51 protein-coding genes, 1 other RNA gene and 1 pseudogene (1 of these 53 running past the window's edge) are annotated in these 57,671 nt (G+C 31.1%); 30 read left to right on the top strand and 23 right to left on the bottom strand.

The annotated features are described in order from the left end of the window. Both V6251_RS00265 and V6251_RS00260 read left to right on the top strand, forming a co-directional pair. On the top strand, nt 1-380 hold the end of the coding sequence (locus tag V6251_RS00265) for an acetyl-CoA C-acyltransferase (RefSeq protein ID WP_341586469.1). 799 nt of this gene lie to the left of the window's left edge; the window shows 380 of its 1,179 coding nt (coding positions 800-1,179); the start codon falls outside the window, past its left edge; its stop codon occupies nt 378-380. A gap of 9 nt (nt 381-389) precedes the next feature. Next, the gene (locus V6251_RS00260) at nt 390-1,139 is read left to right on the top strand and encodes a C40 family peptidase (protein WP_341586468.1); all 750 of its coding nucleotides are present in this window, start codon (nt 390-392) and stop codon (nt 1,137-1,139) included. A gap of 55 nt (nt 1,140-1,194) precedes the next feature. On the opposite strand, the gene V6251_RS00255 is transcribed toward V6251_RS00260, so the two are convergent. Both V6251_RS00255 and gyrA read right to left on the bottom strand, forming a co-directional pair. After that, nucleotides 1,195-2,430, bottom strand: coding sequence for a tetratricopeptide repeat protein (locus tag V6251_RS00255; protein WP_341586467.1), 1,236 nt, complete (start codon nt 2,428-2,430; stop codon nt 1,195-1,197). A 32-nt stretch (nt 2,431-2,462) separates the two neighbouring features. Continuing rightward, nucleotides 2,463-5,015, bottom strand: coding sequence for a DNA gyrase subunit A (gene gyrA, locus V6251_RS00250; protein ID WP_341586466.1), 2,553 nt, complete (start codon nt 5,013-5,015; stop codon nt 2,463-2,465). A 260-nt stretch (nt 5,016-5,275) separates the two neighbouring features. Here gyrA and V6251_RS00245 point away from each other — a divergent pair, with 260 nt between their 5' ends. Both V6251_RS00245 and V6251_RS00240 read left to right on the top strand, forming a co-directional pair. Beyond that, nucleotides 5,276-7,831, top strand: coding sequence for an ATP-dependent Clp protease ATP-binding subunit (locus V6251_RS00245; protein ID WP_145006604.1), 2,556 nt, complete (start codon nt 5,276-5,278; stop codon nt 7,829-7,831). Nucleotides 7,832-7,904: 73 nt separating this feature from the next. After that, a complete protein-coding gene (locus V6251_RS00240) occupies nt 7,905-8,288 on the top strand; it encodes a hypothetical protein (protein ID WP_341586465.1) in 384 nt (127 codons plus the stop codon). On the opposite strand, the gene hutH is transcribed toward V6251_RS00240, so the two are convergent. Beyond that, entirely contained in the window at nt 8,280-9,788 is a 1,509-nt protein-coding gene (hutH, locus tag V6251_RS00235; RefSeq protein WP_341586464.1) for a histidine ammonia-lyase, read from the bottom strand. The genes V6251_RS00240 and hutH overlap by 9 nt on opposite strands. A gap of 126 nt (nt 9,789-9,914) precedes the next feature. Between hutH and V6251_RS00230 the strand changes: the two genes are divergently transcribed. Then, complete coding sequence (locus V6251_RS00230; RefSeq protein WP_292945905.1) at nt 9,915-10,967, top strand: TlpA family protein disulfide reductase; 1,053 nt, start codon at nt 9,915-9,917, stop codon at nt 10,965-10,967. Between the two features lie 74 nt (nt 10,968-11,041). On the opposite strand, the gene V6251_RS00225 is transcribed toward V6251_RS00230, so the two are convergent. Further along, on the bottom strand, nt 11,042-12,598 hold the full coding sequence (locus V6251_RS00225; protein ID WP_341586463.1) for an NAD(P)H-hydrate dehydratase: 1,557 nt from the start codon (nt 12,596-12,598) through the stop codon (nt 11,042-11,044). A 224-nt stretch (nt 12,599-12,822) separates the two neighbouring features. On the opposite strand from V6251_RS00225, the gene thrA reads away from it, so the two are divergent. The 4 genes from thrA (at nt 12,823) to V6251_RS00205 (ending at nt 18,053) form a co-directional block, all read left to right on the top strand. Then, a complete protein-coding gene (gene thrA / locus V6251_RS00220; protein ID WP_341586462.1) occupies nt 12,823-15,264 on the top strand; it encodes a bifunctional aspartate kinase/homoserine dehydrogenase I in 2,442 nt (813 codons plus the stop codon). 68 nt (nt 15,265-15,332) lie between these two features. Next, the gene (locus tag V6251_RS00215) at nt 15,333-16,256 is read left to right on the top strand and encodes a homoserine kinase (protein ID WP_341586461.1); all 924 of its coding nucleotides are present in this window, start codon (nt 15,333-15,335) and stop codon (nt 16,254-16,256) included. A gap of 78 nt (nt 16,257-16,334) precedes the next feature. Then, a complete protein-coding gene (thrC, locus tag V6251_RS00210) occupies nt 16,335-17,627 on the top strand; it encodes a threonine synthase (RefSeq protein ID WP_341586460.1) in 1,293 nt (430 codons plus the stop codon). 45 nt (nt 17,628-17,672) lie between these two features. Then, nucleotides 17,673-18,053, top strand: a complete 381-nt coding sequence (locus V6251_RS00205) for a VOC family protein (RefSeq protein WP_341586459.1) — start codon at nt 17,673-17,675, stop codon at nt 18,051-18,053. 68 nt (nt 18,054-18,121) lie between these two features. Here the strand turns inward: V6251_RS00205 and V6251_RS00200 are convergent, their stop codons facing one another. Beyond that, a complete protein-coding gene (locus tag V6251_RS00200) occupies nt 18,122-18,766 on the bottom strand; it encodes an SDR family oxidoreductase (protein ID WP_341586458.1) in 645 nt (214 codons plus the stop codon). 168 nt (nt 18,767-18,934) lie between these two features. Here V6251_RS00200 and V6251_RS00195 point away from each other — a divergent pair, with 168 nt between their 5' ends. From V6251_RS00195 to V6251_RS00185, 3 genes are all read left to right on the top strand, one after another. Next, a complete protein-coding gene (locus V6251_RS00195) occupies nt 18,935-19,336 on the top strand; it encodes a hypothetical protein (RefSeq protein WP_341586457.1) in 402 nt (133 codons plus the stop codon). Nucleotides 19,337-19,419: 83 nt separating this feature from the next. Next, a complete protein-coding gene (locus V6251_RS00190) occupies nt 19,420-19,887 on the top strand; it encodes a DMP19 family protein (protein ID WP_341586456.1) in 468 nt (155 codons plus the stop codon). 41 nt (nt 19,888-19,928) lie between these two features. Further along, on the top strand, nt 19,929-20,696 hold the full coding sequence (locus V6251_RS00185) for a CDP-alcohol phosphatidyltransferase family protein (protein ID WP_341586455.1): 768 nt from the start codon (nt 19,929-19,931) through the stop codon (nt 20,694-20,696). Between the two features lie 29 nt (nt 20,697-20,725). On the opposite strand, the gene V6251_RS00180 is transcribed toward V6251_RS00185, so the two are convergent. The 3 genes from V6251_RS00180 to msrA are packed head-to-tail and all read right to left on the bottom strand — an operon-like array spanning nt 20,726 to nt 22,234. Continuing rightward, nucleotides 20,726-21,028, bottom strand: a complete 303-nt coding sequence (locus V6251_RS00180) for a hypothetical protein (RefSeq protein ID WP_028282263.1) — start codon at nt 21,026-21,028, stop codon at nt 20,726-20,728. A 53-nt stretch (nt 21,029-21,081) separates the two neighbouring features. After that, the gene (folE, locus tag V6251_RS00175) at nt 21,082-21,678 is read right to left on the bottom strand and encodes a GTP cyclohydrolase I FolE (protein WP_341586454.1); all 597 of its coding nucleotides are present in this window, start codon (nt 21,676-21,678) and stop codon (nt 21,082-21,084) included. After that, complete coding sequence (gene msrA, locus V6251_RS00170) at nt 21,668-22,234, bottom strand: peptide-methionine (S)-S-oxide reductase MsrA (protein ID WP_341586453.1); 567 nt, start codon at nt 22,232-22,234, stop codon at nt 21,668-21,670. Before msrA ends, folE begins: the two co-directional genes overlap by 11 nt. Before the next feature lie 175 nt (nt 22,235-22,409). On the opposite strand from msrA, the gene V6251_RS00165 reads away from it, so the two are divergent. The 6 genes from V6251_RS00165 (at nt 22,410) to V6251_RS00140 (ending at nt 28,924) form a co-directional block, all read left to right on the top strand. Further along, nucleotides 22,410-24,863: a DUF5916 domain-containing protein gene (locus tag V6251_RS00165; protein ID WP_341586452.1), complete on the top strand. Its 2,454-nt coding sequence runs from the start codon at nt 22,410-22,412 to the stop codon at nt 24,861-24,863. 60 nt (nt 24,864-24,923) lie between these two features. Beyond that, complete coding sequence (locus V6251_RS00160; protein WP_145001585.1) at nt 24,924-25,583, top strand: ABC transporter ATP-binding protein; 660 nt, start codon at nt 24,924-24,926, stop codon at nt 25,581-25,583. Nucleotides 25,584-25,586: 3 nt separating this feature from the next. Next, a complete protein-coding gene (locus tag V6251_RS00155) occupies nt 25,587-26,135 on the top strand; it encodes a CPBP family intramembrane glutamic endopeptidase (RefSeq protein ID WP_341586451.1) in 549 nt (182 codons plus the stop codon). A 7-nt stretch (nt 26,136-26,142) separates the two neighbouring features. Further along, nucleotides 26,143-26,775 (top strand): hypothetical protein, encoded by a 633-nt coding sequence (locus V6251_RS00150; protein ID WP_341586450.1) that lies wholly within the window; start codon nt 26,143-26,145, stop codon nt 26,773-26,775. 119 nt (nt 26,776-26,894) lie between these two features. Then, nucleotides 26,895-27,659: a TIGR02757 family protein gene (locus tag V6251_RS00145; RefSeq protein WP_341586449.1), complete on the top strand. Its 765-nt coding sequence runs from the start codon at nt 26,895-26,897 to the stop codon at nt 27,657-27,659. A 68-nt stretch (nt 27,660-27,727) separates the two neighbouring features. Next, complete coding sequence (locus V6251_RS00140; protein ID WP_341586448.1) at nt 27,728-28,924, top strand: sensor histidine kinase; 1,197 nt, start codon at nt 27,728-27,730, stop codon at nt 28,922-28,924. 50 nt (nt 28,925-28,974) lie between these two features. On the opposite strand, the gene V6251_RS00135 is transcribed toward V6251_RS00140, so the two are convergent. After that, a complete protein-coding gene (locus V6251_RS00135) occupies nt 28,975-29,298 on the bottom strand; it encodes a DUF6799 domain-containing protein (protein ID WP_341586447.1) in 324 nt (107 codons plus the stop codon). Between the two features lie 101 nt (nt 29,299-29,399). Next, a complete protein-coding gene (locus V6251_RS00130; protein WP_341586446.1) occupies nt 29,400-31,289 on the bottom strand; it encodes a M61 family metallopeptidase in 1,890 nt (629 codons plus the stop codon). 151 nt (nt 31,290-31,440) lie between these two features. Here V6251_RS00130 and V6251_RS00125 point away from each other — a divergent pair, with 151 nt between their 5' ends. The 4 genes from V6251_RS00125 to V6251_RS00110 are packed head-to-tail and all read left to right on the top strand — an operon-like array spanning nt 31,441 to nt 35,600. Next, the gene (locus V6251_RS00125) at nt 31,441-33,369 is read left to right on the top strand and encodes a vWA domain-containing protein (protein WP_341586445.1); all 1,929 of its coding nucleotides are present in this window, start codon (nt 31,441-31,443) and stop codon (nt 33,367-33,369) included. Beyond that, complete coding sequence (locus tag V6251_RS00120; RefSeq protein ID WP_341586444.1) at nt 33,366-34,616, top strand: dihydroorotase; 1,251 nt, start codon at nt 33,366-33,368, stop codon at nt 34,614-34,616. The genes V6251_RS00125 and V6251_RS00120 overlap by 4 nt, the downstream gene beginning before the upstream one ends. Nucleotides 34,617-34,620: 4 nt before the next feature. Next, complete coding sequence (locus V6251_RS00115) at nt 34,621-34,953, top strand: hypothetical protein (protein ID WP_341586443.1); 333 nt, start codon at nt 34,621-34,623, stop codon at nt 34,951-34,953. Further along, nucleotides 34,953-35,600 (top strand): alpha/beta hydrolase, encoded by a 648-nt coding sequence (locus tag V6251_RS00110; protein WP_341586442.1) that lies wholly within the window; start codon nt 34,953-34,955, stop codon nt 35,598-35,600. Before V6251_RS00115 ends, V6251_RS00110 begins: the two co-directional genes overlap by 1 nt. A gap of 76 nt (nt 35,601-35,676) precedes the next feature. On the opposite strand, the gene V6251_RS00105 is transcribed toward V6251_RS00110, so the two are convergent. Further along, nucleotides 35,677-36,174 (bottom strand): hydrolase, encoded by a 498-nt coding sequence (locus V6251_RS00105; RefSeq protein WP_341586441.1) that lies wholly within the window; start codon nt 36,172-36,174, stop codon nt 35,677-35,679. A 14-nt stretch (nt 36,175-36,188) separates the two neighbouring features. Next, on the bottom strand, nt 36,189-36,950 hold the full coding sequence (locus V6251_RS00100; RefSeq protein ID WP_341586440.1) for an MBL fold metallo-hydrolase: 762 nt from the start codon (nt 36,948-36,950) through the stop codon (nt 36,189-36,191). Between the two features lie 93 nt (nt 36,951-37,043). Between V6251_RS00100 and V6251_RS00095 the strand changes: the two genes are divergently transcribed. Beyond that, nucleotides 37,044-38,498, top strand: coding sequence for a TonB-dependent receptor (locus V6251_RS00095; protein WP_145001572.1), 1,455 nt, complete (start codon nt 37,044-37,046; stop codon nt 38,496-38,498). A gap of 179 nt (nt 38,499-38,677) precedes the next feature. Here the strand turns inward: V6251_RS00095 and V6251_RS00090 are convergent, their stop codons facing one another. Genes V6251_RS00090 through V6251_RS00065 form a run of 6 tightly spaced genes read right to left on the bottom strand, consistent with a single transcriptional unit; the run spans nt 38,678 to nt 43,849 of the window. Beyond that, nucleotides 38,678-39,226, bottom strand: coding sequence for a 1-acyl-sn-glycerol-3-phosphate acyltransferase (locus V6251_RS00090; RefSeq protein WP_341586439.1), 549 nt, complete (start codon nt 39,224-39,226; stop codon nt 38,678-38,680). 1 nt (nt 39,227) lies between these two features. Then, a complete protein-coding gene (locus V6251_RS00085) occupies nt 39,228-40,310 on the bottom strand; it encodes an iron-containing alcohol dehydrogenase family protein (protein ID WP_145001570.1) in 1,083 nt (360 codons plus the stop codon). Between the two features lie 28 nt (nt 40,311-40,338). Further along, nucleotides 40,339-40,956: a CatA-like O-acetyltransferase gene (locus V6251_RS00080; RefSeq protein ID WP_341586438.1), complete on the bottom strand. Its 618-nt coding sequence runs from the start codon at nt 40,954-40,956 to the stop codon at nt 40,339-40,341. 3 nt (nt 40,957-40,959) lie between these two features. Then, the gene (locus V6251_RS00075; protein WP_341586437.1) at nt 40,960-41,664 is read right to left on the bottom strand and encodes an HAD family hydrolase; all 705 of its coding nucleotides are present in this window, start codon (nt 41,662-41,664) and stop codon (nt 40,960-40,962) included. Beyond that, nucleotides 41,655-42,383, bottom strand: coding sequence for a 3-deoxy-manno-octulosonate cytidylyltransferase (gene kdsB / locus V6251_RS00070; RefSeq protein ID WP_341586436.1), 729 nt, complete (start codon nt 42,381-42,383; stop codon nt 41,655-41,657). The genes V6251_RS00075 and kdsB overlap by 10 nt, the downstream gene beginning before the upstream one ends. Before the next feature lie 35 nt (nt 42,384-42,418). Then, entirely contained in the window at nt 42,419-43,849 is a 1,431-nt protein-coding gene (locus V6251_RS00065) for an ATP-dependent DNA helicase (protein WP_145001566.1), read from the bottom strand. 122 nt (nt 43,850-43,971) lie between these two features. On the opposite strand from V6251_RS00065, the gene V6251_RS00060 reads away from it, so the two are divergent. From V6251_RS00060 to rsmD, 3 genes are read left to right on the top strand one after another with little or no spacing between them, the layout of a single operon-like run. After that, nucleotides 43,972-44,712 carry a hypothetical protein gene (locus V6251_RS00060; RefSeq protein ID WP_341586435.1) on the top strand — a complete coding sequence of 247 codons (741 nt, stop codon included), beginning with the start codon at nt 43,972-43,974 and terminating at the stop codon, nt 44,710-44,712. Further along, nucleotides 44,696-45,517: a DUF3822 family protein gene (locus tag V6251_RS00055; protein ID WP_292946004.1), complete on the top strand. Its 822-nt coding sequence runs from the start codon at nt 44,696-44,698 to the stop codon at nt 45,515-45,517. The genes V6251_RS00060 and V6251_RS00055 overlap by 17 nt, the downstream gene beginning before the upstream one ends. Then, nucleotides 45,517-46,074, top strand: a complete 558-nt coding sequence (gene rsmD, locus V6251_RS00050) for a 16S rRNA (guanine(966)-N(2))-methyltransferase RsmD (RefSeq protein WP_145001564.1) — start codon at nt 45,517-45,519, stop codon at nt 46,072-46,074. The genes V6251_RS00055 and rsmD overlap by 1 nt, the downstream gene beginning before the upstream one ends. 35 nt (nt 46,075-46,109) lie before the next feature. Here the strand turns inward: rsmD and rnpB are convergent. Further along, an RNA gene (gene rnpB / locus V6251_RS00045) (RNase P RNA component class A) lies at nt 46,110-46,417 on the bottom strand. A 159-nt stretch (nt 46,418-46,576) separates the two neighbouring features. On the opposite strand from rnpB, the gene V6251_RS00040 reads away from it, so the two are divergent. From V6251_RS00040 to V6251_RS00030, 3 genes are read left to right on the top strand one after another with little or no spacing between them, the layout of a single operon-like run. Beyond that, nucleotides 46,577-48,307 (top strand): DNA polymerase III subunit gamma/tau, encoded by a 1,731-nt coding sequence (locus tag V6251_RS00040; RefSeq protein WP_341586434.1) that lies wholly within the window; start codon nt 46,577-46,579, stop codon nt 48,305-48,307. A 2-nt stretch (nt 48,308-48,309) separates the two neighbouring features. Continuing rightward, nucleotides 48,310-48,846: a hypothetical protein gene (locus tag V6251_RS00035; protein ID WP_341586433.1), complete on the top strand. Its 537-nt coding sequence runs from the start codon at nt 48,310-48,312 to the stop codon at nt 48,844-48,846. A gap of 14 nt (nt 48,847-48,860) precedes the next feature. After that, nucleotides 48,861-49,442, top strand: coding sequence for a tRNA-(ms[2]io[6]A)-hydroxylase (locus V6251_RS00030; protein WP_341586432.1), 582 nt, complete (start codon nt 48,861-48,863; stop codon nt 49,440-49,442). A gap of 75 nt (nt 49,443-49,517) precedes the next feature. On the opposite strand, the gene V6251_RS00025 is transcribed toward V6251_RS00030, so the two are convergent. The 4 genes from V6251_RS00025 to V6251_RS00010 all read right to left on the bottom strand — a co-directional run bounded on the left by V6251_RS00025 (nt 49,518) and on the right by V6251_RS00010 (nt 53,645). Further along, nucleotides 49,518-50,054: a porin family protein gene (locus tag V6251_RS00025; protein ID WP_341586431.1), complete on the bottom strand. Its 537-nt coding sequence runs from the start codon at nt 50,052-50,054 to the stop codon at nt 49,518-49,520. Between the two features lie 97 nt (nt 50,055-50,151). Continuing rightward, complete coding sequence (locus tag V6251_RS00020) at nt 50,152-51,063, bottom strand: Ppx/GppA phosphatase family protein (protein ID WP_145001559.1); 912 nt, start codon at nt 51,061-51,063, stop codon at nt 50,152-50,154. Beyond that, entirely contained in the window at nt 51,056-53,116 is a 2,061-nt protein-coding gene (ppk1, locus tag V6251_RS00015; protein WP_341586430.1) for a polyphosphate kinase 1, read from the bottom strand. Before ppk1 ends, V6251_RS00020 begins: the two co-directional genes overlap by 8 nt. Before the next feature lie 40 nt (nt 53,117-53,156). Next, nucleotides 53,157-53,645 (bottom strand): SixA phosphatase family protein, encoded by a 489-nt coding sequence (locus V6251_RS00010; protein WP_341586429.1) that lies wholly within the window; start codon nt 53,643-53,645, stop codon nt 53,157-53,159. Between the two features lie 380 nt (nt 53,646-54,025). On the opposite strand from V6251_RS00010, the pseudogene V6251_RS00005 reads away from it, so the two are divergent. Continuing rightward, nucleotides 54,026-57,671, top strand: a pseudogene (locus V6251_RS00005) (SprB repeat-containing protein); the annotation flags it as partial.

Genomic DNA, 57,671 nt, shown 5'->3' with positions numbered 1-57,671 from the left:
TAGGTTTAACACCTCTTGCAACGATTTTAAGTTATGCAGATGCTGCTCAAGAGCCAAAATGGTTTACAACTGCTCCTGCTAAAGCTTTACCATTAGCTATTAATAAAGCTGGCATCGATCTTAAAGATGTTGATTATTTTGAATTTAACGAAGCTTTTGCTGTAGTTGGATTGGCTAATATGAAAATTTTAGGTCTAAACGATTCTAATGTTAACGTAAATGGTGGTGCTGTATCACTAGGTCACCCACTTGGATGTTCTGGAGTAAGAATTTTAATTACGCTACTTAACGTTTTAGAACAAAATGATGCTAAAATTGGAGCTGCTGCTATATGTAATGGTGGTGGTGGTGCTTCTGCTATGGTTATTCAACGTCACTAAAATCAACAAATGCAGTTCGGAATTTGTAATTTAAGTATTTTACCTTTAAGATTAGAACCATCTGATACTAGCGAATTAGTTTCGCAAGTACTATATGGCGATTTATTTAAGGTTTTGGAGCAACGTAAACAATGGAGTAAGATTAGATTAGCCTATGATAAATATGAAGGTTGGATTGATAATAAACAGTATTTAGAAATTACTGAGGAGTCCTATCAAAATCTAAATTTGGAAGCTCTAAAACTATCATCTGATTTAGTTGAATTTGTTCAAGACGAAAATCAGCTATTAAATACGATTGTTTTAGGTTCAACTTTAAATGGGTTATCGTTATTAAACCATACTTATGAAGGTGTTTATGTTGATAAACAAAATCCTAAATCTGAAATAATTTCTACTGCATTTAAATATCTTAATTCACCTTATCTTTGGGGAGGAAAAACACCTTTTGGAATTGATTGTAGTGGTTTTACTCAAATGGTTTATAAACTAAATGGTTATAAACTATTACGCGATGCTTCGCAACAAGCAAGTCAAGGTGAAGCTTTAAGCTTTATTGAAGAGAGTGAACCTGGTGATTTAGCCTTTTTTGATAATAACGAAGGCGTTATAACGCATGTTGGTATTATAATGAAAGACAATTACATTATCCATGCTCATGGTAAAGTAAGAATAGACCGTCTAGATCACAGTGGTATTTATAATTCTGATAAACGAGTGCATACCCATAAACTTAGGGTTATTAAAAAGATTATATAACATAAAAAAGCCTTCATTAAATGAAGGCTTTTTTTATTCTACTTAATAAATACTATTATTTATTAATATGGCTTTTAGCTTCTTTAGCTTTTTCAGTTTCACCTAAAGCATTATATATATTAGACAATTGCTCGTATATTGAATCTGGAGCTTTTGGATCTATTTTAATGTAATTTAATAACGTATTTGCACCATCATTAAACAACTGACCTTTTTGATTTTTTAATTGGTCATATTTTAAATTATCAGCTTTACTAGTTCCTAAACTATTCATTTGCTCAATCAATGCATTACCTTCTGTAATGTATGAAGTTGATAAGTTTAATGCAGCGTCAGAATTTGTTGGATCTAATTCTAATACCTTTTCAAAAGACTTTCTAGCTTTTGCTATCTCGTTACTATTCATGTACACAACACCAATGTTATAATGGATTGTAGGATCGTTAGGTACTTTTAATGCTGCTTCTTGTAATAACTCTTGAAACTTAGCAGTATCACCCATTTTATTATAAATATTAGCTTCACTAATAATTAAGTTGACATCTTCAGGATTGTTCTTTTTTGCTGTAGCAATAGCCTCTAATGCTTTATCATTTTCGCCTTTATTAGCGTAAATTAAAGCTATATTTTTAGTGATTTCACCTGCTCTAGATTCTGTTTGTCTTTCGCCTGGATTTTCGTGTGTTCCAAGTTTTACATAGTTATCTCTAGCATTTTTTTCTAAAATCTCTTCTTCTCCATTTGCTTTGTTTGTTGCAAAATACTCTGTACCAACACCTGTATAACCTAATTCATTAAGTTGTAAATAATATTTTAAAGCACCATCCATATCTTGATTGTTAATAGCACTAGAAGCAGCATAATATAAGTACGCTTGCTCTTCCTTATTTACATTATAAAGATTTTCAAAAGCAACTGCAGCTTTACCAAACTCTTTAGTCGTAAAAAAACCATTAGCCTTAGTTAATAGGTCATTTTCAATATCTTGTCTTAAAACAGTTACGTCGCTATTATCTTCTGTTACTTTATCTAAAAGTGTTGTCGCTTTTAAAACATCCTCAGCACTAGAAGTTCCATTAGCAAAATATGCATTTGCTGCAGCTAAATAATACTTATCTTTTAATTTATCGTCCATAGATCCTAGCATAGGTTCTAATTGCGTGATTAAGCTTTTAGCTTCAGCATAATTATTTTTATTTACTGCCTTTTCTAAAGCTTTTACTTCTTTTTTCTGAGCAAAAGAAAACACTGTTACAAGTAATGCTATCGCAAGAATTAATTGTTTTTTCATTATTAGTTTTTTTTTAATTGTTAAATTTAAAATTATTCTTCTTCTGTAATATCAATAGTTGTGCCATCTTCAGCATCTGTACTGTTTTCTAGACCTTCCAAAGTTTCATCTAATTCTTCTTCATCATCCTTCATTACTTTTGCAACTGCTGCTATTGAGTCTTTTCCTTTAAGGTTTATTAATTTTACACCTTGAGTTGCTCTACCCATAGTACGTAAACTTTCTACAGCCATACGAATGGCAATTCCAGATTTATTAATAATCATTAAATCATCAGTATCTGTAACCGTTTTGATTGATACTAAATCTCCTGTTTTTTCAGAAATAGAGATTGTTTTAACTCCTTTTCCTCCTCTGTTTGTAATTCTGTATACTGCTTCACCATCTTCTGGATCATCAATATAGGTACGTTTACCGTATCCATTTTCAGACACCACAAGTACTGTTTCTTCTTGAGGATTTTCTACGATTACCATACCTATAGCTTCATCTTTTGGATGTGCTAAAGTTATACCTCTTACACCAGAAGCGTTTCTACCCATTGGTCTAGTTTTAGCTTCTTCAAATCTAATGGCTTTACCAGATTTAAGTGCTATCATTACTTGACTGTTTCCAGTAGTTAATTTAGCTTCTAATAGTTCGTCATCCTCTTTAATAGTAATAGCATTAATACCATTAGTTCTTGGTCTAGAATATTGCTCTAAAGCAGTCTTTTTAACTTGACCTTTTTTAGTTGCCATAATCACATAATGACTATTGATATACTCTTCGTCTTTTAAATCTTGAGTACATATAAACGCCATTACTTTGTCGTCTTGCTCAATATTTATTAGGTTTTGGATTGCTCTACCTTTAGAGGTTTTACTTCCTTCTGGGATTTCATAAACACGCATCCAGAAACATTTACCTTTTTGAGTAAAGAATAACATGTATTGGTGGTTTGTACCAACAAATAAATGCTCTAAGAAATCTTCGTTTCTAGTTGTAGATGCTTTTTGTCCTACTCCTCCTCTATTTTGTGTTTTGTATTCTGTTAAAGACGTTCGTTTAATATAACCTGCGTGCGAAATAGTAATTACTACTTGTGCATCAGGTATCATATCCTCGATGCTTAAATCTCCACCTGCATACTCTATTACAGAGCGACGTTCATCTCCATACTTTTCTTTAACAACTATTAATTCATCCTTAATAATTTGCATTCTGCGATCTTTTTTATCCAGAATATCTTTAAGGTCTTCAATAGTTTTCATTATCTCTTCATACTCACTACGCAACTTGTCTTGCTCTAGACCAGTTAATTGACGTAGACGCATCTCTACAATAGCTTTTGCTTGTATTTCTGAAAGCTTAAAACGTTCTATTAAGTTGTTTCTTGCTTCGTCTGCATTATTAGACGCTCTAATAATAGCAATTACTTCGTCTATATTATCAGATGCAATAATAAGTCCTTCTAATATATGTGCTCTTTCTTCTGCTTTACGCAACTCATAAGTCGTACGTCTAACAACTACTTCATGTCTGTGCTCAACAAAATAGTGAATCAATTCTTTTAGATTCAATAATTGTGGTCGACCGTTAACTAAAGCAATATTATTTACACTAAAAGAAGACTGTAGTGCTGTATACTTGTATAGTTTATTTAATACAATATTAGGAATTGCATCACGCTTTAACACGTAAACAATACGCATACCGTTTCTATCAGACTCATCTCTAATAGTTGCTATTCCTTCAAGTTTTTTCTCGTTAACTAAATCGGCAGTCTTTTTAATCATGTCTGCCTTATTGACTTGGTATGGTATTTCTGTGACAATAATACACTCTCTACCTTGAACTTCTTCAATATTAGCATTACCACGCATTACAATACGTCCTCTACCAGTATGAAAAGCCTCTTTTACACCATCATATCCATAAATTGTACCTCCTGTTGGAAAATCTGGAGCTTTAATATGTGTGATTAATTCGTCAATTTCAATATCATTATTTTCAATATAGGCAATTGTACCGTCAACCACTTCCGTTAAGTTATGAGGTGGCATATTAGTAGCCATACCTACAGCAATACCAGATGCTCCATTAACTAAAAGTCCTGGAATACGTGTTGGTAAAACAGTCGGTTCTTCTAAAGTATCGTCAAAATTTAATTTATGATCTACAGTTTCTTTATCAATATCTGCCAACATGTCTTCAGATATCTTACGCATACGTGCTTCTGTATAACGCATTGCAGCTGGACTATCTCCATCCACAGACCCAAAGTTACCTTGACCGTCTACTAACATGTAACGTAAACTCCACTCTTGAGCCATACGTACCATTGCGTCATAAACTGATGTATCTCCATGTGGATGATACTTTCCTAAAACCTCTCCAACTATTCTTGCTGACTTTTTATGTGCGGAACTTGCTCTAACACCCAGTTCATGCATACCGTAAAGTACACGTCTATGTACTGGTTTTAAACCATCTCTTACATCTGGTAAAGCACGTGACACAATGACTGACATTGAATAATCAATGTAAGCCGACTTCATTTCATCTTCAATATTAATTGGAATGACCTTTTCTCCTTCTGCCATATATAAATTTAATTAGTTTTATTCATTATTTCAAAACACGCTAATATAAAACTTTCATTAGTAACGGTAAGCCTTTTAAGTCTATTTTTTGATGTTTTTTATTAACAATTACCTACTCCTTTTTAGTTAATAACTCAATTGTGCTTTATTTTGAAATATTCACTACTTTCAAACCTCAATTAATTAACATATTATTTAAGGTATAGTTTTTGCCATTACTAATTATGTTTACTATTTTTAAAGCTGAAAGGAATAAATATATGGATGATAATTTTTCACCAAGAGTAAAAGACGTCATTGCCTATAGTAAAGAGGAAGCATTGCGCTTAGGACACGACTTTATAGGCACGGAACACTTAATGCTTGGTTTATTAAGAGACGGAAACGGAAAAGCAATAAATATTTTAAATGCGTTGGATATTGATTTAAATCATTTAAGACGAAAAGTTGAAATATTAAGTCCTGCTAATCCTAATACCACAATAATTTCTAACGAAAAGAAAAACTTACACTTAACACGTCAGGCAGAACGTGCGCTTAAGACTACTTTTCTAGAAGCAAAACTGTTTCAAAGTACATCAATAAATACTGCACATTTATTATTATGTATTTTAAGAAACGAAAACGACCCTACTACAAAACTTTTAAATAAGTTAAAAGTAGATTATGATAATGTTAAAGAACAATTTAAGTCTATGATTACAAACGACGATAACTTCGAAGATATAACTGGAGCTCCAAAAGCTGAGTCATTTCAGGATGACTCCTCTGCAGAAGACTCTGGTTCTAAAGACATATTTAATACACCTGGAGCAAAAGGTAACAAAAAATCTAAAACACCTGTTTTAGATAATTTTGGACGCGACTTGACAGCTATGGCTGAAGAAGGTAAACTTGATCCAGTTGTGGGACGTGAAAAAGAAATTGAGCGTGTGTCTCAAATACTTTCGCGTCGTAAAAAGAACAACCCTCTGTTAATTGGTGAGCCTGGTGTTGGTAAATCTGCAATTGCTGAAGGTTTGGCAAATCGTATTGTTAAACGCAAAGTATCACGCATTTTATTCAACAAACGTGTGGTTACTTTAGATTTAGCAAGCTTAGTTGCTGGTACTAAATATAGAGGGCAGTTTGAAGAGCGAATGAAAGCGGTTATGAACGAGCTTGAAAAAAATGATGATGTTATTCTTTTTATTGACGAAATTCATACCATCGTTGGTGCTGGTGGAGCAACAGGAAGCTTAGATGCTTCTAACATGTTTAAACCTGCATTAGCTAGAGGAGAAATACAATGTATTGGTGCTACTACTTTAGATGAATACAGACAATATATTGAAAAAGATGGGGCTTTAGAGCGTCGTTTTCAAAAAGTAATTGTTGAACCTACTTCTGTAGAAGAAACGATTGAAATTTTGAACAATATTAAAGCTAAATATGAAGATCACCATAATGTTACGTATACCGATGAAGCTATAGAAGCTTGTGTTAAGTTAACTAACCGTTATATGACTGAGCGTTTTTTACCAGACAAAGCAATTGACGCTTTGGATGAAGCTGGCTCAAGAGTACACATTACAAACATTGATGTCCCTAAGCAAATAATCGAATTAGAGAAAAAATTAGAGGACGTTAGAGAGACTAAAAATACGGTTGTTAAAAAACAAAAGTACGAAGAGGCTGCACGTTTACGTGATGATGAAAAGCGCTTAGAAAAAGAATTAGCTGTTGCACAAGAAAAATGGGAAGAAGACACTAAACTACACAAAGAAATAGTATCCGAAGACAACGTTGCAGATGTTGTAAGCATGATGACAGGAGTACCTGTTAATCGTATCGCGCAAACTGAAAGTAACAAACTTGCCTTACTACCTGATTTAATAAAAGGTAAAGTAATAGGTCAGGATGATGCAGTTGCAAAGGTTGTTAAAGCTATACAACGTAATCGTGCTGGTCTTAAAGATCCTAATAAACCAATTGGTTCGTTTATCTTTTTAGGTCAAACAGGAGTCGGTAAAACGCAATTAGCAAAAGTATTATCTAATCAATTATTTGATAGTGAAGAAGCTATGATTAGAATTGATATGAGCGAATACATGGAAAAATTTGCGATTTCAAGATTAGTTGGTGCACCTCCAGGATATGTAGGTTACGAAGAAGGTGGACAATTAACTGAAAAGGTACGTCGTAAACCTTATGCTGTAATTCTTTTAGATGAAATAGAAAAAGCACATCCAGACGTTTTTAACATGCTATTACAAGTCTTAGACGATGGTTATTTAACTGATAGTTTAGGTCGTAAAATCGATTTTAGAAATACCATAATTATTATGACTTCTAATATTGGAGCAAGAAAATTAAAAGATTTTGGTACAGGAATAGGTTTTGGTACTGCTTCTCAAAAATCTCAAGAAGATGCTAACTCTAGAAGCGTTATTGAAAATGCACTTAAAAAATCATTTGCTCCAGAATTTTTAAATAGAATTGATGACGTTATAGTATTTAATGCGTTAGAAAAAGAAGATATTAATAAGATTATTGATATCGAACTTGATAAATTACTAAAACGTATTGATGGTTTAGGTTATAAACTAAAATTAACCAAAGCAGCAAAAGATTTTATTGCAGAAAAAGGTTTTGATAAGCAATATGGAGCAAGACCTTTAAAACGTGCTATACAGAAGTACGTTGAGGATGCTCTTGCAGAAGAAATTATCACTTCAAAATTACAAGAAGGCGATAAAATAGTAATGGATTTAGATACAAAAACTGATGAAATTACTATTGCTATTGAAAAAGCAGAAAAACCTGCAGAATCTTAAAATTAGAAATATATTTGCATAATATTAAAAGCTTCACTAACTTAAGTGAAGCTTTTTTAATTAATTATATTTGATGAATTTTACGAAAACAAAATTATCTTTTTGCACGCTATCGGTTTCTGACAATATAATGATTGCTGAAGTAAATGAAGGTGTTGTATTTAATCAAGACAAGTCTGACGAAATCATCTATTTTTCAAGTGTTGTTTTTAAAAACAATCCGTTTGTATATATCACCAACCGAGTAAATTCATACGCAGTAGACCCAACAATATATAAAGGTGTTTCTCAAGTTGAAACCCTTAAAGGATTTGCAGTAGTATCCACTACTCTAGCAGCTAGAAATGCAGAAATCGAACGTTTATTTTTAAATAAACCTTTCGAGATATTTTCCGATATTGAAGACGCTAAACTTTGGGCAATTCAAATACTAAATAAGACTATAGAATTAAAATAATTCTTCAGAATCTATACCTAAAGTTTGAATAAATTCAATCGAAGCTTGGATATCATCATGTAAAATTTCGTCCTCTTTAATAAAAGGTACTACTTCACGATAACTAAAAATAAATTGCTCTATAAATTGGCTTGATTTTAAAGGTGCTCTAAATGCTAATGCTTGAGACGCATTAAACAGCTCAATAGCCAAAACACGCTCTACATTATTAATTAAAGCATAAGCTTGTGTAGCTGCATTGGCTCCCATACTTACGTGATCTTCTTGACCATTACTAGACACAATACTATCTATACTTGCAGGAGATGCTAATTGCTTATTAGCACTAACTATACTTGCTGCAGTATATTGCGGAATCATAAATCCTGAGTTTAAGCCAGGATTATCAACTAAAAACGCTGGCAAACCCCTTAATCCTGATACTAATTGAAACACACGTCTTTCTGATATATTACCTAATTCTGCCATAGCAATTTTTAAATAATCTAATGCTAAAGCTAAGGGTTGTCCATGAAAGTTTCCTCCAGAAATTATTTCATCTTCTTTAGTAAAAATATTAGGATTATCTGTAACCGAGTTAATTTCCGTCTCAAACGTTTTTGCTACAAAAGCTAAAGTATCTTTAGTTGCTCCATGCACTTGTGGTATACACCTAAAGCTATAAGGATCTTGTACGTGTTGTTTTTCTTGACTAATTATTTGACTACCTTCTAAAAACGCACTAACACGACTTGCAGTTTCTAATTGCCCATTATGCGGTCTTACTAAATGTATTAATTCATTAAAAGGCTCAATTCTTCCATCAAAAGCATCAATAGATACACTTCCAATTAGGTCTGCTAAATAGGATAGTTTATAAGACTTAAGCAACAAATAAGTCCCATAAGCACTCATAAATTGTGTACCATTTAATAACGCCAAACCTTCTTTAGATAATAATGTAATAGGTTTCCAATCAAATTGTTTTAAGACCTTTTCAGCCTCTAATACCGCTCCTTTATATGTAACTTTACCTTTTCCTATTAACGGTAAAGACATATGTGCTAAAGGCGACAAATCTCCAGATGCACCTAAAGAACCTTGAGTATAAACTAAAGGTAATATATCGTTGTTGTAAAAATCTATTAAACGTTTGACTGTTACTAATTGTACTCCAGAATGACCATAACTTAAGGATTGTATTTTTAATAAAAGCATTAATTTTACAATAGGTTCTGGTACTAAATCTCCAGTCCCACAAGCATGAGACATCATTAGATTTTCTTGTAACTTTGTTAAGTTTTCATTACTAATCTTAACATTATATAACGATCCAAAACCTGTATTTATACCATAAATAGGTCTCGTCTCTGATTTTAGTTTTTCATTTAAATACGTACGACATTCATTGATTTTATCAACAGATTCTGAAGATAATTCCAATGGTTTTTGTTCTAAAATAATAGATTGAATTGTTGCTAAATCTAAAGATTTTGAGGATATAATGTGAGTTGTATTCATTTGTATTTTTTGTCTGGTCAAAAGTCATCATAACTTAAATAATATGCAAGTATTTGTTAATAATTAAACAAATACTTTAAAACTTGTATTATTCTATATATTTTTGAGAAAATAAAAATTTAAATAATGAAAAAACTATTAGTTTGCTTAGCAGCTTTATCTATCGTTGCTTGTAAAAAAGAAGCTCCAAAAGATTACGCCACTTTTTCTGGTAAAATAGAAAATAAAAACAGCGATTCTTTATTTGTATACCAAGGTCGAGACTTTAAAAAAACAATTAAAGTAATGGAAGATGGTACATTTAGTGATACTTTAAAAGTAACTACTGGTGTTTTTGGAATTTACGATGGTAAAGAACAAACAACTGTATTTTTAGCAAACGATATGGATTTAAAAATGACTTTAGACGCAAAAATGTTTGACGAGTCAATTAAATTTAGTGGTAAAGGTGCTGAAAAATCTACTTTTTTAGTGGATAGAATTAAATTTGAACAAGATTTAGTAGATGTGGAAGCTTTAAAAAATCTTGATGCTTCAAATTTAGATGCTAGTTTAGAGGGTATTAAAACTAAAATGCTTGCTTATTATGACAAAAATGAAGCTATAGATTCTACAATTATTTCAGAAGCTAGAAAGCAAGTGGATCCAATGTTAAAAGGATTAAAAGGTTATGTTTTAAGTGGTATTAAACTTAAGGAAGAATTTCCTGCAGGATCACCTTCTCCTACTTTTGAAAATTATGAAAACTACAAAGGTGGTACAACCTCTTTGTCTGACTTAAAAGGTAAATTTGTGTATATAGATGTTTGGGCAACTTGGTGTGGTCCTTGTATCGGAGAAATTCCTTCATTAAAAGCTTTAGAAAAAGATTACGAAGGTAAAAACATTGCTTTTGTTAGTTTATCTACTGATGATGGTAGAGGTTATAGAGCAGATAGTAAAGAGGAATCTTTTAAATTATCTAAAGATGGTTGGAAAAAAATGATTGAAGAAAAAGAAATGGGAGGCATTCAATTATTTGCAGATAATGCTTTTGAATCTGACTTTGTTACAGGTTACAAAATTAACTCTATTCCAAGATTTATATTAATTGATCCAAATGGAAATATTGTTAATGCTGATGCACCAAGACCTTCTTATCCAAAAATCAAAGAGTACTTTACATCTATGGGTATTTAATCCAAAGTACAATTATTTTATAAAAAAAAGCGAACTGAAAAGTTCGCTTTTTTTGTGCTCTAATTTATTTACTTTTATTTTTTTGCATCGCTATCAGCATTTTCTATTTCTGGCTGCTCTGGTTGTTTAAATAAATCTAAGTAAGCCAATGGAATACCTTCAATAATATGACTTGCTATAAAACTTTGATATCCTAAATCCTCTACTAATAAATCTGCAGATTTACCATGCAAATACACTCCAAATATAGCTGCTACTAATGGATCATAACTTTGAGCTATTAATCCAGAAATTATACCTGTTAAAACATCTCCTGTTCCTGCTGTTGCTAACCCTGGATTCCCTGTTGCATTAACATATAATTTATCTTGATAAACAGTTATAGTATTTGCTCCTTTAATTATAATGATACATTTATACTTTTTAGAAAACGCCTTGGTCTTTTTAAGTTTATCAAATTCATCTTTCCATTTCCCAACCAATCTTTCTAACTCTTTAGGATGCGGAGTTAATACTGTGTTTTCTGGTAGTAATTTTAATAACGCTTTCTTTTTAGCTAATATATTAATTCCGTCTGCATCAATAACTAAAGGTGTTTTATTAACTTTTAAAAATGCTTCAAAAGCATCAATTGTCTTAACATCTGTCCCTACACCTACTCCAAATGCAATGACATTAGGTTGTATATCAAATGCTATGGATGTGATTATTTCTTCATCTGCATCTGTAAGAACCATTGCTTCTGGAAAACCAGCTTGTAATGGTATGTAACCACATTTAGGCGTATAAGCTGTTACTTTTCCTGCTCCAATTGCAAGTACGCCTTGACTAGCTAAAGTAACAGATCCTATTTTTCCGTAACTACCTCCAATAACCAAAACATGTCCAAAACTTCCTTTATGACTATATTTTTCTCTTGGTTTATATAACGGTAAGACTTCATTTTTTCCAATTAATTCCGCTTCGGTTGGTGTGGTGTAAAGATATTCTGGATCAATACCAATGTCTAAAACTTCCCATTGTACAGTGTATTTTGCAGTTTCAGGCAAAAAGAAAACTAATTTAGGAGTCTGAAAACTTAAAGTGTAACCTGCATTTACCACACACTCTGCATCCACAGGTGCTGTATCTGTTGCTAAACCTGAAGGTATATCTATAGATAGTACAAATGCTTTTGTAGCTCTAAAATAGTTAAACAATTGCTTAATCCAACCTTCCACAGGTCTGTTTAAACCTATACCAAAAATAGCATCTACTATTATATCTTTTTCATTTATAGTAGGTAATTCACTAGCATCATTTAATAAAACAGGCCAATCTTTGGTGGTGCTTTTTATGCGTTCGTAGTTATTTAAAAAATCTTTAGAGCGCGTTGTACTATGGTTAACAATATAAGTTTTCACATTATATCCATGAGTAGTCAAGTGTCTAGCAACGACTAAACCATCACCTCCATTGTTACCTATCCCACAAAATACGTGAATTGGAACCTGTGCACCTTGCATACGCATATGCAACCAATTAAAGATTTGCGTTCCTGCACGTTCCATCAAATCTGTAGATGTAATACCTTGTTTTTTAGCAGTTAAAGCATCACCTTCATAAATTTGTTCTTTCGAAAATATTTTCATTTTAATAATATATTGGCTAATAATTATCAATCTCGCAAAAATTGACGTTTAGTTTTTTTGATAAAAGTAAAAGTAATACATTTGATAGGTATAGATGCATAAAATGAAAAAAAGACATACTATTTTTACGTTAATTATGACCATTACCCTTTAGGGTTAATAGCTATATATCCTTCCGTTTGGGTAGTTTTTTAACTACAATTCCTATCTTAAATTAATTTGAAATGAAAGTATTAAAATTTGGAGGTACCTCTGTAGGTACTGCTCAAAACATAAAAAAAGTTATAGCCATTCTTCAAAAAGAATCACTATCTAGTCCAATAGTGTGTGTTGTCTCTGCTGTTGGTGGTATCACTGACAAATTGTTACAAGCAGGTGAGTTAGCTAAACAAAAAAACAAAAGTTATCTCACTGTTTTTGATAAAATCAAAAGCATTCATTTTAAAGTTATTGAAGACTTAGTTAATAATCCTAAGTCTATTTTAAAAGAAGTTGATGCAACGTTTGAAAACTTAAAGCAACTATTAAATGGTATTTATTTAATTAATGAGTTGTCTCCTAAAACATCTGATAAATTAGTAAGTTATGGCGAATTATTGTCTTCATTTATCATTGCAGAAGTCATGGAAGACTTGAATCTAAATACGGTTTTAAAAAATAGCCAAGAGTTAATAATTACAAATAATAACTTTACAAAAGCTGAAGTCAATTATGATGTAACCAATAAAAATATCGTAGATTATTTTAATAAAGCTAACCAACTTATTACTATTTTGCCAGGTTTTGTTTCTAAATCACAAAGTGGAGAAACAACAACTTTAGGTCGTGGTGGATCAGACTTTACAGCTGCTATTGTTGCTGCAGCATTAAAAGTAGACCAATTAGAGATTTGGACAGATGTTAGTGGTATGTACACTACTAATCCAAAACTGGTTAAACAAGCTTATCCTATAGCTAATTTATCTTACCAAGAAGCTATGGAATTATCTCACTTTGGTGCTAAGGTTTTATACCCTCCAACGGTCCAACCTGTTTTAAATCTATCCATCCCAATACATATCAAAAACACATTGCATCCAGAAGCTTTTGGGACTATTATTTCTAATCAAAAAAAGGAAAATCATTTAACGGTTAAAGGGATTAGTCATATTGACAATGTTGCCTTATTAACATTGGAAGGTAGTGGTATGGTTGGTATTCCTGGGTTTTCAAAACGATTGTTTGAAACTTTAGCTAACGAGAAAATAAACATCATATTTATAACACAAGCGTCATCAGAACATTCTATTTGTTTTGGTATTGATATTAATAATGCAGAACAAGCTGAACAAGCCATTAATAATGCATTTGAATACGAAATCTCTTTACATAAAATCAACCCAATTATTGTTGAAAAAGGCTTGTCTATCATTGCTTTAATTGGTGATAACATGAAGAGTCACCAAGGTATTAGCGGAAAACTTTTTAGTACCTTAGGAAAAAACAATATTAATGTTAGAGCAATAGCACAAGGTGCATCAGAAAAAAACATCTCTGCAGTAATTAATCAAAGTGATGTAAAAAAAGCTTTAAATAGCTTACACGAGCGTTTCTTTGAAGTCAATACTAAACAATTAAATGTGTTTATTACAGGAATAGGAAATGTTGGCGAAAAACTAATTGATCAAATCAAACAACAACATAACTTTTTAAAAAAGAATCTAAAATTAGATGTCAAAATTGTTGGAATGTCTAACTCCAGAAAAATGATTTTTAATCCTAACGGAATAGATTTAAATAATTGGACAGAACCGTTTCATCATGCAGACAAATCAAGTATTGAAGGCTTTTATCAAAAAGTAATAGACCTTAATCTTAGAAACAGCATTTTTGTGGATGTTACCGCTAACAAAAATGTTTCAGCAATATATGATAGCTATCTTAAACAAAGTGTTGCTGTTGTTGCTTGTAATAAAATAGCTTGTTCTGACAAGTATGCAAACTATAAAAACTTACAAGATTTATCATTAAAATATAATGCACCTTTTTTATACGAAACTAATGTTGGTGCAGGTTTACCTATCATAAATACACTTAACAATTTAGTTGCATCTGGAGATAAAGTAATTAGTATACAGGCGGTTTTGTCTGGTAGTTTAAACTTTGTGTTTAATAATTTTAGTGATAAAAAGAATTTTCATGACACAGTAAAACAAGCCCAATTTGAAGGGTATACTGAGCCTGATCCGCGTATTGATTTAAGCGGAATTGATGTCGCAAGAAAGATATTAATTTTAGCCCGTGAAAACGGAATTCCGATGGAAATCGAAGATATTACAAACGATTCGTTTTTAACTGAAGCCAATTTAAATAGCGATTCTGTTGACGATTTTTACGATACTTTAATTAATGACGAAGCACATTTTCAAAAACTATATGCTTCTGCACAAGCAAATAATTGTCAACTAAAATATGTTGCCGAATATAAAAATGGAAAAGCTAAAGTAGGATTACAAGAAGTGCCAGAAGGACATCCTTTTTATAATCTTGAAGGAAAAGATAACATTGTAATGTTTTACACACAACGCTATCCAGAACAGCCTTTAATAGTCAAAGGTGCTGGTGCTGGTGCAGATGTTACAGCATCCGGATTATTTGCAGATATTATCAGAATAGGTAATAAATAAGCCATAGTAAAGGTAGTAATTAGTAAAAAGAGTAACGCTTTCGCGGAAATTATAAAAAGGAGTTTTAAATGAACGAAATCAAAATATTCTCACCAGCCACAGTCGCTAACGTTTCTTGCGGTTTTGACGTCTTAGGCTTTTGCTTAGATACTATTGGTGATGAAATGGTGATTAGAAAAACCACTGAAAAAAGAATCAAAATCACTAAAATAGTTGGTGCTGATCTTCCTTTTGAAGCGCATAAAAATGTTGCTAGTGTTTCGGCTTTAGCCTTATATAATCACGCTAACCCTGATTGCGGTTTCGAAATAGAAATCTATAAAAACATAAAACCAGGAAGCGGCATTGGAAGCAGTTCTGCCAGTGCTGCCGGAAGTGTGTTTGCTATAAACGAGTTGTTAGGCAGACCTTATAATCAAACACAATTAACCAATTTTGCTATGAAAGGCGAAGCGGTTGCAAGTGGTTGTGAGCATGCTGATAATATTGCTCCTGCCCTATTTGGCGGTTTTACATTAGTAAAAAGCACAACACCTTTACAAGTGTTACAATTACCAACTCCAGAAGATTTATTTGTGACTATTATACATCCACAAATTGAAGTTAAAACCTCTGAAGCGCGTGCTATTTTACCAAAACAGATTCCGTTGCAAAACGCCATAACACAATGGTCAAACGTTGGTAGCTTGGTACATGCGTTACATACTAACGATTATAAATTGCTAAGCCAAGCTTTAGTTGATGTAGTTGTAGAGCCTTATAGAAGTCAATTAATACCACATTTTGATTCGGTTAAAACCGAAGTTATAAAAGCAGGCGCTTTGGGTGCCGGAATTTCTGGTTCTGGACCGTCTATTTTCGCTTTATCAAAAAGCAAAAAAACTGCGGAAGATGTAGCTAAAGCGATGACTACTATTTATGCTAAAACAGCTATTAACTTTAATACTTATGTCTCTAAAATTAATACAGAAGGCATGAAAATATTAAGTTAATTGCCATACTAGTAGATAAAAAATTGAAAACAGATTACCACGTCCTTCGTTTACGCAAAGACAAACAAAAATAAAAAAATGAACTACTACTCATTAAACCATAAAGCACCAAACACAACATTTAAAGATGCTGTTGTAAAAGGGTTAGCACCAGACAAAGGATTGTATTTCCCAGAAAGCATAACGCCTTTACCGGCTTCATTTTTTGAAAATATTGACACTTTAAGCTATACAGATATTGCGTTTGAAGCCTTACAACAATTTGTGAGTCCAGATATACCAAAGGATGTTTTAAAAACTATTATTGCTGAAACCTTATCGTTTAAATTTCCTGTTGTAAAACTGAATGACAACATCTCAACGCTAGAGTTATTTCATGGACCAACTATGGCTTTTAAAGATGTTGGAGCCCGTTTTATGGCGCGTTGTTTAGGCTATTTTAATAAAGATAACACCAATCAAGTTACAGTATTAGTTGCGACTTCTGGAGATACAGGAGGTGCTGTTGCCAATGGGTTTTTGGGTGTAAAAGGTGTTAATGTTGTTATTTTATATCCTTCAGGAAAAGTAAGCGATATTCAAGAAAAACAATTGACAACCTTAGGTCAAAATATTAAAGCTTTAGAAGTTGATGGTGTGTTTGACGATTGTCAAGATATGGTTAAGCGTGCTTTTTTGGATGATACATTAACAAGTAAAATGCAATTAACATCTGCAAACTCTATTAACGTAGCACGTTGGTTGCCACAGCTACTCTACTTTATGTTTGCTTACAAACAATTACACAAAACACATAAAGAGATTGTATTTTCTGTCCCAAGTGGAAATTTTGGAAATGTATGCGCTGGAATGATGGCACAACAATTAGGCTTGCCAATTAAACATTTTATTGCGTCAAATAACCAAAATAACGTGGTTACTAATTACTTAAAAACGGAACATTACACACCAAAACCATCAATACAAACCATTAGTAATGCTATGGATGTTGGTAATCCGAGTAACTTTATCCGTATTCAGGAAATTTATAAAAATAACTTTAGCGCATTAAAAGAAAACTTGTCTTCTTTTAGCTTTACAGACGACGAAACAAAAGTGGCTTTAAAAGAGATTTACGATACCTATAACTACGTTGCAGATCCACATGGCGCTGTTGGTTATTTGGGATGTAAATCTTACTTAAAAGCACATCCTAAGGCTCATTGTGTGTTTTTAGAAACTGCGCATCCAACTAAGTTTTTAGATGTTGTTGAAGACGTAATTAAAGAAAAGCAAGCCTTACCACCACAAATTGAGGCAGTAATGGACAAAACTAAAGTAGCTACTAAAATTAGTGATTACGAAGGTTTAAAATCGTTTTTATTGGCCTAATACTGACGGTTTTAATTAGTTTATAGTCTAAAATTAAACACAACAATGATATTTGTACATAATCATATTGCTTTATCTGTAATGGATGTTAACTCATCGGTTAATTTTTATCAACATGTTTTTAATTTAAAAGAAATTAAAAACACAGCTTCTACCTCTAAAACAAGATGGCTTGCACTTACGGATCAAAAACAAATCCATTTGATACCTAGACCAGAATTGGAAGTTAAAACCAATAAAGCGGTTCATTTTGCTTTAGCCACACCTAATTTTGATGCTTTTGTAAAACACCTTCAAACTTTAGATATTTATTATTCTGATTGGCGTGATACACCTAAAAAAGATTATGTTCGCAATGATGGTGTTAAGCAAATTTACTTTCAAGATCCTGATGGTTATTGGATAGAGGTAAATAATGCGGAATAGTAAAAAAATTATATAAAAAAAGCTACCAGTTGGTAGCTTTTTTTATTGTTTGAATTACAATTTAATGTTTACCCGTTAACTGTGGATACCTTGTTTAAAGCATCACCAATTAAAGTTTCACCTTTTAAAATCTCGAATGTGGCATTATTTGCAACATCATCATTTAATGATCTTACTAAAGTTTGCGCAACATCGTTTCTGCTAATCTCTCCACTTTTATTTAGCTTTGTTTCTAATTGTATTTTGTTGGTTAATTCTCCGTTAGTTAAGGATCCAGGTCTTACAATACTATAATTTAATCCGCTAGACTTTAAATACTCATCTGCATTGTGCTTAGCTTTTAAGTAGTCTTGTAATTGCTCAGCTTTTTCTGGTTGATCTGCTCCCATAGAGCTTAACATAACAAATTTTCTTACCTTATATTTATTTGATGCATCGATCATTCGTTTTGCACCTTCTTGATCTACTTCCACTACTTTTTTTCCTCCAGAACCTGCAGCAAAAACAACTTTATCAATAGTTTTATTAAAAGCACCAGAAACGTCCTGCTCTAAATCTGCTAAAACTGTTTCGATATATTTAGCTTTAAAATATGGGATTTGCTCTTCCTTTCTAACCATTGCAATTGGGTTAAAATATTGAGATTGACTTAAAAGATTTACTATTTTTTTTCCTGTGGTACCATTTGCACCTGCTACTAATATATTTTCCATACTTAAATATAACCGCTAATTGCTTGCCTACCAAAAAACAAACATTGGTTTAACTTTAGTTTAATAGAATAAACACGGTTATTTAAGCTTATATTAATTTTTTTAACATTTGAAGTTGTCAAATATAATATCGATCTTATAAAAAATAATAACTTCAAAATATCAAATATGACTATAAATAATAAATTAATAAGCAAAGGATTTATTCTTGCTGGTATAATGAATAGCTTAGTATTACTTTTTTCCAGAGGTTTTACCAATAAAACTATTAACACTTATGATCCAGATGTAATGTCCAATTTTGGTATGCTGATGATTTTAATTTGGGGATTAGCTTATATATCTGTTGCGTATAGATTTAATTATCTAAAATGGCTGGTTGCTGTTTTTACTATCGAAAAATTGATTTATGGATGCGTCTGGTTGCAATGGATGATGACTAATGATGTTGGCAAAGTTTACATGGAAGATAAAATGGCTGGCATATTTTACGCTATATATGGTCTAAACGATTGGTTATTTTGTATTTTCTTTTTGTATGTTTTTATTAGATTATTAAGACAACAATAAAATTAATGGCTACTATTTTATAACATATTACTTAGCTAAAATAATGTCGTATCTTTGCCTTCACTTTAAAATTAAATGTTTTAATGACAGAAATAGACTTTGCGCTAAACCAAAAACAAGATACCGAAATCATTGAATTGGTAGGTACTGTGTTATGGAACAAAGCCAGTGAAGTTAATAGTTTTGAACAACTGTCTGAACCCGAAAAAACGTTTATTTACATTGATATTTTTGAAGGTGAATTAAATAATGGTGGATTGTTTGACTTTTTTTACAATACATCTGGAGCTTTTGCCCATCAAGTATTGGATGCTTATCAAGCGATTGGTGCTGAGGAATCTGCTACAATTGTAAGTCAAGCTATAGCCTTGTTTCCGGAGTTACCAGTATCCAAAGACCTTTTTGTTAGAAGACAATTGATGTCTAATTTAAAGCATACCGTATTAGATGAATGGGAAAAACTTGAAACGCAATTTTTTAATTCTGAAGAAGCTATTGTAACCTTTCTAATTGATTACATTACAATTAATAAAACCTATTTTGAATATTAACATGGTATATTCCGCAACACCTTTCTATCTTATGACTTTACATGTCAAAACTACCCAAAGCGCATAAATTTGTTGATCTTTCTGATTATGGAAGACCAATAGCAAGATTTATTGCAAATCGTTTAAAATACACCAATTTTACTCCTGTACATGTTACCTTAACCTTTATCATTTCAGGCTTAATAGCTATTTATTGTATTATTGAAAATCTATATTGGTTAGCTGCATTTTTTTTAATACTTAAATCTATTTTAGATGCTGCAGATGGTGAGTTAGCTAGAATAAAACAAACACCTTCATATACTGGACGCTACTTAGACTCGGTTGCAGATATTATTTTAAATGCAATTATATTTAGCGCCATTTGGTATGTTACTAATGCTTCAATCTGGCTTACTATTATAGCTTTTTTAGGTGTCCAATTACAAGGTACTTTATATAACTACTATTATGTAATTTTAAGAAATAAGTTTGAAGGTGACACCACAAGTCGCATTTTTGAAACCAAAACACCTACAGCCTTAGCTGGTGAGAAGCAAAGCAACGTAAATATTCTTTTTAAGTTATATAAATTGCTTTATGGTGGATTTGACAAAACCATTTACTTTTTAGATCCAAGAGCTGCTTATGGAAAAGTATTTCCTAAATGGTTAATGACAAGTATATCTACTTTTGGATTAGGATTTCAGTTATTACTAATTGCTTTGTTTTTAGTCTTAGGATTAAAACATATAATTATACCATTTTTTGTAGCCTATTCCGGAATGATATTAATTTTTATTGCAATTAGAAAAAGCTTTTATAAATAATAACAGCACTTAAAAAGTGCTGTTGTAAATTATCTTGTGGTTACTGTATTTTTATCCGATTTGTTACTGTATACATAGGTATATATCCACATTAATGTAAAAGATGGAATGATATCAAAACCTGGCAATGCTTCTTCTATAAAAGAAAATACTGCTGCAATCCTACCTGTTCTTCCTTTATATAGTTTGGTCATTAACCAAGCAGATGCTGGAGCCCACACGATATCCGCAAACTCTCCTATTCCAGGAATAATAAAAGAAACATAACCTAAGGCGTCAAAGATTAATCCTAAAAAGAGTTTTGTGTACTTGTTTGTGTTATTAAAATTCATTGATATTATTTTGTAATTCTATTTTAGATAAAGCAAATAGTATTCCAAAAAATCTAACTTAATTTAGAACTAATTAGGTTTAAAAACTCAGTTCGTGTTTCAATGTTTTCAAAAGCACCTCTAAAACCTGAAGTTGTCGTTACACTATTTTGTTTTTGTACACCTAGCATTTGCATACACATGTGGCTAGCTTCAATAACTACAGCAACGCCTTCTGGTTTTAATGTGTCATTTACGCAATCCAATATTTGATGTGTCAACCGCTCTTGCACTTGCAATCGTCTAGAAAACACATCTACAATACGTGGCAACTTACTTAATCCAACAATGTATCCATTAGGTATGTATGCAATGTGTGCTTTACCAAAAAAAGGTAATATGTGATGTTCGCAAAGCGAATAAAACTCGATATCCTTAACAATTACCATATCATTATACTCCTCTTTAAACATGGCACCTTTTAAGATGTTTGCTGCATCTTGATTATAACCTTGCGTTAAAAACTGCATGGCTTTTGCAGCACGTTCGGGTGTTTTTATTAAACCTTCACGAGTGGTATCTTCACCTAAATCTTCAATAATATTTTTATATCTATTTTTGACATCATCTGTCACTTTGATATTGTACTCTTCAAATTTTTTATAGGGCATTTTTTGAGCTATTTTCTTTTAATTTATTACTGTAATAGGTTTTCAATTTAGTGATTTTTGGGTCGATTACAAACTGACAATACGATGCTTCTCTGTTTCGGTCGTAAAAGGTTTGATGTTCTGCTTCAGCTATATAAAAAGGACCTAACTCAGTCACCTCTGTAACCACCTTGTTTTCAAACACTTTTTCGTTTTCTAAAAACTGAATAAAGCCTAAAGCCTCTTCTTTTTGTTGTTCAGAATTATAAAAAATTGCTGACCTATACTGTGTTCCAATATCGTGTCCTTGCCTATTTAATGTTGTTGGATCGTGAGTTGCAAAAAAGATTTCTAACAATTCTATATAACTAATCACTGTATCATCAAAAAATATTTGAATACCTTCTGCATGACCTGTCCTACCTGTTGTAATTTCGCGATATGCAGGATTTTTAATTGCTCCTCCTGTAAATCCAGAAACAACCTTTTCTACCCCTTTTAACCTTAAAAAGACTGCTTCGGTACACCAAAAACAACCTCCAGCAAAAGTGGCTACTTTTAAATTTTCTTCTTTCATCTTATAAAAATAACTAATTCTGTTTAGCTAATGTCACTGAAAACTATAACAGAAGTGAGTTTTAACGTTTAATTATGAGTTTATTTTAACTTCAAAATTAGATTTGCATTTGTAAACTGTAACAAAGCAAAGTTTTGTCTGTCTTTAATACAGTAACAATCAACCAAAAAGCTAAATGAAACCTTTCTTTATTCTAATTTTCGCATTACTAGTATCTAATCAATCACTAGCCCAAGATAAAAAATCATACCAGATAAAACGTACAGAAATACCTGTAAAAATTGATGGTGTTTTAGATGATACTGCTTGGAAAGATGCACAAATTGCCACTAATTTTACCGAGTTTAAACCTGATGTTGGTGATACTGCAGCAGCCAATAAAACAACCAAAGTCCGAATGACTTATGACGATTCTGGTATATACGTGTCTGCTTACTGTTATGACAATCCAGATGATATTATGCGTCAATTTACGCAACGTGATAATTTTGGACAGTCTGACTTTTTTGGTTTAATATTTAATCCAAATAACGATGCACAAAACAATACTGAGTTTTTTGTGTTTAGCTCAGGGACACAAGCAGACGCTGTTGAAAGTCCAAATTATGGTGAAGATTTTGGTTGGAATGCAGTTTGGGAAAGTAGTGTTCAAATAGTTGATGACGGTTGGATTGTAGAAATTAAAATACCGTATAGAGCATTACGTTTTACTCAACAGGAAGACCCAACTTGGGGTATTCAGTTTCATAGACATTATAGAAAAACACGCGAACAAATGACGTGGAATCCTATTGATGTTACCAAAGGAAATATAGGTTTATATAATGCCGAATTAAAAGGAATTAAAAACATTACGCCACCTACTAGACTAAGCTTTTTCCCTTATGCTTCGGGATTAGTAAGTACATTTGATGGTGAGACTGAAAGCGATTTTGCTGCTGGTTTAGATATTAAATACGGAATTACAGAAAATATAACTTTAGATGCGACTTTAATACCTGATTTTAGTCAAGCAGGTTTTGATGACGTCCAATTAAATCTAGGTCCTTTTGAGCAACAATTTGCAGAACAACGTCAATTTTTTACTGAAGGTGTAGACCTATTTAGTAAGGGTAATTTATTTTATTCTAGACGTATTGGAGATCGTCCTTCAGGAAGATTAATCCTTGATGATAATGAAACCATTGATGAATATCCAGAAAAAGTGCAATTACTAAATGCTGTTAAAGTCTCAGGACGTACTAAAAACGGTTTAGGTATTGGATTTTTTAATGCTATAACAAAAAAAACAGAAGTGGATATTACCAATGTAGACTCTGGTGCTAAACGATCTCAAATTGTAGAACCATTGGCTAATTATAATATTATGGTATTGGATCAACAGTTTAATAAAAACTCGTCAGTGACATTAATCAACACTAATGTTACTAGAGATGGTGATTTTAGAGATGCTAATGTTACAGGTTTATTATTAGACTTAGTTAATAAGAAGAATACATATGGTGCAATTGCCGAAGTTAAAATGAGTACATTCAATGATGTTCCTGATACAGAAAATGGATATACTGCAAGATTAGGTGTTGGTAAAAATAGTGGTAAAATAAGATATAGTGTTACTTACGATTATGCAGATGAAAACTATGATATTAATGATTTAGGAATCTTATTTAGAAATAACTACAGTAACTATAATGCAGAAATTAGCTATCGTACGTTTGAGCCAACTAAAAACTTTAATAATACCTATTTTGGAACTTGGTTAAACTATAACCAATTAGCTAATCCAAATACGTTTACAGGTGCAAATACTGGTTTTAACTTTGATGCTCAGACTAAAACGTTACATAACCTTGGTATTAATGGAAATTGGAATTTTGGAAAACAATATGACTATTTTGAACCACGTAACGGTTTTGACAGCTATTTTGTAACAGAAAATTATGCACAATTTAATATGTATATTTCTAGTAACTATAATTTGTTTTTTGCATTGGATGCCAATCTAGGTTATGCTCGTTTTTTTAATGATGATCGTAAAAACTTTAATAACATTTGGTTTGGACTAAATCCACGTTTTAAATTTAATGATAAATTTTTAATGGTTTTAGGTTTTGATTATGATAATTATACTGCTGATAGAGGTTATGTTAATGGACAAGGAGTGAATGATGAAATTATTTTTGGTCAGCGTGACAGAATAGATATGACAGCCAGCATATCTGGTAGTTATAACTTTAATTCGTTTAATGCTTTAACATTAAGTTTTAGAAACTATTTAAGTACTGTTACTTATGATGATAGCATGTATACTTTACAAAGCGATGGCTCATTAAACAGATCTGACATTTACACTAAAGACAATATAAGTAGTGATTCTGATTTTGACCCAGATATTAATTTTAATACTTGGAATTTAGATTTAAGTTATACATGGCAGTTTGCTCCTGGTAGCCAACTTACAGCGTTATATCGAAACCAAATTTTTAATTTTTCAAATAACTCGGAGGCTGGTTTTTTTGACAGTACAGAAGACTTATTTAAGCAAGAACAACGTAACACTTTTTCTTTAAGAATGGTTTATTTTATAGATTATAACGATTTAAAAAAAGTATTTCAAAGAAAAAGCTAAAACAACTTAAAGTTGCCTAATACGTTATAAAGTGGTAATTTCCGTACTTTATATTAGACTATGATTAAAGCAAAAAATATACATAAATATTACGATGATTTACACGTTTTAAAAGGTGTAGATGTACATATTAAAAAAGGTGAAATTGTATCCATAGTTGGCGCTTCTGGTGCAGGAAAAACAACATTGTTACAAATTTTAGGAACCTTAGATTTTATTGAAAATAAGACCGAAAGTCAATTAACAATAAATGGTAAAGAAATTACAGGTTTATCAGAAAAGCAATTGGCACAATTTAGAAATCAAAATATTGGATTTATTTTTCAATTTCATCAATTACTGCCAGAGTTTACCGCTTTAGAAAATGTTTGTATTCCAGCTTTTATAAAAGGCACTAGTAAATCTGATGCAGAAAAACGTGCTAAGGAGCTACTTGATTTTTTAGGTCTATCTCATAGATACAACCATAAACCAAACGAGTTGTCTGGTGGAGAGCAACAACGTGTCGCTGTAGCAAGAGCTTTAATAAACAATCCAGAGTTAATCTTTGCAGATGAACCTTCAGGGAATTTAGATAGCGAAAGTGCCGAAAATTTACATAATCTATTTTTTAAACTACGTGATCAATTTGGACAAACCTTTGTAATTGTTACTCACAATGCAGACTTAGCTAATTTGGCTGATCGTAAATTAACAATGGTAGATGGAAAAATAGTTTAAAATATGATTATACTTTTTAAATCTGTTTTTAACTACATTAAAAATCCACGGTTAAAACCTTTAAAGCACGCTACATTTAAGCAAAAAATGGGGTTGGTATTACAATGTATACCACTTTGTATTATGCTTGGTATGGGATTTGGTCTATTAACTATTATATTAGAAGCTTTAGGTCTTTACAGTTCTGATTCACACTCAATAAATAAATTATTAGAAGAGCAATCTAAAATAAATATTATACTAAGTGCTGTTATATTAGCTCCTGTTCTTGAAGAATTAATATTTAGAGGTCCTATGACCTTATTTAATAAAAAATATTTTAAGTTAAGCTTTTACATGCTTACTATTATATTTGGTTATGTACATATTTTTAATTTCGAAATAACTCCTCAAATACTATTATTGTCTCCACTATTAATAGCTCCACAATTGGTGGTAGGCTCAGTATTTGGTTATGTACGTGTGCGTTTAGGATTAATCTATTCTATGTTTTTACATGCTAGTTACAACGGGATTTTAGTAATTCCGGCTGTATTATTCTTGGATAAATGATTTAAAAATGAAAAATTTAATCACTTTTTTTATACTGCTGCTAACAATAATAGTTAGCGCTTGTAAATCGCAAAAAGTAGATTTTTCAGACCGTTATAAATCAGAAACTCTAGCTGTTTTAAACCAAGCGTTTTTTCCTCAATTTGATAATCAAGGATTAAACTATAGACAAATACACGAAGTAACTCTCAGTTATAATTACAAGCAACAATTACCCTATTTTATTAAAAAAATTAATGATTCATTTGCTAGTAGTGATTTTGATAATCACTTAAAGGTTACATTTAAAAACTGGAAAGTTCTACCTCTTAAAAATGTAAAAATTATTGACTCAAATGCCATAAATACTTTGGATCAACTAAAGTATACAATGCTAGAAGCTGAAGATAATTATAACGCTAATAATGCTGCTGTTAATTTAAAAGTCTACCAAGATGCTTTGCATAAGTATAATTCAATAGCGGATCAATATACTTACCATAATTTAGCAGTTCCTTTATTTAATAGTGATTTTACATATGCCATATTAATGTCCAAAACTATTATAAATGGTTATAACGACACAAGTAGAGAGCTATTTGAATTTAAGAAGATAAACAATACTTGGGTTATATTAGACAGCGATTTTAACCAAAACTAAGACGATAAATTTAGCTTGGCCTATTTTCAAACTTGATTTTAACTAAATTTTCAACATACAAACTTTAGATAATAGTACTTTTACTATTGACAAATAAAACATTAATAACAAAATAATTAATGACTAACAAAGAGTTAAAAGAATTTTTAGACGCTAAAGTAGAGTTATATAACAAACCTGATTTTATTGATACTGACCCAATACAAATTCCGCATTTATTTAGTAAAAAAGAAGACATTGAAATTGCTGGTTTTTTAAGTGCTACAATTGCTTGGGGAAATAGAAAAAGTATAAATACCAATGCTCATAAAATGATGCAATTATTAGATCAAGCACCTTTTGATTTTGTAATGAATCATGAACCTTCAGATTTAGAAAAATTAGAATCGTTTGTACATCGCACATTTAATGGTTTAGATTTTATAACTTTTATAAAAGGTTTACAACACATTTATTTAAATCATGAAGGTTTAGAAGCTGTGTTTAAAAAACATGCCGAAAAAGATAGTTTGCAAAATTCTATCCATAATTTTAAACATGTTTTTTTTGAAATAGAACACCTACAACGAACACAAAAACATATTAGTGATCCTTTAAAAAATAGTGCTGCAAAACGAATCAACATGTTTTTAAGATGGATGGTAAGACCTAATAATACAAACGTAGATTTAGGGATTTGGACCAGCCTTTCTCCTGCTCAACTATCATGTCCTCTAGATGTCCATTCTGGTAACGTAGCTAGAAAATTAGGATTGTTGCACAGAAAACAAAATGATGGCAAAGCATTAGCCCAATTAGATGCAAGTTTAAGATTATTAGACCCTAACGATCCAGTAAAATATGATTTTGCATTATTTGGATTAGGTGTTTTTGAAAAATTTTAATCTTTTAAAACTAAAATATCATTATTTTCGTACATACATTTTCAAAATGTAAGTAGAACTATCCATTTATGATTGTACCAGATTTTCCCAAAAACGAAATAGAACGCTTATCCGAAGTTAAAAAATATAAAATTTTAGACACCTTACCAGAAAGTGATTTTGATAATATAACCAGTCTAGTAGCGACTATTTGCGAAGTACCAATTTCTTTAATTACCTTACTTGATACAGACCGTAATTTTTTAAAATCTCATCATGGTTTAAATGTTCAAGAATCACCAAGAGACATCTCTTTTTGTGGTCATGCTATATTACAAAGTCAAGATATTTTTGTGGTAGAAGACTCTAGAAAAGATAATCGTTTTAAAGATAATCCTTTAATAGATCAATTTAATGCTATATTTTATGCTGGTGTCCCTTTACGTAACAAAGATGGCTTAGCTTTAGGGACATTATGTGTTTACGACCATGAACCTAGACAACTAACAGAAATTCAGAAAAAAGCCCTTATAACTTTAGGTAAACAAGTCATGAACTTATTTGATCTAAGATTAAATAATAGGCTTTTAGATGAATCCAAAAAAGAGTTATTAGAACGTAATGCTGATTTAAGCAAATTTGCTAGTCACGTGTCTCACGATTTAAAATCTCCATTAGCTAACATTATATCTTTAACAGCCTTTTTAAAGGAAGAAGAAGGTAATGTTTTTACTGAAGAATCTATTGATTACATTAATTATATTGAAGAATCTGCAGATTCTCTTAAAAATTATATAGACGGAATTTTAATTCATTATAAAGCTAACGAGCTATTAAATGAAGATAAACAAAGTATTGCTTTAAATGCGCTATTTGAAGAAGTTAAACGCATACATCTGTTAGACGATTTACAATTTAAAACAAATACAAAAAACCAAAACATATTTATTAATAAAGCTGCTGTTACTCAAATTTTAATAAATTTAGTGGACAACGCTTTAAAATATAACAACAAACCAAATCCAGAGGTTATTTTAAATTATGCTGAAAATAAAAATTTTCATATTTTTTCTGTAACAGATAACGGTATTGGAATAGCACAAGAGCAACAAAACGAAGTGTTTAAACTGTTTAATAACAACAATCAAACAGATGTAAAAGGTAATAAAGGCACTGGAATTGGGTTGTTTACTGTAAAAAACTTAGTCAAAAAGCTAAATGGAGATATTATTTTAAAATCTGATATTGGTAAAGGCAGCACCTTTACTTTTACCATCTCTAAATAAAAAAAAGCCTAATCGTTAGATTAGGCTTTTTAATAGTCTTAATTGATTAACTAAGATTTTTTCATCTGCTTTATAAGCTTTTTAGTCAAGGTCTCTTGATCTTTATAAAGCGTACCGCTCATTCCTAAGCATTGTCCATCCATTAATTGTAAAGTTTTTTGGTCCACAATATATGTACCATCACTTTTAACAACGGTTCCGTTGTTTAGTTTTAAATCTCCTTTTAATGGTGCAACACCATCAGCAGTGTAATGAAACACTTTACTATCTAAAAGTATAACGTAATTAGAATCTTCAATTTGTTTAGCGTCTTGAGCCATCATAGTATTGATTCCAAGAAAAACGGTAAATGCAATAAGAATTAATTTTTTCATTTTATATATTTTTAAGTTTAGTCAAATGATTTTATAATTAGTTGTAAATCATTCTCTAAGTTAAACATTTCAACTTTTATGCCAAACTTTTTATCAAATATTTAGCCTTTTAACCAAGCTTGTCTTACTGCTTTTTGAGCATCTGTAGCGTTAGCATCTTCAACTAATTTTGTTCCGTTAGTATAAGACTGAGTTAATTTAGTTTTAATAACTATTTCTTCTCCTTTTCTATCTAAAACAACATTAATGTCTGTACCTGGTTGCCACATGTACATTGCTGTTAAAATTTGTTGTGCTGTAGCTAAAGTTAACTCTTTACCATCAACTGTTTTTAAAACATCTCCTGGTAAAACACCATTGTCATTCCAAAAACTATTATCCTTAACAGCTTCACTAAAAGGAATAGTCATTGTAGCTCTATCTGGCGCAAAAATTAAAGTTCCATCGTTTTGGATGTAGTTAGTTTTAACTTTTCCAGTATCTAAACTTAATCCTACTTTTTTAAAGTAAACCGAATAATCTATTGGTGTACCACCAACAACATGCGTGTTTAAAAATTCGCCAACACTAGGATAAGTCATTGCAGTAATTTCTTCTATTAATTTATCATCTTCAAAAGGTTTGTTTTTTCCGTATTTGTTAGATAATTCTTTCATTAAAGATAAAATACCTCTGTTACCATTACTCTCTTCACGTAAGATAATATCAATACACATACCAATTAAGGCACCTTTCATGTATACATTATAGTACTGTGGTGCGTAAGGTTCGTCTAAAACGTTTTCACTCATTACCGTAAAACTCATGCTATCATCTAAGTTAGCTGAAGTTTGAATTTTACCTAATATATCTCCATAAAACTCTTCCGAGTCAATTAAATCTTGATCCACTTGGAATAGTGTTGCAAAATATTCTGTTACACCTTCATACATCCATAAATGCTTAGAAAATGTTGGTTGGTTATAATCAAAATAATGTACATCTTCAGAATGCACACTTAATGGTGTAACAATATGAAAAAACTCATGAGATACTACATCAATCATACTTTCTGCTAACGCTTCAAAAGGCATATCTTCTTCTAAAACAACTACAGTAGATGTGTGGTGCTCTAAAGCTCCAAAACCTTTTGGTGATTCTGGCTTACCTTCAGATAAATATAAATAGATATCGTAACGAGGTGTACTATTAACGTCTCCTAAATATGTTTTTTGTGCTTGCATCATTTTTTGCATTACTTCTTTTATGCTAGCAGCACTATGCACTTTGTTTGGAGAATATACACTTAATACAATTTTGATATCTCCAACCTGAAATTCTTCGACATCTAAATCACCATAAAACATTGGATTATCTGTAATATCAAAATAACGTGGTGCAAAATAACTTGATGTTGCTAATTTGCCATCTTTACTTACTGTTTTTCCAGTTTCTTGTAAAGCAGAAGTACGTTTAAAATCTGCGGGTGCAGTAACATCTAAACTATATTGGCTGTCTTTTAGGTTGTCAAAATAACCTATAAAACCATGTAAGTTTAATACGTAGTTAGTAGGCTCTATATTTGTTCCTGCTGGAGAAAAAGGAGCCTCTCCACCTATTCCACCTGTTACTTCTTGATCAAAAGTATCATTAGCATTATAAGTAATATAATCTAATTGAGTAGCATTAGCAATAGTCCAAGTATTAGTGTCTACTTTAACTGTTGGCAACTCATTTCCCTTATAATCAAACGCTTTAAAGTCGTCTATATATTTTCCAAAATCACTTACAGAGTAAGTCCCTTGCACAACTCGAGGTAGTCTATACGTTACTGTTTGCTCTGTAAAACGACCTGGATTAATTGTTACAGGTGCTTTGTCATTAAGTACTTTAGACAAATCAATAGAGGTTACAATTGGCGACTGAGACGCTAATTTGTCTGATGTTTTTGTGCTATTACATCCAACCAATAATAGTCCTGTTGCAATAGTTGTTACTAAAAGTTTTTTCATGTTTTATGTTTAATTGTTAATGGTCTTGTTTAGAAGACGCTCAAAAATAAAATTTGTTACACAATCTTGACACTAAGTTTTTGTTAAATTGTTAATTTTGAAATAGGCTTTATATAAATGCAATTATTATCTTTGACAAACTTTAAAATTAATGCAGTTTAAATATCCCGAACTTCTTTACGCGCTTTTCTTACTGCTTATTCCCATTATTGTTCATTTATTTCAGCTTAGAAAATTCCAAAAAGAGTATTTTACAAATGTTGCTGTTTTAAAAAAAATCCAATTACAAACTAGAAAAAGTGCAGTCATAAAAAAATGGTTAACACTGCTTACTAGACTATTGCTTTTAGCTGCTATAATTATAGCTTTTGCGCAACCTTTTACTTCAAAAACAGATACGTTTAATGCTAAAAAAGAGATGGTTATTTATCTAGATAACTCCTTTAGTATGCAAGCCAAAGGAGACAAAGGCGAATTACTTAAGCGTGCTATCCAAGATTTAATTGAAACCATTCCTGAAACCGAAACATTCTCGCTTATAACCAACACAGATAGCTACAAAAACACCACTATAAAAGCAATAAAAAACGAGTTGTTGCAATTAGAGTACTCGTCTAAACAATTAATCTATAATGCTGCTTTATTAAAAGCAAAGCAATCGTTTTCTAATCAGGCTAACACGCTTAAAAATGTGATATTTATATCAGATTTCCAGCAAAAAAATACAGACTTTAATATTGATTCAGACTCAACATCTACTTTAAATTTAGTTAATTTAAAACCTGTAAATAAAGCCAATACAACCATTGATAGTTTATATGTATCTAGTCAAGATGCTAATAATTTAGAATTAACTGTAGTTTTAAAAAACAATGATACAGCAACTAGTAATATTCCGGTTTCATTGTACAATAATGATAATTTACTATCTAAGGCTTCAGTTGAAGTAAATGGGCAAGGTACTACTGTGTTTTCACTTCCAAATAATCAAATTATAAAAGGAAAAATTACCATTGATGACACACAATTACAATTTGATAACACCTTATATTTTAACATTAATAAACCTACTAAAACAAACATATTAGCGATTAGCAACTCTGGTGGTAATTATTTAAGAAGAATTTTTACGGAAGACGAATTTAAATTTACTTTAATACAATCCAATACATTAGATTATAGTTTATTTGATGCTCAAAATTTAGTGATTTTAGATGAAATTGAAACGATACCAGAAAGCCTAACTACTGCATTAAAAGTATTTACGGACAATGGAGGTTATGTTGTTTTAATCCCTTCAGACAAAGGTAATCTTAAGGACTATAATACCTTTTTACAACGTTTTAACACCACTCCTTTTGGAGATTTATTAACTACACAAAAACGTATTACTACCATAAATTATAGCCATCCATTATACACAAATGGTGTGTTTGAAAAACGCGTTGATAATTTTCAATATCCAAAAGTAGAACGTTACTATCCGCAAAATAATGTTAAAGCAACTAACGTTTTACAATTTGAAGACGGTAAATCCTTTTTGTCTCAAAACGGAAATTTGTATTTATTTTCAGCTCCAATAAACGATACCAATTCTAATTTTAAAAATATAAATTTAATTGTACCTACATTTTACAACATTGCCAAACAAAGTTTAAATACAGGTACGTTATATTATACTATTGGACAGGATAATAATTACCATGTTGCTATTAATTTACAACAAGACGCAGTGCTAACATTAGTAAAAGGAGAAAACAAAATCATCCCAGAGCAAAATTATTTTAATAATAAAGTGGTTATTAAAACCAATGATTTACCAGAACAAGCTGGTGTTTACGATTTAAAAAACAAAACCGAAATCATCCAAAATGTAAGTTATAATTATGATAGGTCAGAAAGTGATTTAACCTATATTAACTTGGATAATTACAAAAACATCACTGTTAGCGACTCAATAGCTAATATTTTTGATTCAATAAATAACGATAGTAAAGTTAACCAATTATGGAAATGGTTTGTAATTTTGGCATTAGCTTTATTAATTCTAGAAATGCTCATCTTAAAATATTTTAAATGAACGTCTTAATAAAAACAGCAACAATAATTGATTCTTCAAGCCCTTTTCATAATCTGGTTTGTGACGTATTAATTCAAAAAGGAAAGATTAGTAAAATTGCTACAAGCATAGAAAATACTAACAATTATAAAACCATAAGTTTAGACAACTTACACCTATCGCAAGGCTGGTTTGATAGTAGTATTTGTTTTGGAGAACCAGGTTTTGAAGATCGCGAAACAATTGATAATGGTCTAAAAACTGCAGCTAAGTCAGGCTTTACAACTATTGCCTTACAGGCCAATACTTTTCCAATTATAGATACTAATGCCAATGTGGCTTTTGTACTTTCCAAAGCGCAAAATCAAGCAGTAACCTTGTTACCAATTGGTGCTTTAACTAAAAATAGCGACAGTGTAGATTTAGCCGAACTTTTTGATATGAAAAACGCAGGAGCTGTAGCGTTTTCCGATTACAAAAAACCAATAACTAACCCTAATTTGTTAAAAATCGCATTACAATATGCAAGCAATTTTGACGGATTGGTATGCTCTTTTCCTTTAGAAACAAGAATTTCTGGTAAAGGTATTGTCAACGAAGAATTAACTAGTACTTCATTAGGTTTAAAAGGTAGTCCTAATTTAGCTGAAGCAATGCAAGTTGCTAGAGATTTATTTTTGTTAGAGTATGCAGGCGGAAAGCTACACATACCAACAATTTCAACAGCAGAAAGTGTTGCATTAATAAGAGAAGCTAAACAAAAAAAACTAGACGTTACCTGTAGTGTAGCCATCCATAATTTATGTTTAACAGATGCTGTTTTGGAAGAGTTTGACACTAATTACAAAGTTAATCCACCGTTAAGAATACAAAAAGATATTGATGCATTAATTGAAGGTTTAAAAGATGGCACGATAGATATGGTTACAAGTGATCATAATCCAATGACCATAGAAGATAAAAAAGTAGAATTTGATCATGCTTCCTTTGGTACCATAGGACTAGAAAGTGCATTTGGCGCATTAAACACCTTATTTTCTACAAAAAAAACCATTCAATTACTTACAAAAGGTAGGGCAAGATTTGGTCAAAATAACAACACTATTGAAGAAGGTCAAATAGCTAATATAACGTTATTTAATCCAGATATTAAATACGCTTTCGCGGAAACTGATATTGTTTCAAAATCAAAAAACAGTGCTTTTTTAGGACAAGAATTAAAAGGAAAAGCATACGGAATAATTGCAAATAACAAAATAGTATTATAATACAATGAAGCAACAAACAATTGAAGAAGGTAAATCATTAGCTGTAATTAGCTACCTAACCATAATTGGTAGCGTCATAGCAATAATAATGAATGGCGAAAAGAAAAACGAATTTACAAGTTTTCATAACAGACAAGGTTTAGGCTTATGTCTTTTATGGATGATTATTGGCTATTTTGTTAGTCAATTTGACAATATGCAAATCTCAATTGCTTTTTGGGTAAGCATGGGAGCACTTTTATTTTTAGGAGTCATGACTGCTATTAATGGAACAATGAAACCTATCCCTTTTGTTGGACCCATTTTTCAAAAACTATTTAAAGGACTTGGTAACTAATGGAAAACTTTAACCTACATCACATAACTAGACCATCGTCATTAAAAGACAATGCTCCACTTCTAATCCTATTTCATGGCTATGGTAGTGACGAAAATGACTTATTTAGTTTTGCTGCAGAATTACCAGAAGAGATTTTTATAATATCTGTGAGAGCGCCTTATCCAATGCAACCTTATGGTAATGCTTGGTATGCTATTAATTTTGATGCAGATCAGGGAAAATGGAGTGATAATAAGCAAGCAAAACAATCCAGAGATTTAATAGCTAATTTTATAGATCAGGCTACAGCTAATTATCCAGTAGATAAAAATAATGTATCCTTACTTGGATTTAGTCAAGGCTGTATTTTAAGCTATGCTGTTGCCTTAACCTATCCAGAAAAAGTAAACAATATCGTAGCTTTAAGTGGATATATAAATGAAGATATATTTGAAGTTAAAGAGGCTTCTGCCTATAAACATTTAAACTTCTATTGTTCTCATGGTACTGTTGATCAAGTAATTCCTGTAGATTGGGCTAGAAAAGCACCTAAATTTTTATCGGCTTTAAACATCAAAAACCAATTTAGTGAGTTTCCTGTGGGACATGGTGTAGCACCTCAAAATTTTTACGAGTTTAAAGATTGGTTGCAACACTTAATCTAAAATTTTATCGAAAAATAAAAAGCCCAAATTAAACTTATAATTTAATTTGGGCTTTTCTGTTTAAACAACTTACTTTTTATCTAGTATAAAGTAAATAGTCTAAAACTTCAAATTCTATTTTTTTATCTGTTGTTACAAAGTACTTAATTAGTAATTCTCCCCAATAACTACCATCAGAAAAATCAGCAATAATCCATCTATGATTTAGCATTTTAATAGTATTAAACTGCATTTTTCTTCCTTCGGAAGCTGCAAAGGGTATTAAAGGATGGTCACCTTCAGCTTCATTTAATTTATATAATTCGTTTTTGATATAAGGAATCATAACATCGCTATCCAATTTTTTATTATAAAAATAATCTTTAGCTTCTTGACTATATCTTAAATCAAATAATGTCAAATCAGATAATTCTTCGTTTTGAAGATTTAAAGAGTCTTGTAGTACAACTGATCTCTCCTTAAGTTTTTCCATTCGTTTTGCACTGTCATCCAATATTTTTTTAGAATTAACATATTGAAACACCACAATTAGTGATGTAAAAATAAACAGGTACATAAAGATTTTGTTCTTCATTTTATATAAATAGTTTAAATAGTGATTTCTAGTTTATCGTAAGCCAAAAATACATTGTCTGGCAGCTTTTGTTGTACTTCGTCATGAAATCCTAATAAGTGACTAATATGTGTTAAATAGGCCTTTTTAGGTTTGATGATGTTAATAATTTCCAGCGCTTGTTCTAAATTTAAATGTGAAATATGTTCTTTTTCTCTTAACGCATTTATAACCAAAACATCCAAATTTTTAAGTTTATCTAATTCGGAACTAGAAATGGTTTTAATATCTGTTAGATAAGCAAACTTGTCAAATCTAAAACCAAAAACCTGCAATGTATAATGTAAGCCATCAATAGGGATTATTGGCAAATTGTTAATTGTAAATGGTTTATTTGTAATGGTATTAACTGCTACAGTTGGTGCACCAGGATATCTGTTTTCTGTGGCAAAAACATATTCAAACCTTATTTTAAGTTGTTCAATAACACGTTTATGCGCATAAATTGGTAATTCGCCTTGTTTAAAGCAAAATGGTCTTATATCATCTAAACCAGCTGTATGGTCTGCATGTTCATGCGTAAATAAAAGTGCATCAATTTTTTCTGGATTAGCATGCAACATTTGCTGTCTAAAATCAGGACCACAATCTATTACAAACGTACTATCCTCCCATTCTATCATAACAGAAACGCGTAAACGTTTATCTTTAGGATTTTTACTTAAACATACAGGATGTGTGCTTCCAATTACTGGAATTCCTTGTGATGTTCCTGTGCCTAAAAATGTTATTTTCACTTAATGATTATTTCTCACAAAAATAAGTTATTTTTTTTGTTTGATATAGTTATTTGATACCTTTGTAAAACTTAACATCATAGGGATTTTTATATGGAAATTAGGCTAAAAGGAGATAAAGAATTTGAAAATATTCCCTCTTTAAAAGATAAAGCGCTTCGTATTAACTTAAACGAAAATATTTACGGTACGTTTGCCGAAATAGGTGCAGGACAAGAAACTGTACGCCACTTTTTTAGAGCTGGAGGTGCCTCTGGGACTATTGCAAAAGCTATGTCTGCTTACGACAAAGATTTTAGTGATGCCATTTACGGAATTGAAAACGACAGACGTTATGTAACCGAAGCGCGTTTACGTAAAATGGTCTCTCATGAAATAAAACTTATTGAAGAGCGTATTGATCGTGAAAAAAATCCAAATAAGATGTTTTTCAGTTTTGCAAATACTGTGGCTACAATTGATTTTGCAAAAAAATACAAAGGTCATGGATGGGTTGGAATTAAATACCAAATAGATCCAGCTGAAGAAGAGTATAATGAGATTGTATTACACCTTCGATTTAAAGAAAATGATGCAAGATTGCAACAAGAGACTTTAGGTATTTTAGGTACAAACCTTATATATGGTGCTTTTTACAAGTATAATGAACCTAGAAAATTATTGCGTTATTTATATGACCATTTAGATAAAGACCAAATAGAAATTGATACTATTAATTTTTCTGGTCCTGTATTTAAAGATGTAGATAACCGTTTAATGAGTTTACAACTAGTTAAAAACGGAATGACAGATGCTGTCATGTTTGCTCCTGACGGAAATAACGTGTTACCTGCTAGAGTCCTTTACAAGAAAAATATATTAGCGTTACGTGGTAGTTTTAGACCAGTAACCAAAGTAAACATTGACATGTACGAAAAGTCATTGGATATGTTTATTAAAGAAAACAAAGTAGATGAGGATAATACTCAAGTAATTTTTGAAATTACTTTATCTAATCTAAGAGCTGAAGGCGAGATTGATGAGCAAGATTTTATGGATCGTGCTAGACTTTTATGTTCTTTAGGTCATACAGTGTTAATTTCTAACTTCCAGGAATATTATAAGTTAGTAGAATACTTCTCTCAATATTCTAAGAGTAGAATGGGATTAGCTATGGGAGTTAATAACTTAGTAGATATATTTGACGAGAAATATTACAGACATTTAAGTGGTGGTATATTAGAAGCTTTTGGAAAATTATTTTTCAAAGATCTACGCGTATACCTTTATCCAATGCGTGATGAGGATGGTTCATTAACAACAAGTGATAACTTAAAAGTACATCCTAGAATGAAAGAATTATACAAATTCTTTAAATATAATGGTAAGGTTGTAGATATTACAGATTATGATCCTAACACTTTAAATGTATTTTCTAGAACAGTATTAAAAATGATTTGTGATGGTGAAGAAGGTTGGCAAAGTATGCTTCCTGAAGGGGTTTCTAAATTAATTATGCAACAAAGCTTATTTGGTTGCGAAATTGAAGAAATTCAAAATAAAAACTAATTACTATAATTTTAAATAAATAAAAGCGACTTTAATTACTTATTAAAGTCGCTTTTGTTTGTAGTGGTCAATGTTTCTTTTTAGGGACGTATAGTTTACTTTATGTTTCATTTTAGACTACATACTAGTAAAATCAAATGTCGTACCAAAAATTAATTTTTTCAAAAAAAAAAGCGCAACTATATATTTTTTTCAATCTTACCTTTTACATCCTTAAAAAAAGCTTTCATAAATTTAAAATCCGCTTCCATATTATCTGTAGGATAAAAAGGCTCTGAAACAGTATTTTGCTTATTACCAAAATCTAACGTAAACATAATAATAGGCACATTAGCTTGTTTAGCGATGTAGTAAAATCCAGTACGCCATTCGTCAACCCTACTTCTAGTACCTTCTGGTGCTAATGTTAATCTAAATTCTTCTTTGTTTTCAAACAATTTAGCTATTGTTTGTACTTTATTCTCTTTATTTTTTCTGTCCACTGGTACACCTCCAACTGCTCTAAAATAGTAACCAAATGGCCAAGTAAATAATTCTTGTTTACCTATAAAGTTAGTTTTGACCTGTGTCACTTTTCTTAATAAAATTCCGATAATAAAATCAAAATTACTAGTATGAGGAGCAGATATAATAACCGCTTTTTTAATAATATCTTTTGAAAAGTTAGTATTACCAACAACCTTCCATCCCATTATCTTAAAATATATAAGTTTAGCTAACCAGTGCATATTACATTTTTTGATATAACGCTTTTAGCGTATCATGAGTAATAGTTTTTTTCCAGTTTTTACCAATTGCATTTTCCCAAAGTGGCTCTAAACTTAAAGCTACATTAATCATAACATCAAAGTCCTTATCTGATAAATCGGCACAAATACCTTGAGGTAAAACTATATTATGTTTGGCTTTCATTTTTTTAAATTCAGCAACACCTTCAGGATAATACGCTTCTAAATGATCAAAAACAATACAATTACCAATACCATGTTTAACACCTAGTAAATAACCTAAACCATAACTCATCGCATGTGCTACACCTACTTGAGAATAAGCAATGCTCATGCCTCCATGCCAACTAGCCATCATTAATTTATCTTGAGACTCTTGCTCTGATAAATCATCACTTAAAAATATTTCTTGACATAACTCTAAAGCTTTTTCTCCGTAAGATTGGCTAAAAGCATTTAGATATGTTCCACTTAGCGATTCTATGCAATGTACGTAACAATCCATACCTGTATAAAACCATTGATCTTTAGGAACATCTTTAGTTAATTCTGGATCTAAAAGCACTTGATCAAATGGAGTAAAGTCACTATTAATACCCAATTTACGTTCTGGTCCTGTTAAAATAGTTGTTCTAGAAACTTCTGCTCCTGTACCTGATATTGTAGGTATACCTACGTGAAATACAGCTGAATTTTTAACTAAATCCCAACCTTGATAATCTTTACTTTCACCATCATTATTTAACATAATGGCAACTGCTTTTGCAATATCTAATATAGAACCTCCACCAATACCTATGATACCAGATGGTCGTTCTTTAAAGTTTAAAATAATATCCTCCACATATTGATCAACCTGCTCTGTCTTTGGTTCTTCCAATGTTGAAACATAAACCACTTTGTCTAAATATGACAAAGGTATTCTGGAGGTTAACCACGCATCTCCTTTAAAAATATCGTCTACAAAAAATATAAATGGCGCACTAGTATTTAACCGCTTAGGCTCTATAATATCGCTTAATTGATTAAAACTACCTCGTCCAAATATAACTTTGGACACCATTGGAAAATTTTTATAACTCATTGACTTGTCGTCTTAGTTTGCAAATTTATTACTTATTTAAGTTTTTCTGAAACATTTCTGAAAATAATGCTAAATGATATCCATCAACTAAGGCATGATTTACATTAATAGCAACATTCATGATTAACTTATTATCTTGCTTTACAACTTTACTAAATGCTAGCTTAGGTACTGAGTCCATTTCACCTGAAACAGGCTCTTTATGACCTGAAAAATTAAGCCAAGGTATTGCTGAACAGTGTACGCAATTTAAACCATTAACTGGAGGAAAAAGAGATGGACTGTTTTCGATTCTATCTACTTCGTTAGATAAGTTAGTTAAAAACCCATCTAAATCTTCGGTAAAATTTATAAATGAAAATCCAAAAGTTTTATCACTTCGCATAATTGTTGCAGATGCATGTATCGTATCGTACACTTGAATAGTATCCTGCACTACTCTATATTTTAAATTGTCTACAGCATTTATAGCTTGCATACAAGCATGAAGATAAACGCCAAAAAAACTGACGTTATTATCTTTTGCATACTGGTAAGCGTTATCTACTTCAAAAGGTATAGTGACTCCAAAATAGGGATCTTTTAACTTTGAAAAGTGTTGAAAATGTTCTTTTCTGTTCCAAGTATTTATATCTAAAGTATTCACTAATTATTGTAATAGTTTTGGTAAGTCTAACAGACTTTTAATTGTTTTATATTGCTTTGACTGATTAACATTTACGTCCACCTGCTCATGCAACCATGTGGTATGAAAGGGTACATGTATAGCGCTTGCTTTAATATTAATTAATGGTAGTATGTCAGATTTTAAAGAATTACCTATCATTAAAAACTCTGAAGGTTTTATATCTAAATGATTTAATAGTTTGGAATAGTTTGCTTCTTTTTTATCACTTAATACTTCAATGTGGTGAAAATAATCTAACAAACCTGACTTTTCAAGTTTACGTTCTTGATCCAGTAAATCACCTTTTGTAGCGACTATTAATTTATACTTTTTGGACAGTTGTTGTAATACTTGCTCAACACCTTCTAAAAGCTCTACTTCTTTATTAATCATTATTTTACCAATGTCCAAAATACTAGATATGGTTTGATTTGAGACTGTGTTATTGGATAACTCCAAAGCCATTTCGACCATTGATAACACAAAGCCCTTAACACCATAGCCATAAACTGGAAGATTTTTCATCTCCATTTTAAATAGCTCTTGGTCTATTTTATTAGCAGTTTCAAATGGGCTTAGTAATTTAGCAAACTCCAACTCTGCATCTCTAAAATAGGTTTCGTTAATCCACAAAGTATCGTCAGCATCAAAACCAATGACCTTTATTTGACTGTAATCTATTTCCATAGTTTTTTTGCTCTTTCTAAATCTTCTGGAGTATCAATCTCTACACCTTGCACATTAGTTTCGACCATTTTAATACGTTTTCCGTATTCTAAATATCTAATACATTCAATTTTCTCTGAAGCTTCAAGGCTTAACATTGGTAAATTATAAAAATCTAATATGGCTTGTTTTCTAAAAGCATATACGCCTTTATGTTTGTAATAGTTAACAGATACAGTCTCATCCCTTGGATAAGGTATTGGACTTCTAGAAAAGTATAATGCAAAATTATTTTGATCCACAATTACTTTAACTGTATTTGGGTTTTTAATTTCGTCCCAATCGGTAATATGCACCATTAATGATGCTAAATCAACTTGCTGTTCTTTGTCTTCTTTAAAAACTTGAATTAATTTTTTAAGCGATTCAACTTCAGTAAAAGGCTCGTCACCTTGCACATTAATAACAATATCAATATCTAAATCCGCTACAGCTTCTGCAATGCGATCACTACCACACTCATGCTCTTTTTGACTTATCATTACATGACCACCAATTTTAGAAATTTCGTCAAAAATGATATCACTATCAGTCACTACGATAACGTCATCAAACAAATTTGTGTTTACTGTAGCTTCATAGGTACGCGTAATTACAGGTTTTCCGTTTAAATCTTTCATTAATTTACCAGGAAAACGTGTCGCACTATATCGTGCAGGAATCATTGCTATTATTTTCATCTAAGAATTAAATTGGAGTATAAAAATATAATAATTTAATGGTCTTCTTCAAAAAAATCGTCTTTAAAACCTATTAAATACAATTTTTCTTTTGCTCTAGTAATTGCTGTATACAACCATCTTAAATAATCTTTGTCTATTCCGTTAGGCAAATAGGGTTGTTCTACAAAAACGGTATTCCATTGTCCACCTTGCGATTTATGACATGTAATTGCATAAGAGAATTTAACTTGAAGTGCGTTAAAGTACTTATTGCCTTTAATTTTCATAAATTTTTTATAGTTACTACTTTCATCTTCATAGTCTTTTTGGACTTCTTGATACAATCTATTAGAGTCTTCATAGGGTAAAGATGGCGTTTCTGCTTCTATGGTATCTAACATCAAAACGGTTTCAAAAGGTATCATTTTAGGATAATCCACCATTCTAACTTTTACTTCTGCAAATCTAAAGCCATACAATTCTTTTATGCTAAAAATTTCAAGCACTTCAATAATATCACCATTTGCAATAAATCCTGCCTCAGAGGTTGGTTTTATCCAAAAATAATTATTCTTAACTGCCATTAAAAAATCTCCTGCAGACAACTCGTTTTCACTAAATAAAATACGACTGCGTATTTGTTGATTGTACAAATTAGCACGCTTGTTGCTTCTAACTATTATACTAGTTTCTTCGTACCCTAGATTACTATAGGAGTCATTTATAGCATCCATAATTTCATATCCATCCACTAACCTAACAATATCTTTAAACGACTTTAAGTTAAATTTAAAACTATCGTAAAAACTTCCTGCAATGGTCTCTCTTAATAACGTAGCGTTTTCTAATATTCCCGAATCCTCGCCTTGTCGTACTACTTCATCTAGTTCCATTTTGGTAACTGACTTATTATAGTTTAAGCTCAACGTGTTTTCATCTAACGCTGGACTTAAATCTAATTTTACAGGTGGTAATTGGGCTGTATCACCAATAAGTAACAATTTACACCTATGTCCTTGATAAACATACTGCATTAAATCGTCCAGAAGTGATCCGTTTTCAAAAAGTTTAGAATCGCTAGGCGAATCTGGTATCATTGATGCTTCATCAACAATAAAAATGGTGTCTTTATGCTTATTTGGTTGTAAAACAAATTTTACGCCACCACCTTTTTCCTTTTTAGGAAAATATATTTTTTTATGGATGGTAAACGCTTCTTTTTTAGAATAATTAGAGATAACTTTTGCTGCACGACCTGTTGGAGCCATTAACACAGCACTTTTTTTTGCTTGCCATAAATTGGCTACAATCGTACCAATAATGGTGGTTTTACCTGTACCTGCGTATCCTTTTAGCAAAAACACGCCATTTTCTCTTTCATTTAAAATAAACTCAGAAAGTTGTAAAAGTAAAATATCTTGTTTTGACGTCGGATTAAACGGAAAATGCTGTTTTATAAGGGAATAAAATTGCGAACTGGTCATTAAATAGTGTGGATTGAAAACTTTTTATCAAATATATAAATCATTTTTACCAACAATGGTTTTTACGAATAAAAAAAAATTGTAGATTTGTCACAGACCTTAATTAAATTTAATAAATCACTATGAAATTAGCACTTATTATAATTGGAGCAATCCTATTAACCATTTTAATTGTTTGGCTTATTGATAAATTTGTTCCAACAAAAGCAAAACCTTTTATTACTATTGCGCTTTGGGGCCTTATTATCTTTTTAGGATATTTAACTTTTAACTCTGTTTATGGTGAGATAAAATTTAATCAATTAAAAGAAAAAAGATACGCTTCAGCTATTAACCGTTTAATTGATATTAGAGATTCTCAATTAGCACACAGAACTGTAACTGGTAAGTTTACTAAAAGTTACGACTCTTTAATTAAATTTATCGAAAATGGTAAATTTACTATTGTTGAAAGAAGAGACTCAAGTGTTGTTGATGAAGAAAGAACTAAAGCTTATGGTGGTGTAACGTCTTATAAAGATATTGTTATCACTGATACTATTGGATTTGAATCTGTTAAAGAAAGATTATTTAAAGGATCAGATAGATATAAGCAAATGATGAATGTTCCTGTAGGTAAAGATGGTACTAAGTTTACTATGGATGCTGGAGAAATTGAAGATGAAAATGGTAATAAAATTCCTGTTTTTGAAGCATTTGTTAAAAAAGACGATATCCTTTTTGATCAAGATAAAAATTTAGTTCTTAAAGAAAACCAAGTAATATCTGTTGAAGGTGTTAATGGTGATGCTTTACGTGTAGGATCTATGAGTTCTGCTAAAACAATTGGAAACTGGCCTAAAACTTATGGCTCAAACGAATAAGGAATATAATCATTTAACCAACCTAGAACTGTCCATTCAAATTAGTTTGAGTGGACTTTCTTTTTGTGTTTTAAACCCAGATACTAAAACCATTATCGAGTTAAAATCTCAGGTATTTAGTATAAAAAAAACACCAACAGAACTTCTAGACGCAGTAATACACCTTTTTAATACAGAAGAAATTTTAAATCAAAACTTCTCCTCAATTAACATAATACATGTTAATGATTGGTCCACCTTAGTACCAAAAGCATTGTTTAAAGAAGATTATTTAGCAGATTATTTAAAATTTAATACCAAGATTTTAAAAACTGACTTTATTACTTTTGACGAGATTATCACCAATGAAAGCGTTAATATTTATGTTCCGTTTACTAATATAAACAACTATATATTTGATAAATATGGTAGTTTTACATACAAGCACTTCTCTACTATATTAATAGAACAATTATTAGTTAAAGAAAAGCATTCTAGCGTGACTAAAGTTTACGTAAATATAGATACTAATAACTTTGAAATAATAGCTATTAAAGAAGGTGGATTACTACTTTATAACACCTTTGAATATCATACAAAAGAAGATTACATTTATTACCTTTTATTTACTTTAGAACAATTACAGCTTAATCCAGAAACGCTACAACTAGTTTTACTAGGATTAATTAATAAAGAAGATGATTTATATAACATCACTTATAAATACATCCGAAACGTATCTTTTGGAAATAGAATGGATACCTATAATTTTACAAAGACACCAACAACAAATTACTCATATTTCACCTTACTAAAAAGCTTATAATGCGCATTGTATCAGGACAATTTAAAGGACGAAGAATTACAGCACCTAAAAAGCTACCTGTTAGGCCTACAACAGATATGGCTAAGGAAGCTTTGTTTAATATACTTAATAATCAATTTTACTTTGATGATGTTTCTGTATTAGACTTATTTGCAGGAACAGGTAACATAAGTTATGAGTTTGCTTCTAGAGGTACACAAGAGATTTTGTGTGTTGACCAAGATTATGGTTGTATAAAATTTATTAATGAAACTGCTGAAAGTTTTGAAATGGATATACAAACCATAAAAAGTGATGTTTTTAAGTTTTTAGAAAAAACTAAACAGCAACATACAATCATTTTTGCAGATCCACCATACGACTTTACAGAAGAAGCCTTTTCTAAAATACCAGAGCTTGTATTTGAAAATAACCTTTTAGAGTCTGAAGGATTATTAATAATAGAACATTCCAAGCATACAGACTTATCAAACTTAAAACAGTTTGTACGTTCCAAAAGTTATGGCGGAAATGTATTTAGCTTTTTTGAGAATGAAGCGTCAGACGAAGAAGAATAAACAAAAAAACCATCTATAATAGATGGTTTTTTTTATAAATAAGTAAATCTATAAGCCGGATTTTGTACTCCCTAAAGAGCCCTTATCATTTATCTGAGCTTGCTGTTACCAACACGCTTTAGCTACCTACCCTCTAACAATCGCGCGTGCACGCTCAAACGTTAGTATACATGGTATTGCACCTCATAGAGTTTACCTGGTTTCACTACAGCATGACCTGTACATACTTTCTGTTGCACTTTTCCTCACCTCTCGATGGATGGCTGTTAGCCACTATGATTACACTATGGTGTCCGGACTTTCCTCTTTAAAATAAATTTAAAGCGATAAGGCGATTTACTGCTGCAAAATTACAACAAACTAAACATTTTTAAAGCTAGAAACTTTAAATACTTTTAACCATTACCTGTATTTTAAATTTGTTGATAACTATAAATAAAATCAAGGCTAAGACTTCCTAATTAACCTGCTATTTTTTAAATTTGTTGTTCAATAATTAGTCATGGAGCATTTTGTAGTATCAGCAAGAAAATACAGACCACAAACCTTTAAGGATGTTGTAGGCCAAACTGCTATTACTAATACTTTACTTAATGCTATTGAAAATAATCATTTGGCACAAGCACTACTTTTTACTGGACCAAGAGGTGTTGGAAAAACAAGTTGTGCACGTATTTTGGCTAAAATGATTAATAGTGATGATAACGAAACAGGTGAAGAAGACTATGCGTTTAATATTTTTGAATTAGATGCTGCGTCAAACAACTCGGTAGACGATATCAGAAACTTAACAGACCAAGTTAGGATTCCGCCACAAGTTGGAAAATATAAAGTCTATATTATTGACGAGGTCCACATGTTATCTCAGGCTGCTTTTAATGCTTTTTTAAAAACATTAGAAGAGCCACCAAAACATTGTATTTTTATTTTAGCAACTACAGAAAAACATAAAATTATACCAACGATACTATCTCGTTGTCAAATTTTTGATTTCAAACGTATAACTGTTAAGGATGCTAAAAATTATTTAAAATACATCGCTGAAGAGCAAGGTATAAATGCTGAAGATGATGCTTTACATATTATCGCTCAAAAAGCGGATGGAGCTATGCGTGATGCTTTATCTATTTTTGATAGAGTTGTAAGTTTTTCTGGTAAAGACCTGACACGACAATCGGTTACAGAAAATTTAAATGTTTTAGACTACGAAACCTATTTTGAAAGTACAGATTACATTTTAGAAAACAAAATTCCAAAACTTTTAATTCAATTTAATAAAACGTTGGCAAAAGGTTTTGATGGACATCACTATATAGCAGGTTTAGCCTCTCACTTTAGAGATTTACTAGTTTGCAAAAATCCATCAACTATTGAGTTACTTGAAGTTGGAGATGATACTAAAAATAAATATTTAGAGCAATCTAAAAAAGCGGAACAAGACTTTTTAATAAAAGGTATTAATCTAGCTAATGATTGCGATTTAAAATATAAAAGCAGTAAAAACCAACGACTGTTAGTTGAACTAACACTAATGCAACTTGCCTCTATCACTTTTGATGGAGAAAAAAAAAATAGCAGTCGGTTCATAATACCACCTTCATACTTTAAAAAAATAGGAATTAAACCTATTAAGGTAGTAAAACCGGTTCATGTTGAAAACACATCTGTATCTCAACAAAACAACACAAAAGTTAATCCTGAATTACAAAAGCAAGCAGAACCAACCAAACCTAAAATTGTCTTGGAAAATGGTATTGCTTCTAGTAAAAAAAGAACTTCAGGTTTATCCTTAAAAAGTATTAGAGCTAAAAAAGAACATCAAATAAAACAATTAGATGTTGTTGTTGATGAGGAAAATTTACCAAGAGAACCTTTTAATCAAGATGAATTAACTGAAGTTTGGAATGCTTTTGTACATCAAATAGAAAAAGAAGGTAAATTTAATTTAGCCTCTATCCTATCCATTGATAAACCAACGTTGGCAGAAGATGGATTTTCAATTAAATTGACGTTTCCAAACGCTACAAATAAAGTTGAAGTCGAAAGACAATCCTTTGACTTGATGTCCTATTTAAGAAAAAACTTAAAAAACTACGACATTGCTTTAGATATAACCGTTAATGAAGAGTTGGATACTAAATACGCTTATACACCTATTGAAAAATATGAAAAGCTTAAAGAAAAAAACCCTAACTTAGAGCTGCTACGTAAAACCTTTGACTTAGATGTTTAATCATGAATAAATTAGCAGTAATATTACTTGTTGTAATTGTCGCATTTTTAAGTTGCGATGGACGTGATCGTGTTAAAAAATCCAAGACACAATTACTTACTGAAAGTAACATGCTACAATCCTATAAGACACAAGTAACCTTTTTTCCGGAAGCGTATACAGAATCCACCACTGATACTATTTTAAGTAATGGCTATAGGGTTAAAATTAAAAATTATACAGATATGAATCATTCTGTTTTAGGTTATACCTCAGAAAACGTCATAAAGTCTAAACATTATTATAGAGAAGTAATTTCAGAAATTGAAGTTTTTAAAAACGATAAAATTATTTTCAAAAATAATATTATTGAACAATTTTTATTAGAAAATAGTATGAACTACGTTACTACTGAAATTTATGTTGACCAATTAAAATCTTTACAAACTAACACTTTACATTTAATTGCTTCCCAATGCATACCAAACACTAAGGATTGTAATACTTATAGCATAGCAATTAATACACTTGGGGATTATACCATAGAAAGAAAGAGTTAACAACTAACAAAATTATGCTAGGACTAAAATTACCAACCGATCCAAGATGGGTTAATATTGTAGAAAAAAACATTGAAGACATTTTAACAGATCATGCATATTGCGAACAAAAAGCAACGAGTACTGCTATCTCATTAATTGTTAGTTTTCCGGAATATACAGAATTAGTACAAGAAATGGTAGCCTTAGTTAAGGAAGAGATAAGCCATTTTAAAATGGTCCATGATTTAATACTAAAAAATGGATGGGTTTTAGGTCGTGACCGCAAAGATGATTATGTATTACAGCTTATAACCTTTTTTCCTAAAGGAGGAAGTAGAACAACACAATTAGTCCACAGGTTACTTTATGCTGCTTTAATTGAAGCTAGAAGTTGCGAACGCTTTAGATTGTTATCTGAAGAATTGGAAGATAAATCTTTAGCCGAATTTTACCGTAAATTAATGGTCAGTGAAGCTAATCATTACACCATGTTTTTAGGTTTTGCAAGACAATATGGAGACCGCAAAGAGGTAGATAAAAAATGGAATGATTTACTTGAGTTCGAAGCTGAAATAATGGTTAATCTAAGTAAAAAAGAAACTATTCATGGTTAACATGGTTAATCAAAAGCTATAAAAAAAAAGCCAATTCTAATAGAATTGGCTTTTTTTATGTTGTTAATACAGGCATTAGAATTTAACTCCTACACCTATTTGCATATTTGTGTTTTTAGCTTCTAAACCAATCGCGTTATCATCAATAACATTAGTTAATCCGTAAGAATATCTGAAGTCAATAAAAAACTCGTCAGAAATCATATATTCTAATCCACCTAAAGCAGAAAAACCTAAGTTTTGTAATCCATCTTCATAAGAGTGACCTTTTAAACTAGCTTGAGGACCTAGACCAATAGATAAACTTTGTCCAATTTTATATTTAAAAAATAATGGTACTTGAATGTAGTTAATACGTAGCTCTTGGTCTTTTGCTCCTTCTGCAGAGAATTGTACTTCTGGTGCAAAAGAAAAAGATTTAGAAAGACTATACTCTCCAAAAAATCCTATAAAAAATCCATTTCTATGTGCATTTTCAACTCCTGTTGGAACTTCGGGATCAAAATCTAAATTAGATATATTGTATCCAGCTCTTACACCATACAAAGCGTCTTGAGAAAATCCGTAAAAAGAAGCTAATACAAACGTTAATAGTAAAATAGTTTTTTTCATATTTTGAAAAATTTAGTTGGTTTTTTTGAGTTAAGTTTTGTAAAAGTAAATATAATTTTTTTTTAAGTAATAGAAAGTAATAAATAGATAAAGTGTATTATTTTAACTTTGTATGGCTAGAAACGGTATCATTATACATACTTTTTATGATTCCGTCTGCCAATCCTATTTTTGGTACATAAATATCTTTAGCTCCACTCCACTTCATGGCAGACAGATATATACGTGTGGCAGGAATGATAACGTCTGCCCTATCTTGATTTAAATCTAATATAGAGATACGCTCTTCATATGAATACGTTTGTAACATATTGTAATAAGACGTCAAATAAAAGTAAGATAACGGTTTACCCATAGCTTTACCAGACACTTTAAATATCTTGTTAATATTACCACCTGAGCCAATTACCTCTATCTTATCATAAGTTGTGGTTTGTTGCTTTATCCATTGTTCTAACTCAATCCAAGCTTCCTTTTTAACCATATCATTAAGTAGTCTAACAGTACCAATCTTAAATGATTTAGAGGCTATTTTTTCACCTTTGACAATTACAGAAAATTCAGTGCTACCACCTCCTACATCTACATATAAATAGTTTTTATTTACATCAATATACGATTGTAAATCTGTAGCTGCTATAATAGCTGCTTCTTCTTCACCTTCAATAATATCAATCTGAATTCCTGTTTTTTTCTTAATTAATTTTGCAACATCTTTACCATTATTTGCTTCACGCATTGCAGAAGTTGCACACGCTTTATATTTTACTACACCATGAGTTTCCATAAGTAATTTAAAAGCTTGCATGGTTTGTAGCATACGATGTACATTGTTTTCCGATATTTCTTCATTTATAAAAACATCTGCACCTAAACGCACTGGAACCCTTACTAATGAACTTTTTTTAAATCTTGTGTCACTGCCTTTTTCTTCAACAATATTAGATATTAATAATCTAACAGCATTAGATCCAATGTCTATTGCAGCATATTTTTGGATTTTAAGCATCTAATTTATTTTTTAAATACGTGTAAGCTTCAAATTGAGATCTGTATTTAGGTTTGTCATTACGTTTGTAGGTATTGTTTTGTGCTTTATTTAATATTCTAGCTTTAACATTATCATTCCAACAAATATGAAATGTATCTATCAATTCTTCCTTGATATCATTATCATAAATAGGACAGCTTACTTCTACCCTGTTTTCGATATTTCTGGTCATAAAGTCTGCAGACGATATATATACCAATGGATTGTTGTTATTACAAAAGACGTATAGTCTTGTATGCTCTAAAAACTTATCGACAATACTTATTACTTCTATATTTTCACTTATTCCTTTTACTCCTGGAACCAAGCAACAAATACCACGAACAATCATTTGTATTTTAACTCCAGCTTGACTTGCTTCGTATAATTTATCTATCATTGGATAGTTAGATATACTATTCATTTTAAGTTTTATGTAACCAGGTTTACCATCTTTAACATTATTAATCTCTTTATCTATAAGATTAAAAAACTTGTTTTTTGTATAATGTGGTGATGTTATAATGTGTTTAAATCTGTAAATTTTATAATTAACCTCAAAAAAATTAAACACTTTATTGACGTCTTTTAATATTTTTTGATTAGCTGTAAACAACGTGTAGTCAGTATATATTTTAGCTGTAGACTCGTTAAAGTTACCAGTGCTTATAAAACCATATCGCTTTATTTTTTTGTCCTCTTCCCTTTCAATAATACACATTTTGCTATGTACTTTTAATCCTTGAACTCCAAAGATTAATTGTACACCTTCTCGCTGCATTTGTTCCGCGTAAGCGATATTAGCTTCCTCATCAAAACGTGCTTGAATCTCCATAGAGACCATTACTTTTTTACCGTTTTTTGCTGCATTTATTAATGAACTGGCTACGTGAGAAATTTGTGCTAGTCTATAAATTGTAATTTTAATGGCTTTAACTTGAGGGTCTAAAGCTGCTTCTCTTAAAAACTTAACAACGTAAGAAAAGGTATTATATGGTGCATATTGTAAATAGTCTTTTTTGGCTATTGTTTCAAAAATACTGCCTTCTAAACTCAAACCTTTAACTGGTAATGGTACTATTTTATCATACAATAAATTAGTACGTCCTAAACTAGGAAAATCCATATAATCTCTTCGGTTATGATAACGTCCACCTGGTATAATACTATCCGTATTATCAATACCCATTTTGTCCATTAAAAACTCTAATGTTTTTTTGTCTATGGTTTTATCATAAACAAATCGTACTGGCTCACCTTCTTGTCTTTCTTTTACTCCATCACTGATTTTTTCCATGTAACTTTTGGTCAAATCACTGTCCAAATCTAACTCAGCATCTCTAGTGATTTTAATCATGTGAGCAGTAATTTTATTATACTCAAATATGTTAAAAATATCGTTTAAAAATAGTCTAAGTAAATCGTCTAGCATGATAATATTATCTGTATCACCTACTTTTGGTAACACAATAAAACGATCCATATTTTTAGAGATTTCAATTAAAGCATATTGATTTTCGCCATCTTTTAAATGCATGTTAACAGCTAGATAAGCTGCGCTATCTTTAAGATTAGGAAGCTTAATTTCGGTATTTAAAACTATGGTAACAAGAGCTGGACTAACCTTTTCTAAAAAGTACTTTCTAAGGTATTGTTTTTGAGCTTTTGTGATTTTAGATTCTCTTAGAATGAAGATATTCTCTGCTTCTAACTTTTTTTGAATATCACTTAAAATCTTTAAACTTTCGGTTTGATGTTTAATAACGATATTGGTAATAATCTCTAATAACTCAGATGCTTTAATACCACCAAGTTGACTTTTACCTGCTCTTCCAGCATAGTCAATACGCTTAACGGTAGCGTATCTTACTTTAAAAAATTCGTCTAAATTATTAGAAAAAATTCCTAAAAAACGTAATCGTTCAATAAGTGGTACAGACTCGTCAGCAGCTTCTTGTAAAACACGATGGTTAAATTGTAGCCAACTTAACTCTCTGTTTATGTATTTATTATCAATAATATGGTTAGTCATTTACAGCAAAATTTACTACAAATATATCTAATTAGATTGTCTATTTTAAATGTTTTGGGAAGACAATTTTTGTAGTGTTACCATTTTTTATGTTTTTCCATGAATTTTGATCAAATTCTATTTGCACAAAACCTGAGGTTGTAACGTTGTCAATGCTTGTATTACCTAGAGAATTACATAAATTTGTCAAGGCATGATTATGCCCAAAAACCATCAAAACATTAACGTTATCATCACAGTTATTTATGACCTCTAAAACTGAGTCTCCAGAAAAATCATAAAGTGCTTTTTTTTGCTGAAATTGTATGTTTTTTAAATCTAAAACATCGACGAAAAGCAATGCTGTTAATTTTGCTCTGTGTGCAGTACTACTTAAAATTAAGTTAGGCTTTATGAAATTAGTTATTAAGTGATTAGCAACCAAATTAGCATCTTTAACACCTCTTTTTTTTAAAGGCCTATCGTGATCTGACACATTAAATTGCCAAGAAGATTTGGCATGTCTAATAAATTGTATAATTTTGCTCATAATTGTCGTTTAAGTACTTTAATATCCGTTTATTGTTTTTTAAAATACCATTTATCGGTTTTATAGGTGCTATAACATATTTATTTGATTTGATGTGTAAATCGTACTTCTTTTGTTATGCTATTAATTAATTTTGATCCCTGAATATAGAGTAAATAAAAAAAACCTACAATTATCATTTTTTGATAAACCTCCCTTAAACTGTAGCAATTTTTTAGCTTTTATGAATAGTTAAAAATATGAAATTTAACGCAGTAAAATAAGTTTATACTATGAGAACAAAAGATTCTCTTTTTAACCTTTGCGCCAATAGTGAACTATTGGCAGCTATTTTCCTGCAATAAATTTATATTAAAAATAGAGTATTAAACTAATAAGTTTTGAATATATTGAAAACAAATTACACAAAAAGGTTATTATTAATAATATTCCTTTTAATTGGCTTTAGTCTGCAAGCTCAAGTAAAAAAAGTCTTTACACCTCGTTATAGTGCCTCTATTACTGGAGATGTAAAGATGGTTGGTAACAACATGTTGTCCAGGACTTCTACAGGAAGTTATAATGGAGAGCAGGACAATCATGATTTTGTGGACAACGTTTATGTTGACATAGATAGTGATGCTAGTACATTTAACTCTAGTAGTGCCAATCTAACAAATCCATATCCTAACGATAGTTGTTTACAGATTGAAAAAGTACTATTGTACTGGGCAGCTGCAGATAAAGGAATTGACGTTGTTGGAATTGAAACCGAAAATCAACCAAACTGGAATTACAACAATGTAAAATTGATGCTTCCAGGTCAAACCACCTATACTACCATAAATGCAGACGAGGTAATATATAGAGGTAAAAATCAAAATCCACATTTAAATAATGACCCTTACGTATGCGTTAAGGACATAACTAATAGTGTTAAAAATTTAGGAATTCCTTTTGGTAAATATCAAGTTGCCAATGTAGAAGCTAAAACTGGTTTTTTAGTCTCTCATGAAAACACCAACACTGGTACATCTGGTGGATGGCAGGTCATTATGGTCTATAAAAGTGACAAATTAAAAGCTAGAAATATAACACTTTTTGATGGTTACGCTAACGTTACTAGTAGCCAAAATAATTTTGATATTAATATTTCTGGATTTCAAACTGTACCAAATGGTATTGTTAGATCTGACATTGTTATTGGAGCGCTTGAAGGAGATAGATCTTTGACTGGAGACCGTTTACAAATATTAAATACCTCTAATACGTTTGTTGATATATCTGCACCATTAAGAGATTCTAACAACTTTTTTAATAGTAGAATTACTGTAGGACCAAGTAATGGAGCAAATAATTTTACTGACAGGAATCCAGCAAGTACTAATACCCTAGGTTTTGATGCTGCTGTTTTCCCTTTAAGTAATCCTGGTAATTCGTTATTAACTAATAACCAAACTTCTACTACACTTAGATTAACATCTAATCAAGAAACCTATGGCTTATTTGTTTTAGGTTTTTCTGTTGAAATATATCAACCAGATTTACAAACTATTTTTACAGCGACACCAGCCACTATTACACCTTCTAATAGTGCACAAACGGTTACCTATACTGCAAATGTTTCAAATATTGGTAATGATAATGCCAACAGTGTTACTTTAACTACGATTATACCAAATAACACCGAGTTAATCCAACCTATAACTGGATTACCTACAGGTGTAACTTACACTTACAATACAACAACAAGAGCCTTAAAATTTACCGTTCCTAACGGACTATTAGACTCAGGTATTAGTCTAAATCTAAATTATAACGTCTCGGTTTACGATAATTGCTACTATTTGCAAAATAGCTGTTCTAGTACGTTAAACTCTAATTTAGTAGCAACATACATTGGGCAAATAAATCCAAAAGATATCACCACTGGAAGCTCCAATGGAATAAATAGTTGTGGTATTGGTAACGAGCTAAGTACAACTGTAAATATTGCTGCTCCAGCTCCTGCAACATGGGTAACTGCTGCTTCTGCTTTAGATCGAGAAATAGAATGTAACAATCCAACAGCTTTAAGTAACGCTCAAGCGTTAGCACCTGTATCTTCATGTCCAGGTTTAACTCCAATCAAAACTTCAGGTAATTTTGTTCCTTCTAATAATTGTCCAACCTTAGGTACATATACTAATACTTGGAATTTTACTGATTCTTGTGGACGTACAATTGCTAATTATGTTCAAATAATCACAGTTAAAGATACTACAGCTCCAGTTATAGATACAAATGCTTTTGACTTTACAGTTCAATGTGATCAAAATAGTCAAGCTGCATTTAATAATTGGTTAGCTACCAATGGTAGTGCTACTGCTACGGATAATTGTGGTGCTGTAACATGGTCAAATAATTATAGTAACTTTAGTGATGATTGTGGTGCAACAGGATTTACTACAGTTACTTTTACTGCTTCTGACGCTTGTGGAAATTCATCTTCAACTACAGCTACTTTCACAATAGAAGATACTGTTGGCCCAACATTTGATGGATTCCCTGCTGACAATAATAACGATCAACCCTCTTGCGTTGGTGTGCCAGTTTTAAGTTTCTCAAATTATACAGAAGTTTTAGGTGACGGAAATAATAATACTTTTTTACAAGGTGAAAAATTTAGATACACTAATGTTTCGCCTGGTGTAGACGCTATTATTACAATTTTAGCAACTGTAAATACAACTGTACCATTATTAGATGACAATTCAAGTGGTAGTGTTGACTCTTTTAGACCAAGAACTGCATTTAGTATAGCTAATAATGGAGATAGAGCTTACGTTGAGTATCAAATAGATTTTATAGACAATTCAAATAATCAACCAACACCTATAGCCGAGTTTTATACTACTTATAGTGATATTGATGGAAATACAAATTATGGAGAGGTAAATTGGACACAATTTACAAATAGCTATACCGTAAATGACCCAACTGACTTAACGATTACAGAAGAAGGTCCTTGGATTGTGGCAACAGCTGGAACAACTGAGTATACAGGTGTTACTAATACATATCCACAAGCAAATATTACAACTAGAAACACAAATACATCTTCATTTAAATTTAGAGTAGGTGTTGTTGCAAGAAAAGCTAATGTCTCAGGCTCTGGAAGACAACACAATATAGAGTTTGCTTGTATTTCAAATTACACAAATCCTAGCACTATTTCAGATGAAATAACACTTGAATGTAGTGATTTAGAAGATGCAGAAGTACTTACAGCAACTGACAACTGTAGTGATACAACTGTAACTTTTAACGAAATAAGAACTGATGGTGATTGTCCAAATACTTATACATTAGAAAGAACTTGGATTGCAACCGATGATTGCGGAAATGAGACAACAAGAACTTTGACCATAAATGTTCAGGACACCACACCTCCTACGTTTGTCGAGACTTTACCAAATAATATTACAGTAGATGGAAGTAATATTCCTGATGCTGCTGTTTTAACAGCTACTGATAATTGTGGAGATGCCATAGTTACTTTTAATGAAGAAATTGTTGGAGATATTTGTACCGGAAACCAAACAATAACAAGAGAATGGATTGCTACCGATGCTTGTGATTTGACAACATCTCATACTCAAGTTATCACTGTAAATCAACCTGTCTTAACTGCATCAATTGATTCTGTAACTAATATTTTATGTTCAACAGAAGCTACGGGTACTATAAATATTGCCGTTTCTGGAGGTTCTTTACCTTATACATACTCTATTGATGGTGGTACGACATATACATCAAACGCTACGATAAATGATTTAGCAGCGGGTAATTACTCTATAATAGTATTAGACGCTAATGAATGTTCTACTACTTTATCTGCAGAAATTCTTTCTAACTGTACTGATGCAATCACTGACATAAACAATACGTTTGTTGGACAACCAGTCTCTGGTAATGTATTAACTAACGATGAAGATTTTGAAGGTGATAACCAAACAGTAACTGCTAATACGAATCCAGCTAATGGTTCAGTAACTATTGATGCTG

The organism is Olleya sp. Ti.3.14 (genome assembly GCF_038154885.1).
GTDB lineage: Bacteria > Bacteroidota > Bacteroidia > Flavobacteriales > Flavobacteriaceae > Olleya.
The sequence above is the reverse complement of the archived record's forward strand: the minus strand, read 5'-3'. Positions and strand labels throughout refer to the sequence as shown.

Bases quoted from the DNA above. Each gene is read 5' to 3' on its own strand.
- V6251_RS00110 (WP_341586442.1), top strand. From the start codon at position 34,953: ATGGAAAACTTTAACCTACATCACATAACTAGACCATCGTCATTAAAA.
- V6251_RS00035 (WP_341586433.1), top strand. From the start codon at position 48,310: ATGAATAAATTAGCAGTAATATTACTTGTTGTAATTGTCGCATTTTTA.
- ppk1 (WP_341586430.1), bottom strand. From the start codon at position 53,116: ATGACTAACCATATTATTGATAATAAATACATAAACAGAGAGTTAAGT.
- gyrA (WP_341586466.1), bottom strand. From the start codon at position 5,015: ATGGCAGAAGGAGAAAAGGTCATTCCAATTAATATTGAAGATGAAATG.
- V6251_RS00090 (WP_341586439.1), bottom strand. From the start codon at position 39,226: ATGCACTGGTTAGCTAAACTTATATATTTTAAGATAATGGGATGGAAG.
- V6251_RS00095 (WP_145001572.1), top strand. From the start codon at position 37,044: ATGGAAATTAGGCTAAAAGGAGATAAAGAATTTGAAAATATTCCCTCT.
- V6251_RS00020 (WP_145001559.1), bottom strand. From the start codon at position 51,063: ATGCTTAAAATCCAAAAATATGCTGCAATAGACATTGGATCTAATGCT.
- V6251_RS00215 (WP_341586461.1), top strand. From the start codon at position 15,333: ATGAACGAAATCAAAATATTCTCACCAGCCACAGTCGCTAACGTTTCT.
- V6251_RS00255 (WP_341586467.1), bottom strand. From the start codon at position 2,430: ATGAAAAAACAATTAATTCTTGCGATAGCATTACTTGTAACAGTGTTT.
- V6251_RS00105 (WP_341586441.1), bottom strand. From the start codon at position 36,174: ATGAAGAACAAAATCTTTATGTACCTGTTTATTTTTACATCACTAATT.
- V6251_RS00260 (WP_341586468.1), top strand. From the start codon at position 390: ATGCAGTTCGGAATTTGTAATTTAAGTATTTTACCTTTAAGATTAGAA.
- V6251_RS00225 (WP_341586463.1), bottom strand. From the start codon at position 12,598: ATGAAAATATTTTCGAAAGAACAAATTTATGAAGGTGATGCTTTAACT.
- V6251_RS00165 (WP_341586452.1), top strand. From the start codon at position 22,410: ATGAAACCTTTCTTTATTCTAATTTTCGCATTACTAGTATCTAATCAA.
- V6251_RS00125 (WP_341586445.1), top strand. From the start codon at position 31,441: ATGCAGTTTAAATATCCCGAACTTCTTTACGCGCTTTTCTTACTGCTT.
- V6251_RS00160 (WP_145001585.1), top strand. From the start codon at position 24,924: ATGATTAAAGCAAAAAATATACATAAATATTACGATGATTTACACGTT.
- V6251_RS00010 (WP_341586429.1), bottom strand. From the start codon at position 53,645: ATGAGCAAAATTATACAATTTATTAGACATGCCAAATCTTCTTGGCAA.
- V6251_RS00120 (WP_341586444.1), top strand. From the start codon at position 33,366: ATGAACGTCTTAATAAAAACAGCAACAATAATTGATTCTTCAAGCCCT.
- V6251_RS00115 (WP_341586443.1), top strand. From the start codon at position 34,621: ATGAAGCAACAAACAATTGAAGAAGGTAAATCATTAGCTGTAATTAGC.
- V6251_RS00030 (WP_341586432.1), top strand. From the start codon at position 48,861: ATGCTAGGACTAAAATTACCAACCGATCCAAGATGGGTTAATATTGTA.
- V6251_RS00150 (WP_341586450.1), top strand. From the start codon at position 26,143: ATGAAAAATTTAATCACTTTTTTTATACTGCTGCTAACAATAATAGTT.
- folE (WP_341586454.1), bottom strand. From the start codon at position 21,678: ATGCCCTATAAAAAATTTGAAGAGTACAATATCAAAGTGACAGATGAT.
- V6251_RS00200 (WP_341586458.1), bottom strand. From the start codon at position 18,766: ATGGAAAATATATTAGTAGCAGGTGCAAATGGTACCACAGGAAAAAAA.
- V6251_RS00195 (WP_341586457.1), top strand. From the start codon at position 18,935: ATGACTATAAATAATAAATTAATAAGCAAAGGATTTATTCTTGCTGGT.
- V6251_RS00155 (WP_341586451.1), top strand. From the start codon at position 25,587: ATGATTATACTTTTTAAATCTGTTTTTAACTACATTAAAAATCCACGG.
- V6251_RS00190 (WP_341586456.1), top strand. From the start codon at position 19,420: ATGACAGAAATAGACTTTGCGCTAAACCAAAAACAAGATACCGAAATC.
- V6251_RS00145 (WP_341586449.1), top strand. From the start codon at position 26,895: ATGACTAACAAAGAGTTAAAAGAATTTTTAGACGCTAAAGTAGAGTTA.
- V6251_RS00185 (WP_341586455.1), top strand. From the start codon at position 19,929: ATGTCAAAACTACCCAAAGCGCATAAATTTGTTGATCTTTCTGATTAT.
- V6251_RS00130 (WP_341586446.1), bottom strand. From the start codon at position 31,289: ATGAAAAAACTTTTAGTAACAACTATTGCAACAGGACTATTATTGGTT.
- V6251_RS00025 (WP_341586431.1), bottom strand. From the start codon at position 50,054: ATGAAAAAAACTATTTTACTATTAACGTTTGTATTAGCTTCTTTTTAC.
- V6251_RS00140 (WP_341586448.1), top strand. From the start codon at position 27,728: ATGATTGTACCAGATTTTCCCAAAAACGAAATAGAACGCTTATCCGAA.
- V6251_RS00055 (WP_292946004.1), top strand. From the start codon at position 44,696: ATGGCTCAAACGAATAAGGAATATAATCATTTAACCAACCTAGAACTG.
- V6251_RS00065 (WP_145001566.1), bottom strand. From the start codon at position 43,849: ATGACCAGTTCGCAATTTTATTCCCTTATAAAACAGCATTTTCCGTTT.
- V6251_RS00060 (WP_341586435.1), top strand. From the start codon at position 43,972: ATGAAATTAGCACTTATTATAATTGGAGCAATCCTATTAACCATTTTA.
- V6251_RS00230 (WP_292945905.1), top strand. From the start codon at position 9,915: ATGAAAAAACTATTAGTTTGCTTAGCAGCTTTATCTATCGTTGCTTGT.
- rsmD (WP_145001564.1), top strand. From the start codon at position 45,517: ATGCGCATTGTATCAGGACAATTTAAAGGACGAAGAATTACAGCACCT.
- V6251_RS00135 (WP_341586447.1), bottom strand. From the start codon at position 29,298: ATGAAAAAATTAATTCTTATTGCATTTACCGTTTTTCTTGGAATCAAT.
- msrA (WP_341586453.1), bottom strand. From the start codon at position 22,234: ATGAAAGAAGAAAATTTAAAAGTAGCCACTTTTGCTGGAGGTTGTTTT.
- V6251_RS00040 (WP_341586434.1), top strand. From the start codon at position 46,577: ATGGAGCATTTTGTAGTATCAGCAAGAAAATACAGACCACAAACCTTT.
- thrC (WP_341586460.1), top strand. From the start codon at position 16,335: ATGAACTACTACTCATTAAACCATAAAGCACCAAACACAACATTTAAA.
- V6251_RS00075 (WP_341586437.1), bottom strand. From the start codon at position 41,664: ATGGAAATAGATTACAGTCAAATAAAGGTCATTGGTTTTGATGCTGAC.
- kdsB (WP_341586436.1), bottom strand. From the start codon at position 42,383: ATGAAAATAATAGCAATGATTCCTGCACGATATAGTGCGACACGTTTT.
- V6251_RS00240 (WP_341586465.1), top strand. From the start codon at position 7,905: ATGAATTTTACGAAAACAAAATTATCTTTTTGCACGCTATCGGTTTCT.
- hutH (WP_341586464.1), bottom strand. From the start codon at position 9,788: ATGAATACAACTCACATTATATCCTCAAAATCTTTAGATTTAGCAACA.
- V6251_RS00085 (WP_145001570.1), bottom strand. From the start codon at position 40,310: ATGAGTTATAAAAATTTTCCAATGGTGTCCAAAGTTATATTTGGACGA.
- V6251_RS00180 (WP_028282263.1), bottom strand. From the start codon at position 21,028: ATGAATTTTAATAACACAAACAAGTACACAAAACTCTTTTTAGGATTA.
- V6251_RS00245 (WP_145006604.1), top strand. From the start codon at position 5,276: ATGGATGATAATTTTTCACCAAGAGTAAAAGACGTCATTGCCTATAGT.
- V6251_RS00205 (WP_341586459.1), top strand. From the start codon at position 17,673: ATGATATTTGTACATAATCATATTGCTTTATCTGTAATGGATGTTAAC.
- thrA (WP_341586462.1), top strand. From the start codon at position 12,823: ATGAAAGTATTAAAATTTGGAGGTACCTCTGTAGGTACTGCTCAAAAC.